This is a genomic window from Dickeya sp. NCPPB 3274, assembly GCF_000406205.1.
GTDB classification, from domain to species: Bacteria; Pseudomonadota; Gammaproteobacteria; order Enterobacterales; family Enterobacteriaceae; genus Dickeya; species Dickeya fangzhongdai.
In genome coordinates, this window is the sequence record NZ_CM001979.1 from 840209 (window position 1) to 895201 (window position 54993).

General features: G+C 52.7%; 62 protein-coding genes, 1 other RNA gene and 1 pseudogene (1 of these 64 running past the window's edge). 44 read left to right on the plus strand and 20 right to left on the minus strand.

Annotated elements, in window-relative coordinates:
* Window positions 1-13: 13 nt before the first annotated feature.
* The 8 genes and pseudogenes from DXX3274_RS04505 to DXX3274_RS04535 all read right to left on the minus strand — a co-directional run bounded on the left by DXX3274_RS04505 (window position 14) and on the right by DXX3274_RS04535 (window position 7712).
* The gene (locus tag DXX3274_RS04505; protein WP_050569934.1) at window positions 14-952 is read right to left on the minus strand and encodes a retron St85 family RNA-directed DNA polymerase; all 939 of its coding nucleotides are present in this window, start codon (window positions 950-952) and stop codon (window positions 14-16) included.
* Between the two features lie 81 nt (window positions 953-1033).
* Window positions 1034-1897 (minus strand): retron St85 family effector protein, encoded by an 864-nt coding sequence (locus DXX3274_RS04510; protein WP_050569808.1) that lies wholly within the window; start codon window positions 1895-1897, stop codon window positions 1034-1036.
* A gap of 312 nt (window positions 1898-2209) precedes the next feature.
* The gene (locus tag DXX3274_RS24165; protein WP_371206899.1) at window positions 2210-2794 is read right to left on the minus strand and encodes a tyrosine-type recombinase/integrase; all 585 of its coding nucleotides are present in this window, start codon (window positions 2792-2794) and stop codon (window positions 2210-2212) included.
* Between the two features lie 45 nt (window positions 2795-2839).
* A pseudogene (locus tag DXX3274_RS24170) lies at window positions 2840-3073 on the minus strand (tyrosine-type recombinase/integrase); the annotation flags it as partial.
* 333 nt (window positions 3074-3406) lie between these two features.
* The gene (locus tag DXX3274_RS04520; RefSeq protein ID WP_042858802.1) at window positions 3407-4498 is read right to left on the minus strand and encodes a site-specific integrase; all 1092 of its coding nucleotides are present in this window, start codon (window positions 4496-4498) and stop codon (window positions 3407-3409) included.
* A 165-nt stretch (window positions 4499-4663) separates the two neighbouring features.
* A complete protein-coding gene (locus tag DXX3274_RS04525) occupies window positions 4664-6172 on the minus strand; it encodes a P-loop NTPase fold protein (protein ID WP_042858804.1) in 1509 nt (502 codons plus the stop codon).
* 24 nt (window positions 6173-6196) lie between these two features.
* On the minus strand, window positions 6197-7135 hold the full coding sequence (locus tag DXX3274_RS24175) for a coiled-coil domain-containing protein 30 (RefSeq protein WP_238556083.1): 939 nt from the start codon (window positions 7133-7135) through the stop codon (window positions 6197-6199).
* A 10-nt stretch (window positions 7136-7145) separates the two neighbouring features.
* Window positions 7146-7712 (minus strand): phage repressor protein CI, encoded by a 567-nt coding sequence (locus tag DXX3274_RS04535; RefSeq protein ID WP_042861881.1) that lies wholly within the window; start codon window positions 7710-7712, stop codon window positions 7146-7148.
* A 129-nt stretch (window positions 7713-7841) separates the two neighbouring features.
* On the opposite strand from DXX3274_RS04535, the gene DXX3274_RS04540 reads away from it, so the two are divergent.
* The 9 genes from DXX3274_RS04540 (at window position 7842) to DXX3274_RS23945 (ending at window position 13319) form a co-directional block, all read left to right on the plus strand.
* Window positions 7842-8063 (plus strand): hypothetical protein, encoded by a 222-nt coding sequence (locus DXX3274_RS04540; RefSeq protein ID WP_012883466.1) that lies wholly within the window; start codon window positions 7842-7844, stop codon window positions 8061-8063.
* A gap of 32 nt (window positions 8064-8095) precedes the next feature.
* Window positions 8096-8605: a phage regulatory CII family protein gene (locus DXX3274_RS04545; protein ID WP_042858805.1), complete on the plus strand. Its 510-nt coding sequence runs from the start codon at window positions 8096-8098 to the stop codon at window positions 8603-8605.
* Window positions 8606-8701: 96 nt separating this feature from the next.
* On the plus strand, window positions 8702-8857 hold the full coding sequence (locus tag DXX3274_RS23940; protein WP_193747056.1) for a hypothetical protein: 156 nt from the start codon (window positions 8702-8704) through the stop codon (window positions 8855-8857).
* A 12-nt stretch (window positions 8858-8869) separates the two neighbouring features.
* Window positions 8870-9199, plus strand: a complete 330-nt coding sequence (locus DXX3274_RS04550; RefSeq protein WP_042858806.1) for a hypothetical protein — start codon at window positions 8870-8872, stop codon at window positions 9197-9199.
* A gap of 71 nt (window positions 9200-9270) precedes the next feature.
* Entirely contained in the window at window positions 9271-9501 is a 231-nt protein-coding gene (locus tag DXX3274_RS04555; protein WP_042858807.1) for a DUF2732 family protein, read from the plus strand.
* The gene (locus DXX3274_RS04560) at window positions 9501-9824 is read left to right on the plus strand and encodes a DUF5405 family protein (protein WP_038921810.1); all 324 of its coding nucleotides are present in this window, start codon (window positions 9501-9503) and stop codon (window positions 9822-9824) included. Before DXX3274_RS04555 ends, DXX3274_RS04560 begins: the two co-directional genes overlap by 1 nt.
* A complete protein-coding gene (locus tag DXX3274_RS04565; RefSeq protein ID WP_042858809.1) occupies window positions 9821-11863 on the plus strand; it encodes a replication endonuclease in 2043 nt (680 codons plus the stop codon). The genes DXX3274_RS04560 and DXX3274_RS04565 overlap by 4 nt, the downstream gene beginning before the upstream one ends.
* Before the next feature lie 122 nt (window positions 11864-11985).
* Complete coding sequence (locus tag DXX3274_RS04570) at window positions 11986-12894, plus strand: hypothetical protein (RefSeq protein WP_042858810.1); 909 nt, start codon at window positions 11986-11988, stop codon at window positions 12892-12894.
* A 269-nt stretch (window positions 12895-13163) separates the two neighbouring features.
* Complete coding sequence (locus tag DXX3274_RS23945) at window positions 13164-13319, plus strand: hypothetical protein (protein WP_024108279.1); 156 nt, start codon at window positions 13164-13166, stop codon at window positions 13317-13319.
* Between the two features lie 6 nt (window positions 13320-13325).
* Here the strand turns inward: DXX3274_RS23945 and DXX3274_RS04575 are convergent, their stop codons facing one another.
* Genes DXX3274_RS04575 through DXX3274_RS04585 form a run of 3 tightly spaced genes read right to left on the minus strand, consistent with a single transcriptional unit; the run spans window position 13326 to window position 16446 of the window.
* Window positions 13326-13646 (minus strand): ogr/Delta-like zinc finger family protein, encoded by a 321-nt coding sequence (locus DXX3274_RS04575; protein WP_042858812.1) that lies wholly within the window; start codon window positions 13644-13646, stop codon window positions 13326-13328.
* Entirely contained in the window at window positions 13646-14674 is a 1029-nt protein-coding gene (locus tag DXX3274_RS04580; RefSeq protein WP_042858813.1) for a phage portal protein, read from the minus strand. The genes DXX3274_RS04575 and DXX3274_RS04580 overlap by 1 nt, the downstream gene beginning before the upstream one ends.
* Entirely contained in the window at window positions 14671-16446 is a 1776-nt protein-coding gene (locus DXX3274_RS04585; RefSeq protein ID WP_042858814.1) for a terminase large subunit domain-containing protein, read from the minus strand. The genes DXX3274_RS04580 and DXX3274_RS04585 overlap by 4 nt, the downstream gene beginning before the upstream one ends.
* Before the next feature lie 156 nt (window positions 16447-16602).
* Here DXX3274_RS04585 and DXX3274_RS04590 point away from each other — a divergent pair, with 156 nt between their 5' ends.
* The 23 genes from DXX3274_RS04590 to DXX3274_RS04690 all read left to right on the plus strand — a co-directional run bounded on the left by DXX3274_RS04590 (window position 16603) and on the right by DXX3274_RS04690 (window position 33144).
* Entirely contained in the window at window positions 16603-17439 is an 837-nt protein-coding gene (locus DXX3274_RS04590) for a GPO family capsid scaffolding protein (RefSeq protein WP_042858815.1), read from the plus strand.
* Between the two features lie 54 nt (window positions 17440-17493).
* Window positions 17494-18522: a phage major capsid protein, P2 family gene (locus DXX3274_RS04595; protein ID WP_042858816.1), complete on the plus strand. Its 1029-nt coding sequence runs from the start codon at window positions 17494-17496 to the stop codon at window positions 18520-18522.
* Between the two features lie 3 nt (window positions 18523-18525).
* A complete protein-coding gene (gene gpM / locus DXX3274_RS04600) occupies window positions 18526-19227 on the plus strand; it encodes a phage terminase small subunit (protein ID WP_042858818.1) in 702 nt (233 codons plus the stop codon).
* A 96-nt stretch (window positions 19228-19323) separates the two neighbouring features.
* Window positions 19324-19776, plus strand: a complete 453-nt coding sequence (locus DXX3274_RS04605) for a head completion/stabilization protein (protein ID WP_050569809.1) — start codon at window positions 19324-19326, stop codon at window positions 19774-19776.
* The gene (locus tag DXX3274_RS04610; protein ID WP_042858820.1) at window positions 19773-20270 is read left to right on the plus strand and encodes a phage tail protein; all 498 of its coding nucleotides are present in this window, start codon (window positions 19773-19775) and stop codon (window positions 20268-20270) included. Before DXX3274_RS04605 ends, DXX3274_RS04610 begins: the two co-directional genes overlap by 4 nt.
* A complete protein-coding gene (locus DXX3274_RS04615; RefSeq protein ID WP_042858821.1) occupies window positions 20267-20971 on the plus strand; it encodes a phage virion morphogenesis protein in 705 nt (234 codons plus the stop codon). Before DXX3274_RS04610 ends, DXX3274_RS04615 begins: the two co-directional genes overlap by 4 nt.
* A gap of 2 nt (window positions 20972-20973) precedes the next feature.
* A complete protein-coding gene (locus DXX3274_RS04620) occupies window positions 20974-22089 on the plus strand; it encodes a DUF2586 domain-containing protein (protein WP_042858823.1) in 1116 nt (371 codons plus the stop codon).
* Window positions 22086-22541: a DUF2597 family protein gene (locus DXX3274_RS04625; protein ID WP_012883485.1), complete on the plus strand. Its 456-nt coding sequence runs from the start codon at window positions 22086-22088 to the stop codon at window positions 22539-22541. Before DXX3274_RS04620 ends, DXX3274_RS04625 begins: the two co-directional genes overlap by 4 nt.
* 8 nt (window positions 22542-22549) lie before the next feature.
* Complete coding sequence (locus tag DXX3274_RS04630) at window positions 22550-22855, plus strand: phage holin family protein (RefSeq protein WP_038921822.1); 306 nt, start codon at window positions 22550-22552, stop codon at window positions 22853-22855.
* Entirely contained in the window at window positions 22842-23183 is a 342-nt protein-coding gene (locus tag DXX3274_RS04635) for a M15 family metallopeptidase (protein ID WP_038921824.1), read from the plus strand. Before DXX3274_RS04630 ends, DXX3274_RS04635 begins: the two co-directional genes overlap by 14 nt.
* Window positions 23183-23539, plus strand: a complete 357-nt coding sequence (locus DXX3274_RS04640; RefSeq protein WP_042858824.1) for a hypothetical protein — start codon at window positions 23183-23185, stop codon at window positions 23537-23539. The genes DXX3274_RS04635 and DXX3274_RS04640 overlap by 1 nt, the downstream gene beginning before the upstream one ends.
* Window positions 23496-23675: a hypothetical protein gene (locus DXX3274_RS24180; RefSeq protein WP_071603908.1), complete on the plus strand. Its 180-nt coding sequence runs from the start codon at window positions 23496-23498 to the stop codon at window positions 23673-23675. The genes DXX3274_RS04640 and DXX3274_RS24180 overlap by 44 nt, the downstream gene beginning before the upstream one ends.
* On the plus strand, window positions 23672-23929 hold the full coding sequence (locus DXX3274_RS04645; RefSeq protein WP_012883490.1) for a putative phage tail assembly chaperone: 258 nt from the start codon (window positions 23672-23674) through the stop codon (window positions 23927-23929). The genes DXX3274_RS24180 and DXX3274_RS04645 overlap by 4 nt, the downstream gene beginning before the upstream one ends.
* 50 nt (window positions 23930-23979) lie before the next feature.
* Window positions 23980-24120 carry a hypothetical protein gene (locus tag DXX3274_RS24510; protein ID WP_371206900.1) on the plus strand — a complete coding sequence of 47 codons (141 nt, stop codon included), beginning with the start codon at window positions 23980-23982 and terminating at the stop codon, window positions 24118-24120.
* On the plus strand, window positions 24117-26081 hold the full coding sequence (locus DXX3274_RS04650; protein ID WP_042858825.1) for a phage tail tape measure protein: 1965 nt from the start codon (window positions 24117-24119) through the stop codon (window positions 26079-26081). Before DXX3274_RS24510 ends, DXX3274_RS04650 begins: the two co-directional genes overlap by 4 nt.
* Window positions 26081-26410 carry a DUF2590 family protein gene (locus DXX3274_RS04655; RefSeq protein ID WP_042858826.1) on the plus strand — a complete coding sequence of 110 codons (330 nt, stop codon included), beginning with the start codon at window positions 26081-26083 and terminating at the stop codon, window positions 26408-26410. Before DXX3274_RS04650 ends, DXX3274_RS04655 begins: the two co-directional genes overlap by 1 nt.
* Window positions 26407-27591 (plus strand): baseplate J/gp47 family protein, encoded by a 1185-nt coding sequence (locus DXX3274_RS04660; protein ID WP_042858828.1) that lies wholly within the window; start codon window positions 26407-26409, stop codon window positions 27589-27591. Before DXX3274_RS04655 ends, DXX3274_RS04660 begins: the two co-directional genes overlap by 4 nt.
* Window positions 27584-28216 (plus strand): phage tail protein, encoded by a 633-nt coding sequence (locus DXX3274_RS04665; RefSeq protein ID WP_042858829.1) that lies wholly within the window; start codon window positions 27584-27586, stop codon window positions 28214-28216. The genes DXX3274_RS04660 and DXX3274_RS04665 overlap by 8 nt, the downstream gene beginning before the upstream one ends.
* An 8-nt stretch (window positions 28217-28224) precedes the next feature.
* Window positions 28225-29646: a phage tail protein gene (locus DXX3274_RS04670; protein ID WP_042858830.1), complete on the plus strand. Its 1422-nt coding sequence runs from the start codon at window positions 28225-28227 to the stop codon at window positions 29644-29646.
* Complete coding sequence (locus DXX3274_RS04675; protein WP_042858831.1) at window positions 29646-30266, plus strand: tail fiber assembly protein; 621 nt, start codon at window positions 29646-29648, stop codon at window positions 30264-30266. Before DXX3274_RS04670 ends, DXX3274_RS04675 begins: the two co-directional genes overlap by 1 nt.
* On the plus strand, window positions 30263-30964 hold the full coding sequence (locus DXX3274_RS04680; RefSeq protein WP_238556084.1) for a hypothetical protein: 702 nt from the start codon (window positions 30263-30265) through the stop codon (window positions 30962-30964). The genes DXX3274_RS04675 and DXX3274_RS04680 overlap by 4 nt, the downstream gene beginning before the upstream one ends.
* On the plus strand, window positions 30961-31488 hold the full coding sequence (locus tag DXX3274_RS04685; protein WP_042858832.1) for a hypothetical protein: 528 nt from the start codon (window positions 30961-30963) through the stop codon (window positions 31486-31488). Before DXX3274_RS04680 ends, DXX3274_RS04685 begins: the two co-directional genes overlap by 4 nt.
* Before the next feature lie 3 nt (window positions 31489-31491).
* On the plus strand, window positions 31492-33144 hold the full coding sequence (locus tag DXX3274_RS04690) for a hypothetical protein (RefSeq protein WP_042858833.1): 1653 nt from the start codon (window positions 31492-31494) through the stop codon (window positions 33142-33144).
* 553 nt (window positions 33145-33697) lie between these two features.
* On the opposite strand, the gene DXX3274_RS04695 is transcribed toward DXX3274_RS04690, so the two are convergent.
* The 3 genes from DXX3274_RS04695 to smpB form a co-directional block, all read right to left on the minus strand.
* Window positions 33698-34201, minus strand: a complete 504-nt coding sequence (locus tag DXX3274_RS04695; RefSeq protein WP_042858835.1) for a membrane protein — start codon at window positions 34199-34201, stop codon at window positions 33698-33700.
* 156 nt (window positions 34202-34357) lie between these two features.
* Window positions 34358-34738, minus strand: a transfer-messenger RNA (tmRNA) gene (gene ssrA / locus DXX3274_RS22650).
* Between the two features lie 46 nt (window positions 34739-34784).
* The gene (smpB, locus tag DXX3274_RS04700; RefSeq protein ID WP_016942314.1) at window positions 34785-35267 is read right to left on the minus strand and encodes an SsrA-binding protein SmpB; all 483 of its coding nucleotides are present in this window, start codon (window positions 35265-35267) and stop codon (window positions 34785-34787) included.
* Window positions 35268-35422: 155 nt separating this feature from the next.
* On the opposite strand from smpB, the gene DXX3274_RS04705 reads away from it, so the two are divergent.
* A complete protein-coding gene (locus tag DXX3274_RS04705) occupies window positions 35423-35857 on the plus strand; it encodes a type II toxin-antitoxin system RatA family toxin (RefSeq protein ID WP_042858837.1) in 435 nt (144 codons plus the stop codon).
* Window positions 35850-36143, plus strand: a complete 294-nt coding sequence (locus tag DXX3274_RS04710; protein ID WP_042858838.1) for an RnfH family protein — start codon at window positions 35850-35852, stop codon at window positions 36141-36143. Before DXX3274_RS04705 ends, DXX3274_RS04710 begins: the two co-directional genes overlap by 8 nt.
* A gap of 56 nt (window positions 36144-36199) precedes the next feature.
* Here DXX3274_RS04710 and bamE read toward each other — a convergent pair whose 3' ends face one another.
* The 3 genes from bamE to nadK all read right to left on the minus strand — a co-directional run bounded on the left by bamE (window position 36200) and on the right by nadK (window position 39279).
* Window positions 36200-36544: an outer membrane protein assembly factor BamE gene (gene bamE, locus DXX3274_RS04715; protein WP_042858839.1), complete on the minus strand. Its 345-nt coding sequence runs from the start codon at window positions 36542-36544 to the stop codon at window positions 36200-36202.
* A 111-nt stretch (window positions 36545-36655) separates the two neighbouring features.
* Window positions 36656-38317 (minus strand): DNA repair protein RecN, encoded by a 1662-nt coding sequence (gene recN / locus DXX3274_RS04720; RefSeq protein ID WP_038661908.1) that lies wholly within the window; start codon window positions 38315-38317, stop codon window positions 36656-36658.
* A gap of 83 nt (window positions 38318-38400) precedes the next feature.
* The gene (nadK, locus tag DXX3274_RS04725; protein ID WP_038917944.1) at window positions 38401-39279 is read right to left on the minus strand and encodes an NAD(+) kinase; all 879 of its coding nucleotides are present in this window, start codon (window positions 39277-39279) and stop codon (window positions 38401-38403) included.
* A 153-nt stretch (window positions 39280-39432) separates the two neighbouring features.
* On the opposite strand from nadK, the gene grpE reads away from it, so the two are divergent.
* The 3 genes from grpE (at window position 39433) to nudK (ending at window position 42373) form a co-directional block, all read left to right on the plus strand.
* Window positions 39433-40020 (plus strand): nucleotide exchange factor GrpE, encoded by a 588-nt coding sequence (gene grpE, locus DXX3274_RS04730; protein WP_038668880.1) that lies wholly within the window; start codon window positions 39433-39435, stop codon window positions 40018-40020.
* A gap of 375 nt (window positions 40021-40395) precedes the next feature.
* Window positions 40396-41631, plus strand: a complete 1236-nt coding sequence (locus DXX3274_RS04735; protein WP_050569810.1) for an Nramp family divalent metal transporter — start codon at window positions 40396-40398, stop codon at window positions 41629-41631.
* 157 nt (window positions 41632-41788) lie between these two features.
* The gene (gene nudK, locus DXX3274_RS04740) at window positions 41789-42373 is read left to right on the plus strand and encodes a GDP-mannose pyrophosphatase NudK (protein ID WP_042858843.1); all 585 of its coding nucleotides are present in this window, start codon (window positions 41789-41791) and stop codon (window positions 42371-42373) included.
* A 66-nt stretch (window positions 42374-42439) separates the two neighbouring features.
* On the opposite strand, the gene tal is transcribed toward nudK, so the two are convergent.
* A complete protein-coding gene (gene tal, locus DXX3274_RS04745) occupies window positions 42440-43390 on the minus strand; it encodes a transaldolase (RefSeq protein ID WP_042858845.1) in 951 nt (316 codons plus the stop codon).
* Between the two features lie 518 nt (window positions 43391-43908).
* On the opposite strand from tal, the gene maeB reads away from it, so the two are divergent.
* The 3 genes from maeB (at window position 43909) to DXX3274_RS04760 (ending at window position 47170) form a co-directional block, all read left to right on the plus strand.
* Window positions 43909-46188: an NADP-dependent oxaloacetate-decarboxylating malate dehydrogenase gene (gene maeB / locus DXX3274_RS04750; RefSeq protein WP_042858847.1), complete on the plus strand. Its 2280-nt coding sequence runs from the start codon at window positions 43909-43911 to the stop codon at window positions 46186-46188.
* Between the two features lie 190 nt (window positions 46189-46378).
* Entirely contained in the window at window positions 46379-46816 is a 438-nt protein-coding gene (locus DXX3274_RS04755) for a hypothetical protein (protein WP_042858848.1), read from the plus strand.
* A gap of 27 nt (window positions 46817-46843) precedes the next feature.
* The gene (locus DXX3274_RS04760; RefSeq protein ID WP_042858849.1) at window positions 46844-47170 is read left to right on the plus strand and encodes a hypothetical protein; all 327 of its coding nucleotides are present in this window, start codon (window positions 46844-46846) and stop codon (window positions 47168-47170) included.
* 83 nt (window positions 47171-47253) lie between these two features.
* Here the strand turns inward: DXX3274_RS04760 and DXX3274_RS04765 are convergent, their stop codons facing one another.
* Both DXX3274_RS04765 and hemF read right to left on the minus strand, forming a co-directional pair.
* Window positions 47254-47712, minus strand: a complete 459-nt coding sequence (locus tag DXX3274_RS04765) for a YaiI/YqxD family protein (protein WP_042858851.1) — start codon at window positions 47710-47712, stop codon at window positions 47254-47256.
* A complete protein-coding gene (gene hemF, locus DXX3274_RS04770) occupies window positions 47709-48647 on the minus strand; it encodes an oxygen-dependent coproporphyrinogen oxidase (RefSeq protein WP_042858852.1) in 939 nt (312 codons plus the stop codon). Before hemF ends, DXX3274_RS04765 begins: the two co-directional genes overlap by 4 nt.
* Before the next feature lie 202 nt (window positions 48648-48849).
* Here hemF and DXX3274_RS04775 point away from each other — a divergent pair, with 202 nt between their 5' ends.
* The 4 genes from DXX3274_RS04775 to DXX3274_RS04790 all read left to right on the plus strand — a co-directional run.
* Window positions 48850-49275, plus strand: coding sequence for a GNAT family acetyltransferase (locus tag DXX3274_RS04775; RefSeq protein WP_042858853.1), 426 nt, complete (start codon window positions 48850-48852; stop codon window positions 49273-49275).
* 349 nt (window positions 49276-49624) lie between these two features.
* Window positions 49625-50497, plus strand: coding sequence for a TonB family protein (locus DXX3274_RS04780; protein WP_042858855.1), 873 nt, complete (start codon window positions 49625-49627; stop codon window positions 50495-50497).
* Between the two features lie 42 nt (window positions 50498-50539).
* Complete coding sequence (locus DXX3274_RS04785) at window positions 50540-53107, plus strand: TonB-dependent siderophore receptor (RefSeq protein WP_042858856.1); 2568 nt, start codon at window positions 50540-50542, stop codon at window positions 53105-53107.
* Window positions 53108-53205: 98 nt separating this feature from the next.
* Window positions 53206-54993, plus strand: partial view of a pitrilysin family protein gene (locus DXX3274_RS04790; protein WP_042858857.1) — the 5' portion only. It continues 1011 nt past the right edge of the window; only the first 1788 of its 2799 coding nucleotides appear in the window; it begins with the start codon at window positions 53206-53208; the stop codon falls past the right edge of the window.

Genomic DNA, 54993 nt, shown 5'->3' on the forward strand with positions numbered 1-54993 from the left:
TGTAATTTTTGTTCTACTTCTTTAATTTATTTATTGTTTCCCTTCCGTATTTTTTTTCCATTGCAGCTACAAATGAAGGTTCAATGTAATGTGCAAAAGCTAACAAGCCCTTCAACTTGTCCACGGCTTCCTGATCTAATTTATCATAAGAAAAACGATGTATTGCTGATGATATTAATCTTTTTCTTTCTCGCCCAAGTGATATGTTATCATTGTTCGAGATTGTTATACCCGTAATATGTCGATTATGAGCTTTCGAAGAAAGAATAGTTTTATCATTATTTAAAGAGATAGAGTCTTTGAAAAGATCGATTAAAACTTTTCTTATTAAATTATCAAACCCAATAAGTGTATTCTTTATATTGGTCGAAAATGTCATATCATCAGCATATCTTGTGAATGTTATCTCTCTTTTCAGACACTCTGTTTCAATAATTTTGTCAAATGAGTACATTATTACATTGGAGATAAACGGTGAGCTGGGTGCTCCAACACTCAATTTTAAACTTGATTTCCTATGCTCACGATAGAACAAACAGTTTGATATAATAGAAGCATTGTCTTTATCAAAATTAATGTGGTTTCTTTTACATTCAGCAAAAAATATTTCAGGTGTTAACGAGTTAAAAAAGTTGGATAAATCCAGTTTTAACAAATAACTATTTTTTGAGTGAATGAGCGCATTTTCTTTAATTCCTCGCCCAGATCTATAAGCATAAGCGCAATCATGTACAGGCAGTATATCAGATAGTTCTTTAATAATAATCCGTTGAATGAATTTCAGTTCCTTTGAAGGATGCGCAATTTTACGCTTTTCATCAGAGTTTCTTTTGTTGATTTCATAAATCTTATATCTATAAGGAGCTGTGGCAATAAAAATATTAATGAGATCATCACTTAAAAAAAGTGTGCTTTGTAAAAGCTTGCGTAATGATTTTAGATTATTGGTCATTTTCTTCACCATACTTGGCTAATACACTAAGGCGCCGTTGTTCTTTATCCTTTAAATTAAAGGCGAGTTCTTGCTTTAAATTTATTTTATTTTTTGTTTTGTCGAATTGTTTTTATCTGAATAAGAGCCAAATTTTATATAGTTATCATTAGCCAGTTTCTTTGGGGGGAAGAAATATGCATTTGAACTTCTTTTCTTTTTTTGTATTAGCTCTAATGTGAGTAGTAGGTAGATTAATTGAGAAAGACGTTTTTGCGGAATCTTAATTTGAAAAGACAAAAGAACTGATTCAATTTCAGAGATTTGAACAGGAAAGCAGATATTTATTATCTCAAGTATAAGCATACATAAATGACCGTCATCATTTTTCCTGAATTTTTCAATCTTATTTTTACTGTTAACTCTTGAAAGAATATCTTCGCAAATTTCGCCCCACACTGATTTGTCAAACTTTCCCTTTTCGGCATCATATGGGTATGTGAGTACTGCTTCATTTACATAAGTGGATATTCTTTTTAGTGGCCCTAAAAAAATAAATGAGTCTTCGCTCTCAACATGATCTTCTGGTGCAATAACACAAATTTTATCATATAAGTTTTCGAAAGAAGAAAATATCCCTAACTCAACTAATGATCCGGGGCTTTCGAGAAATAGAAGAACTTGTGATGATATTTTTGCGATGTCGTGCTCGAAATGAAGCAAATCATCATACTGACCTGACTCAATATAGTCTTTGAAAGATTCAGCCATTCTTAGGCAATTATGAAACTCTTCATGTTCAGTAGCTGTATAAGCGTATAGCTGTCCGCGCATACTTGTAGGAATGGGTTGTTTTACATCTACAAGCCCACCACAAACAAATATTAAATTTAGGCTGTTATTAATGACAGTAAAATTTTCAACTTCAAGATTTTTAAATGTATCTTTTATAATTTGTTCGTACATCTAATTATCCAAATAAAAAAAGAGACCTAAGTCTCTTTTTAACTCTTTACTAAAGGATGCGGCCGATTTGCATCTGACGCAACCCTAAATCTAAACAATAAGTTAGTGTCTGGCGAAACGCCCGACAAGGCTATTAAACTAAAGCCCATACGCTAAAGAGTTCTTTTTTTATAGCATGATGAGTGGCGATTTTCAAACTTTTTTGCCTAACAGAACGACTAAGTGACAGGCATCCCCTTCCTAACTAGCCCCTTTGTCTGTAAAGACCTTAGCCTTAGCTGTTTAGGATGTCATACCAAGAGGTGTAATCCGTCATGGAGCAATGGCCTTAAGTTTTTGCGCTTGAACGTAATCTCCCCACCACTGCATCAGCTCTGTTCTTTCAGCAAGATACTCAGCACGATTGTAAGCGGCTATAATTTCATTGTTCTTGGTATGAGCTAAAGCTGATTCAAGCACCTCTGTTCTAAATTTACCACTTTCTTCAGCAGCCGTTCTTGCTATAGAACGCATTCCGTGGGCGACCAGTTCACCACCGAAACCCATGCGGATAATCGCTGCGTTAGCTGTTTGCTCATGCATGTGGTTAAGGGGAGCTTTGATACTTGGGAAAATCCACTCTCTATGAGCACTGATTGGTCTGATTAACTCAAGGATACGCATAGCCTCTTTGCTTAGCGGAATCTTGTGAGGGCGCTTCATCTTCATAAACTCACCGGGGATGTTCCAGAATCGATTAACTTCATCTATATCAATCCAACGAGCACGTACTGCCTCTCCCGGTCGAACCCATGTAAGGAGTTGCCACTCAATCAATAGACGTGTTTCAAGCCGTATAGACGCGTTTGACAGGGCAACCATGAATCGGGGGAGATCATCTGGTGGTAAAGCAGGCATGTTTTGCTTCTTAGGCTTACTGAATCGCTGACCGAGGTTATCAGCAGGGTTAAATTCAATAAGCTCTTCTGTTGCAGCCCAACGGAAAATTTCATTTAGACGTGAAATGATACGGCGTAGGGTTTCCAATACGCCTCGTTGTTCTATGGGGTCAAGGTGTTGTTTTAAGAGCTTGGGACGGATCTCTTTGATAGGAACGTTGCCTAAACCGGGGAAAATATTTCGTTCAAGGCTCCGCCAGATGTCTTCTGCGTGGTCTGGAGAGATACCAGAGGTCTTAGGTTGATTTCCTTTTCCGCTGGCTTGGTATTTTTGATTTCAGTGTCAGTGAGTTTCTTAGCGATCTTTGCCATTTTTAGGACCCTCGATTTTGGGACCCTTTGCGTTGGGTCCCAAAAAGGGTGCCATAAGGAGTAGCTTCTAGCAAATTTCAGTAGACTTCTGTAGACGTAAAAAAGCCCGCAAGGCTGGTTCCATGCGGGCTTAGTAGACTTCAGTATACTTCAAACAACTAAAAAGTGGTGGAGCTGGCGGGAGTTGAACCCGCGTCCGAAATTCCTACATTCCTTCTGGTAGGTAGCAAAAACAACAAATTACAATAAAAACAAAGTGTTATCTTGTGATGAGTGGTGAGGAAAAGGCTTGATTGCCATTCGCTGCCGCCAACTTGCCGCCATTTTTTGGCGACCAGTTCAGGCCGTTGAGTGGGTTTTTAGTAATGGCGTCTTCCAGATGGTCGGGCGCAAAGTGGGCGTAGATCATGGTCATTTTGATGTCAGCATGACCGAGGATATCACGCAGCACCAGTATATTGCCGCCGTTCATCATGAAATGGCTGGCGAAAGTGTGGCGCAGTACGTGGGTACATTGCCCATCTGGAAGCTGAATTCCCGTCCGGTTAATGGCGCGCTCAAAGGTTTTTCGGCAGGGAGAAAACAGCTTGCCGCTTTTACGTGGGATCTCATCATACAGTTCACGGCTGATGGGAACGGTTCGGTTTTTCTTGCCTTTGGTACGGGTGTAGGTGATGCGGTAAGGCGTGACTTGCTGGCCTGATAGCCCTTCCGCTTCGCTCCAGCGCGCGCCCGTTGCCAGACATATCTTTGTGACTAACAACAGATGCGGGTTAGCAGATTCGGCGCACGCATCCAGCACGCGCTTTATCTCATTGGGAGCCAGAAACGCCAGTTCCTGTTGAGCTATCTTGAATGTTGGCAAGCCGGATAGCGGGTTGGGTGCATCCCAGTGGCCCAGCTTTTTCAGTGTGCCAAATACGGCGGACAGGTTGCGTTGTTCCAGATTGACCGTGCGTGGTTTAACTACAGCCATAGGGATGCCGCTAGCGTCAGTCATCTGCCCGGCTAACCGCAGTTCGCGGTAATGCGCGAAATCGGCGGCGCTCAGTTCTCTGGCTTTGGGGTTGCCCAACCCGGCGCAGATGATATCAAGTTTCGCCATCATCCTTTTGGGATCGGCCAGTGTGCGGCCGTAAAGAGAAAACCACAGATCGATAATCTCCCGCAGGCTGCGGTTATCCGCTTTTTCGCCAAGCCAGGGCTTGTTTTCACTCTCTTCCATCGTGAAGCGCTCAAATGCCAACGCTTCACCTTTGGTGGCAAACTGCTTGCGTACCCGCTTGCCTTCACGCCCGAATGGGTAGCACTCACACAACCATTTCCCTGATGCCAACTTACGAACAGCCATACACCCCCCTGTAAACTGAGGGATGCATATTTACTGTGTATAAAAACAGTCATCAATGTATGGATGTTGTGAGAGCAAACAAATGGCAAAAGGTGGTTAGAGGTAACGGTAAGACTGAGGGGGGGATGTTTTATTATTTCTTTAAGGTAAAAGAATAAATTTTAGTTAATCAAAAGCTACAGCCAGCTCCATAAAATCAATATAATTTTTTATGGTGTGGAAGTTTTTTTTATTTTTATTCCACAAGCCATAAATTTGGAAATTTATTTTCTCTTGATTGTCATGTTTTTGTTGTGAGTCATATATTGTGATAAGTTGTTTTTTATCCTCCAAATTAGGAGAGTTGATTAATTCACAGCGTGCCATTTGAAACTCTACTTGTTCGATTAATTTACAGAAGGTTAAATTTATTACTTCCTTAGTCGTAGGGTTTCTTTGCGAAACATAATCGTTTACGATTAGTTTGTCGACCCCAGTGTTGCTAGGGCTTGAATCCATTGTTATGTTGACAGTATTTTTTGTTAAATAAAATAGTTTATCATTTCCTAATAAAAACTCCGCCCATGGTCCTTTTCTTGATTTTATTCCTGTTAATACATTGCATGCGGATTTATCCATCTCATTTAGAGAAAGCATTGTTAACAATAAAATGTAATCTATGTTTTTTGATTTTTGAGATTTTATTATATCGCAAAATCTATCTATTGTTTTAATAGAGTCTCGTATGTTCATTTTTATCGCATCCATAATCGATGCGCAGTTATTTGTCATATCTTCCATATCGTTTATGGGGAATAGAGTTTTATGTATTTCCTCAAAATCATCTTTAATTCTGTCTCGTATTAATGTACTGACAAGTGTCTTAATGTCTGGAGCATGAAGGGAAAAACGTCTGTGAAAGAATCTGCTTAAATATAGATTGGCGTCGAAACCTTCACCATAAACATTTTTTATAGAATGTTGTAATTGCTCGGTGTCTGTTGCGATAACAAAAATAAAATTATCAACGCTGAATATATGCTTCACTATTTCAAGCAGTGAGATAGCATAGTCTGGTCTGCATCTATCAAGTTCATCGATAAAAATAAAGACAGGGGCTTCATAACCTTTATTAAATGCAAGGTCAGACCAAAAACCAAGTTCTTTTTTCAATGTTGCAATTGACTTTAACTTTTTCTGGTGCTGTTCGAGCATTAGTTTGGATGCTGTTTGAGCTATTTTTGCAATGTCGTCAATGCCAACATATTGTTTTATTACTGCAGAAGTAATCTCTGGAATGACACCTTTAGTGAACCTTCCTATTGCTTCCGCTGCACGTATTAGTTTTGCATCGATCCTGCCGGAATATGTTTCAATTTGGTTGATTAAAGAAGAAAAAAGGGTAAGAAATGCATCATCAGAGAAGTCCTGTTTCCATGCATCAATATATATGCAAGGGTGTTTTTCTTTTATTGATGTGTATAGCCTTTTTAGAAAATAAGTCTTCCCTGCACCCCATTCCGCATTTAGATTTACCACTGTATTTTTTGACTTGCGTTCTGATAAATAAAAATATAAATATTCTGCATATTTTCTTCTATCAAGGGTGTCTGGTGGAAGAGTTTCTTTTTCACCATCTAACTCAATGTCTACTTCCTCTTCCCAGTTAAAGTTTAATTCCTTGCCTAAAACCATTTTTTTATTCCTTGCTATTATTACTTATTCATCTGTTTTTCTGTTGTCACTATCTTTTTTATTTTTAGATGTGAAGGTTTCCTTGATGCTTTCAATAATTGACAATGCATTGGGCGGTGATTCTGTTTTTGACGAGAATGCTGAATCACCAGACATATTCCAATCTTTAAATACTTTTATTGCATCATCTTTTGTTGCTGTCCCCCCGAATATTTGCAAGAATATTTGACCAAACATTAACGCATGTTGCCTATCTTTCCTTCTTATCGACTCATGAGTATATTTTCTGGCATTACTGAAGCAAATATATGATAACCACGATAACAATCCTATTGCTAATAATCCTCGCGAGAATATATAAAATATGACGATAGCGCTGTTTTCTTTGTTTTCTATTATCTTTTCAATTCCAGTTGAAAATGTACAGAATGCGGCTATCACTGCAATTATACATGCCAATGCCCCATAGAATGCCCAATTATTTGACATGTCGATGAAGAATCTGTCATCAGAATTCAGCTTTTCCTTGACGGATAAAACATACTCTGGAATCTTATCATCAATTCTGTTTTGTTGTGATTTCTCTATTAGTTCTTTATTTTCTCTCTCTAGAGTTGATATTCTTTCTTCTTGGCTGCTGATGGTGTCAATGTGGCCCCTCATTTTTGAAAAAAGCACATTCCTTTCTGACTTAGCAATCGATAAGTCATTTTCAACATCACTAATTTTTAATTTAAGTTTTTTATTTTCCTCTTCAAGTGAGGGGTGGATTTTTTCTATAAAAATTTCTTTTTCTTTTCCTTTTTTAAAAAGATAGCTAACTATTTCTTTGTTAATCGAATCATCACATTCTTCTACAACTAACTCTATTGCTTCATGGTAATAATCATCACTGATTACGCCTTTTTCATGATAGTATTTTAGTAATTCAATTAATTTTTTTTGTGAGATTTCTTTTTCCATGATAATAATCTTAAGTTAAATTTTCTATTTGAGTTTTAATTAATGCAGATACGCCAATATCTCCCAGCCCACAATCAAACTCCGCCCCAGTCCCGCTAACGCGCACTTTCCCTACTGGTATACGGGTCAGATCTCTGATGCTGGTTCGGCCTTCAATTTCAACCAGCCACTTACCATCAACCACCTCGTCAAACTGGCGATCGGCAATGTAGGTTATGTCTCCATCCAGAATGGCAACCGGGTCTTTCAGCCCATCGGACAGAAAAGCCTTATCAAACATATAGTAGTTTGAATCGTAGAGTTTTCCATCAATCAGCTTTTGCCTTGGTATAGCGATCACGTCATTTCTGGCGTCGTTGAATCTTGGCCCTTCACCTGTCGTTAGCCATTGAGCAGAAACACCAGTTTCGATTGTGCATTGGATAACCCATTCTGCTGGGAATAAGTCTCTCATGTAGCGTGTAGCGAGTGTGCTTTTTGATACGCCTAAATGGTCGCAAAGCGCCTGTCTGGTAGTAAACCCATATGCTTCTACAAGGCGTTCAATAACCTTACGCCCTCCGGTTTTGAAATCCATCAAGTACGCTCTCGCAAACAAATAAGTTGACAGGTTCCCATTGAGATCTTAATTTCTCTCTCGAAGTTCGATATGGGAATCTTCATCGGTAACCACGGCTCACCACAAGCCAATAGGGAATGTTGCATTATGAGACCTCAAATATCAATCACCCTGGCCGTGCCGTCTGTCTCGATTGAGAAATACAGCGAGCTGACCGGCCTTTCTATCGACACCATCAACGACATGCTGGCTGATGGCCGCTTAACTCGTCACCGCCTGCGCAAAGATAAAAAGCGTGAAAAGGTGATGATCAACATTGCCGCTATGACGGTTGATGCGCTCGCAGATTGTGATATTTCGCTCAATTAGTTCGATATTGAGATTTTTGGAGTTCACGAACCATGTTTGATTACCAGATCGCTAAACAGACGCACTTTGATGAAGCCTGCCGGTCCTTTTCACTTTGTCACAACCTGGCGGAGCTGGCACGCACGGCGGGGATGAATCAGCAAATCCTACGTAACAAGCTGAACCCAGACCAGCCCCACAAGCTGACTTGTGAAGAACTGCTGACGCTGACCGACATCACCGAGGATGCCACGCTGATCGATGGGCTTTTGGCGCAACTGAACTGTCTGCCAGCGGTGCCAGTGAATGAGGCCAGAGCAGAGCGGCTTACCGCCTATGTGCTGCAAGCCACTGCCGCAGTGGGGAAGGTGGCCGCCGAGAGCGTATCAGATGAGCGTATGACGCAGACGCGACGCCATAACCTAATGAGCACCATCAGCGACGGGGTGCGTTACCTGTCGCTGATTGGCATGACGGTGCAGTCTCGCATTCAGGCTAACCCGGCGATGGCGTCAACGCTGGATGCTCTGAGCGGGTTAGGCGCATCGCTGACAATCGGATAATAACAACACCAGGGAAACCACGCGCCGGGCGTGGTGAAACATCCCGGCACCTATTTGCAACCGTCTATCTGTGGGCGGTTACCAATAGGAGGAACAATGCAAAAGCCGATCTCAATTGCCCCTTTCCTGCGGAATAACCAGACCGGGGCATCGCTTCCCGTAGAGGTGCGTCATGGCAAGGGCAAGCAGGGCATCATTATTCGGCCAGATGGCCGCCGCTGGAACCCACCGAAAGGGGCGTTTAACCGGTAATCAGGAGGGAATATGTCTCAATCTGTCGATCATCAGAAATGGATACAGCGTTGCCGGGATATCGTGTTTAAAGGTGAATCCCGCGCTCAGTTATTTTGGGAGCGGGCTGCACTGGATACCCGTGAAATTATCCTGTTTTCTGCAAAGCCAAAGCTGAAATCGCGCCATGTCAATTACTCATGGCATCAGTTTACGGCGGAAGAGCGCGCCGCTATCTGGAGCGCAATTAAGCGCATCCGGTCTATTTGCGATGAAACCGCGCTATTTGGCCCGGATGATTTTCTGAGAACCAGTAATCAAAACGGCACAAGCAATACGCCGAACCCGTCACCGATTCATTAATTAATCCATAGCAACGAATAAATGCCCTTTATCGGGCAGGGATTCGTATTACCTGAAAAAAGGAAACCGTAATGATTGCAACCAAATTAAGGCCCATGAATGCCGCCGCTGATGGCGCACTGATCGAACTGCTGAATAAAGCCCGCTTGGAGGAGCGCAAAGACCAGCATTTTTCCTTCTCACTGCGCCTTGCTGCGCTGGCTGTCCGCGTTCAACAACGTGACCTCTCCGCCGCCGAAGTGGTGGAGCTGATCCGCCAGGAATCGGAACGTTTTGAGCATTCCGCTCAGGAGCTTATCTAATGGATATGCCACAAAACCCCGCTTATAACCGTGTGGATATCAACGGGTGTTATGCGATTGCGAAAGTGGGTTATGACTTTGCGCTGGGGGAAGTGCAATGCGATAACCGGGACGGCGCACAGCCTTATCTGTCCACCCTCGCGGTATACCAAACGCCGATTACGCTGGTGAATGATTTTGTGCATCGGTCGCTCTGCGCTGAAATTCGGCGTGGAACGGTTACTGACATCACCACCATGTTGACCGAAGCAGAGCGCCTTTCCCTGCTGTGCCTGAATGCCTTTGAACAGTTAGAAAATACTGGAACCGGGTTAAGTGAATGAACCCGGAACACAATGGCGCTTATCACGTCGTCAATCAGTGGCGACGTGAGCAGTTCACCCGCAACGAACCGGACGGCTTAACCTATGTTGAGCGCAGTCTATGGCACCTTAACCCGCTGGATCACCAGTGGCGTCAGCAGTACCTGGCCGGAATGCCGGATTATCTGGCGAAGTATTTCGGCCAGCGTTATGAAAAGCTGTTTACATCAGATGAGCACAAGGGCCGCCGCCGGGCCAATACGTTTTTACTCCGTACCCTGGGGAAAAGTGTATTGCCACGCCTGCGCACCGTTACCGAACGATACCAGACGCAACAACGTGCGGCGGGAGATCTGCCGTTCCCGTTCTACGATGATCTGGAAAAGCTGCCGGTTTATGACCGTGATAACATCCGCGCCCTGTCACAGCAGGTGGCCGACTTTATGGCCGCATCGTTGCGTGATTACACAGAAAACCGCATCAGGAACACCGGGGAAATAACTGACAGGTACATCACCCTGCTGTCATTCCGTCACCTTGGTCTGCTGACCTTACAGGCAGGAACTCAGCCGCCCTACTGGGCGCAATTCACCAAAGGCCGCCACCCGTTATCCACTGAAAAAGCTGAATCCGGCTTGCTACGCATGATGTCACCAGAGTGGTGGCGGGCGCGTCTAAAGCGCCGCCGTGATATCCAGCGGGAGCATATGGCGATCGCTGTCGGCCAGGTGCAAAAAGCGGCATCACCCTATGTTTCCCGCTCCACGCTGGATGAATGGAAAGAGCAGAAGCGGCGCAACCGGGAGTTTTTCAAGGCGTTTGAACTGGAGGACGAAGAGGGAAACCGCGTCTCTCTGGACGACAAAGTTAACGCCAGCAATGCTAACCCGGCGATCCGCCGCTGTGAGCTGATGGTGAGAATGCGCGGCTTTGAGGATTTGGCGCAGGAAATGGGCTGCGCAGGGGAGTTTTACACCATCACTGCACCGTCACGGTATCACGCTGTACACAGCGGTGGCGGGTTTGTTGAGCAGTGGAGCGGGGCCAGTCCACGCGACACACAGAAATACCTGTGTGGTGTGTGGGCGCGCATCCGGGCGGAACTGTCACGCGAAGAGATTAGCGTGTTTGGCTTCCGGGTCGTCGAGCCACATCATGACGGCACGCCGCACTGGCATTTATTGCTATTCATGCGCCCGGAGCACATCGAACAAGTGCGTGACATTATGGCGTATCACGCCCGCCGGGAAGATGCCGATGAGCTGAACAGCGAAAAGGCGCAAAAAGCCCGCTTCCACTATGAACCGATTGACCCGGAAAAAGGCAGTGCTACGGGTTATATCGCCAAGTACATCAGCAAGAATATCGATGGTTACGCACTGGATGGTGAGGCCGACGAAGAAACCGGGGAAAACCTGCGTGATATGGCGAAGGCGGTATCAGCCTGGGCATCACGCTGGCGTATCCGGCAGTTTCAGCAAATCGGCGGCGCGCCGGTGACGGTTTACCGCGAGTTGCGTCGCCTGGGTGATAAGCAACTGGATAACGCGGCGATGGATGCGGTACTGGCGGCGGCAGATGTAGGCGACTGGGCGGCATACACACAGGCACAGGGCGGGCCGTTAGTCTCGCGTGATGCGTTGGTGGTGCGCCTGTCCTATGAAGTGACAGAGCGCGCCAACCAGTACGCGGAGGATGTGCAAAAGGTTCAGGGTGTGTACTCGCCATTACTGGGGGAGCGCTCCGCGATCGTCACCCGAACGGTGCAATGGAAGATTGTCCCGAAACAGGCCGCCGCGTCAGCGGGGGCCGGGGTTTCTGGCGGCTCCGCCGCCGCTTGGAGTTCTGTCAATAACTGTACGCCGCGCCTACGGCGACGATTATCGGAACTGTTGCACTTGAGAGGTTTTCCGCCTGATCCTGAGCTGGTTGATGTGCTCATACGGGGCGGCAATCTGGCCATGAGTGAGGGCAGGGCACTGAAAATGGTTAACGGCAGGCTGGAGGAGGTGCGCCAGACGGGAGATTGCGAACTGTGGCCGGGGTGGAACTGGGGTTAGCGTGATGTCTATAATGGTTGAATAGCCCGCAATTGTTGGGCGGCTAAATAATCATGTATTACATATCTTGCCTTGAGATTATAGTTTTTACTTATAGTGCTAGTATAAAAGGAAACGATGAAATGAAAAACAATTCTGCTATTTCTAGAATTGAGAAAATTATTTACAGAATAAAAGATGGTGCATTTAATGATAGTGATGTGGAACTTTTTTTTGTTACTTTGCGTGAGCTTAAAAATGCTACGAGAAATATAGTTGAAATTGGTAGTTTTGTTGCTCATAACCATTGTCGAGATAAAGGGTTGATTAGCGATTATATTTTAAGGAACTATCTTTTCCTAAGTGTTAGGGTCGGGATGGATAATTTCTTGGCTAATTCTTCCAGAGGTGAATTTCCTAAGTATTTTCCGGTTTTAATAAAATTGCAGCTAAAGATGTTTGATAATGCTCATTTCAAGAAAAAATTTGGTTTAAAAGGTGGGGAGATTAACAGAATAAGATATTGTCTTAACGATAAGGGATCATATTTAATTGATGGTGATGTTTGTCGTCTAAATAGAAATGTAGGTAAAAAAGAGCTTTTAATAATAAATGAAGTGTTATCTTTATTGAATTGTTCAGATGGCATAAATTTCGATGATCTGATAATTGAGATAAAGAAATTACTCTCAAGTGAGATTAAAGGTTTTGATGTGAAAATTATTGATGAGGAAAAGCTTTCCATTTTTTGTGTTATTGTGTGTCTGTTGAATAATGTGAGTTTTTTATTACTCAATGACGTGAGGGCAGAGACGATAATTTCAATTGAAAGAGATCAGACGGTTGGTGTTTGTGTTAAATATTCTTTGATGGTGCCTGGAGTAGAAGGGGATACAGTTCAAATGATTAATCCGGTATTTTATTCTCGTTATGATAAGAAGGATGTTTTTAATCATGACATAACGATGGGGGATATTGAAAGTGGTAATTTACAGTTTTCTAAAAGCCATGGCAGAATAGTTAAAATCAATAGTGAAATGACGATTGTTTGAATTTGATGTTAATGGTTTTATAAGGAAAGTGGCCGTACCTACTTTCTAAAAATGATTCCTCGCGTCATGGATTGCCTGATTTAGTGGTTTTGGGCTTGTATCATTCAGGGGTATTAAAGCCACTACATTATGGCAGGGATGATATTGGGAATAAGGCTCAATGTCCGTTGGTAGACGACAAAAACGGAACCGCTAATAGTTTGTTAGCTTCGTATTTATATTTTGAAATGTTTTGTTACGTGAGAGCTATTAGCTGTAGGAGATGACCAATGGATAGGGAGTTTGAACAGTCACTGATTGTCGAACGGATTGCCTTTCTGGCCAAAAATGCCGGGATGGAGGGTAATGATGAGCGTGACAGGCAAATTGCGCTGATCTGGATAGCAGAACTGGCGGGGCAATTGATGACGTTACAAGCCGCGTAATGCGGCTTAGGCGGCAGCGGTTTTCAGCAGGTCTAATGCCATTTGCCGCTGTTCGGGTTTCAGGTTATTCAACACCGTTTGCAGCAACTGATCGCCGGTTTTTGAGCTGGGGCTGAGTGTGTGGGAAAATGTCAGATTCATCACAAAGGTGTAGCCGCATTCCACATCTGAACAGGCGCAGTAAATATCTGCAATCTGTCTGTGTTTGCGGTTTGTCTTGCGGATAACGGCTTTTGCGCCGCACTCCGGGCATTCAATCTTTAATACCCGCATATTCCATGCTCCGGCCTCTAAAACATGGCTAAATTTTAACGTTTTATGTCCCATTACGCACCCTGAATCGTTGTATCATCGGCAAAATCGAAGATTAAATGCAGATTTTGCGATATTTCAGGGTCTTTATTGATGGAAGCCATAAAACGGCGCTGAATTGGGATCACTTCGTCTTTGCGGTACGTGTTCCGCGCCTTTTCCGGGTCGCCCAGCCCGGCGGCGTTTTGCGGGATGATGCCGCACAGCCCGGCCGGGAAACGGTGCGCATTGAGTACATCCTGAGCGCTGATGTTTTTCACGTTGGCGAATTCGTCCTTGGCGCTGATATCCCCCATCTGGATAAATTGCACCCCCTCTTTGTCGCCGTTCGGGATGTTCACTAAAATAGTGGAGAAGTTGCCGATCCCCTTGCTACTGGCTAACTGGCGCTCGATTTCCTCTTCGATCTCGTCGGTCATGTTCGGGTCGCTGGTGTAGAGGATACCGCCGGTGTGTGCGCCGTTGTGGTAGTAGCGGCGCCGAAAAATCACCGCTTCACTGTTCAGCAGGGCTGAGTGAATACCGCCAATGTAGTCCGGCAGGCCGTAAATCTGCTGTTGCGGGTCGTACATCTTGATGAAAATCACGTCTTCCGGCGGGTAAACCAGCGGTTCCCCTTTCTGCAATACCACAAATTCCCCGGTTTTACGGATGCGGGTATACAGTGCGGGGAGAGGCGTCAAGGCGATCACCTCTCCCCAGCCATTGCGTACTTTCAGGATGGCGATATCACCAAAGGTCAGGTAGTCGAACGCGGCGGCCAGCATGTCATCGTGAGACAGGCCACCACCCTGATAATCCGACGCTACCATGTTACGGCGGGCATAGAGGATGCCGCCGTGTTGGCCGTTCAGGTTGACCAGTTGAGCCAGGGCGAGCCGGTCTATCGGCAGGGTGTAGTGATTAAATTCATTGTCATACCACACATCGCGGTAATCGGTGCCGGTGGTTAATACCGGTTCCGGTTTGCCGAAGGTGATAATACTCATCTTTTTACGCGGGGCGTTTTGCGCCTTCTGGCGGCGGTGTGATGTCCTTTTCATGCTGCTTTTTTCAGTCTCCATCGGGATTGGGGTTTGTTCTCATAGTTCAGCGGTTCGTTATCCAGCGCGTGCGCGATAGCGAAGAAGGCTTCCGCATGGCCGGTTTCCGCGCTGCGGTCGGCGATGAACGTCATGGCGTTGCCGCTGGCCGTGGTGGTGCGTCGTATCGCCATAAATGACGCCGGGATAGCCTTTTCATCCTGATCCCACTCAATGCGCTGACTTTCCACCACGTCGGCCGCTTTCATCACCAGGCGGTTTTTGGTTTCCACGCCGTAGCGGATAGCCGTTGCCTGCCTCATGGCAAAGTGCTGGATGTTCTCAAACACCCCGGCACCGATGCCGGTCACATCAATGCCGATATAGGTAAAGTGGTAACGCTGGAATAGCTTTTTGATCTGGTTGGCCTGATAACGAAAGTTCATGCCGTGCCAGTTGACGACCAGCAAAACGCGGAATTTCTCGCCCTCGTAAATGGGCGGGGCGACAATCACAAACGTGGACAGGTCGCCGGAGCGAGCCGGGTCGTAGCCGCCCCAGACCTCGCGGTTGCCGAATGGGCGCGGCGCGGTTGGGTCGTGATCCTGCCAGGTGGCCGGGTCTACGCCGCAGCGCTCCAGGTCGTCAAAGCTGAACACCGCGTCTTTGTTGTCCACAAACACGCACATATACAGCATGTTGAACGTGTCCACGTTGTAGCGGTTGCGCAGTTTTTCCAGGCTGGCCAGATTGAAGCCGCCGCGGATCGCGTCTTCCATCGTGATAACGTACCGCCATTGACCATCCGGGCAGAGCAGCCCGCCGTCGCGCAGTTCGTCAAAGCCGGGGAAGTTAACCCCGGCGCGTTTCTTGTTACCGCGTTTCCATTCCTCGCCTGTCCAGAACGGGTAAGCCTGGTGCGTTTTGGCGCTGGGGGTGGAAAAGTAAGTGGTACGCCATTTGTCATGGGTGGCCATTGCGCTGGCCACTTCGTTAAGGCGGGCAAAGTTCGGCACCCAAAAGTATTCATCGCAGTACAGGTGCCCGCTGTAGGATTGCGCAGTGTTCTTGTTGGTGGATAAAAAGCGCAGTTCGGCCCCGTTGCTCAGGCGGATCGGGTTGCCGGTCAGGGTGATATCAAAATACTGCTGCGCAATGTTGACGATGTACGAGCGGAAAACCTCTGCCTGGGCGCGACTCGCTGACAGGAAGATTTGCGGCTCACCGGTCAGCACCGCATTTTCAAAGGCTTCAAAGGCAAAATACCAGGTGGCTCCAATCTGGCGGCTTTTGAGGATATTACGCACCTGCTGGCCAATATTAAGGCGTAGGTGTTTTTGATAGCCAAACAGGTGTTCATCAGCCCAGGCGTCAAAGTCTTCTTTGGTCAGGCTGGAAATGTCATTTTTGCGGTACTGGCGCTTTTTGGACGGGCGTTCATCGTCATCATTCCCGCGTGGGCCGGGCGTGTTACCGTGACCGGCGGCGGCGAGTTTTTCTTTGTGCTTGTTGCTTTGCGCCCGCAGTTTGACGGCGTGGGCGATCAGCATGTCCATTTCCTGCAATTCCAGCTCGGTCTTTTTATCCCGACCGGCCAGCAACTGATAACGGCGCTCTATCGCCTCTTCGGTGCTTTCGGCGCTGAGTAAATCCGCCCAGCCGAATTTTTGCGCCCAATAGTAAATAATCCGCGCATTTGGCAGATTTAAATCAGCGGCAATTTCTTTCGGTGTGGCTCTTTTTAAATAGAGAAGCCGCGCAACACCGATTAATTCATCAGAATATTTAGCCATGCCGGTATTATGCGGCGCGATTTTTATTTTATGACCGATGTTTATTTCGCTGTGTTCGTCAAAGCGTCGTTATCCGAATAGAGACGAATAAAGCCGGTCGCTGCCCGTTTCTTATTCCGTAATAATGCCGTTGTCCGACAGAAGCGGAGTATGTAAATGTCTCAGTTAATGACTAACTGGATTTGTATCGCCACGGAGGGGGAAACGGTTGATAAGCGGGTAATGGAAAGACAGTGGTTAATTGATGCCGCTGAAACTTATGACCCGCTATTCTATGCTGCCCTAATTTGGCCGGAGCATGAAGAATGGTTCGGCAATATGGGCGAAGTGCTGGCATTAAAAACCGAAACCGGTGATGACGGGCTGTTGCGGTTATTCGCTCAGTTACGCCCTAACCACCAGTTATTACAGGCTAACCGGGATGGTCAGTTGCTGTTTTGCTCGGTGGAGCTAACGCCAGACGGGAATTTTCGTGGTACGGGAAAAACCTATCTTGAAGGGCTGGGCGTGACCAATACCCCAGCCAGCGTGGGAACCACGCGGCTACGTTTCAGTAGCAAAAAGCGCGGCCGTTTATTCGGTGCATTAAAGCCGCTGGTTATTGATGAAGTAAAAGAAATCAAAGGGAATAGCATGGCAAGTAAATCATGGCATAGCCTGTTCGGTATTAAGCCGAAGGCATTCGCCGAGGGTGAAGGCGAAAATAACGATGCAGGCGGTGGCGATAAATTGCAGGCACTGGCGGAAGCGCTGGCCGAACTGGAGTCCCGCGTAACTGCGCTGGAAAGTCAGCAAAGCCAGACCACCGATGCAGTGGAAGCTGTTCAGGACGATATGGACACGGTAAAAGAGGTGGTGGATACCGAAGATTTCGCCACGCTGCGTAATAACCTGCCGAAGATTTTGAGTAATTTCGGCAAGCTGGATCGCTCTATTACCAAATTGCCACAGCGTCAGGTTGGCAATAAACCCAAAGGGTTTAATTTCCTGTAATTCCATTTATTGGGTGATACCTCTTTTTTTATCTCGATATCGAGAGGACGCATTATGTTTTTAAATCAGCGGGCGCGTGAATATCTGAGCGCCTACAGTGTCGGTCTGGCGCAGGAATATGGGGTAGCGGATACCGCCCGTTATTTCGCGCTGACCGACCCGAAAGAAACCCAGCTTCGTGCCGCCCTGCTGGAGCGCGTGGATTTCATGTCCATGATTAACGTTCTGGATGTGGATCAGCTCTCCGGGCAGGTGGTGTCCGTAGGCAGTTCCGCGCTGCATACCGGTCGTAAGGAAGGGGGCCGCTTTATCCGTCAGGTCGGCGTGGATGGCAATGACTATAAGCTGGTCGAGACGGATTCCTGCGCGGCACTGCCCTGGGATCTGCTGTCGGTGTGGGCCAATGCGGGTGGTGAGGATGAGTTTTTCCAACTGGTACAGGCGTTTTCGAATGAAGCGTTTGCGCTGGATATGCTGCGCATCGGCTTTAACGGTACCCACGTTGCCAAAAGTACCGACCCGAAAGAAAACCCGAACGGCGAAGACGTCAACATTGGCTGGCATCAGCGCATGAAGGGTTTCAAAGACGGGCAGCAAATTATCACCGATCGGGTGGTGCTGGACGAAAACGGTGATTACAAATCACTGGATGCGATGGCCTCCGATTTGATTAACGCCAAGATTCCCCAGCAATACCGCAATGACCCGCGTCTGGTGGTGTTGGTCGGGGCGGATTTGGTCGCCGCCGAACAGTATCGCCTGTTCCAGAAGGCCGACCGACCTACCGAGAAGATCGCCGCCCAGATGCTGGACAGTACCATTGCCGGGCGTCCGGCGATTGTGCCGCCGTTTATGCCGGGCAAGCGTATGACCGTCACCACGCTGTCGAACCTACATATCTACACCCAGCGTAATACCCGGCAGCGTAAAGCTGAATTCGTGGAAGACCGCAAACAGTTTGAAAACAAATATTTGCGTAACGAAGGGTACGCCGTGGAATACCCGGAGCTGTACGCGTCTATTGACGAAAGCGCCGTCACCATCGGTACCGTGGCCGAGCCTGCGGAAAAGGAAAAAGCGTAACGCATGGCCCTGTCACCCGCGCAACGTCATAACGCCCGGATGGTCGCCGAGCAGCAGTTATCCCGGTGCCAGGCGGTATCCGGCGATCACAGCTTGCATGTGCAACTCCGTGCGCTGGAAAACGACGTGGCACGGCTGCGCAGTCAGCCCACGTTACGCGACAGGATAGAGATGAAACGCCGGGAGTTGCTGCCGCGCTGGTTGCCAACGGTACAGCGCTATCTGGACAGCGGCGAGGTGTATCAAAACTCGGTGTTCGCGCATTGCGTGGTGTGGCTGTTTGATGTGGAAGAGTTTGATCAGGGGCTGGCGTGGGCGGATATCGCTATCGCGCAGGGACAGTGCACCCCTGACAACATCCGGCGCACGTTTGCGGCGTTTGTTGCCGATACGGTGCTGGCATGGGCGCAGCAGACGGCGGACATGGGGCAGAGTGTGGAGCCGTATTTTTCCCGCACGTTTAAGAACGTGGCAGAACACTGGCGGCTGCATGAGGAGATCACCGCCAAGTGGTTCAAGTTCGCCGGGCTGTTACTGCTGCGTGATGAGCAGGGGCAACCACGGGCGACAGCGGCGGCGGATATCGACACGCTGACGGCGGCGGATGCCCTGTTACATCAGGCCGAGCAGTTTTACCGCCAGGTTGGTGTGGGAACTATGCGCCGCAATATTGCCGCCCGCATTCGGGCGCTGCAAAAGGAATAACCGACTACCGCAAGCCGGGCGGGCGCGGCTGAGGCAATGCACCGGGGGTGCGATGTGCCGTGGAAGCCGGTCAGCCCGCCTTTTTACGGGGGATGCATGTTCAGTGGAACACCGGTTGATTATCAGGATGAACAACTGACCAACAATGGATTTTGGCCAGACCTGAACGTCAGGGATTTTCAGTCACAGCGCACCATTCCCGCTGATCTGGCTGCCGATACCGTTGCACAGGCGTTACTGGCCGCAGTGGGCGAGGTCAACGCCGATCTGGCTGAGGTGGAGGCCCGCAGCCGGGCGAAGGGGTTTACGCGGGCGCAGGATGTGCCGGGTGTCAGCCTGAAAGGCCAGAACGTGCTGTGTGCGCAGTATCAAAAAGCGGTGTTTGCCAGGGCAAAAGCCGATTTGCTGGGCGAGTTTGCCACCATTGGCCGCCGCGAGTCTCATCCGGGACAGGAGGGGGACGACACACGCAAGGGATTGCTGGGGGAAGCGGCGATGGTGATCCGTCGCATGAAAGGGCTGAAACGGGCAACGGTGCGGATGGTATGAGCAAGCTGGATGACCTGACCACCTTTGTTTCGACGCATCTGCCGCCCCGTGTGATGCAGGGGTTTGACAGCTTCATGGATGAAGTGAGCTTTATTCCCGCCCGCCGTGACCTGGGCGAAGACCAGTATCAACTGGCGGTAATGAAGTTTGATGCCGTGTTGAGCTGGGAGCGCTGGCCATACCGGGTGTGTGACCCGCGCAACCTGTGCGCTCTGTTACTGGTCTGGCAGGAGGGGCAGGACGATGTGCCGTATATGGATGCCGGGCTGGATATGGAGTTGCCGACACTGGATGTGGACGTGCGCGATCAGGATAGCGCGATTGTTGTGGTGTCGCTGCAACTGGCGGAATCATTGGCGATTGTGGTCGATGACAACGGGATCATTCCGTTTGATGGTCGGCGCTGGCGTCTGACCAGCCCGGAAATCTGGCAGGCCACATCCGGGCATCTGTTCGGTGCAGGCGACGACGGGGCGGAGGTCGGGGCGTCATGATCGTACATGGTGAGCTGAGCCAGTCACAACTGGCCGAACTACGCACCGCATTACAACGGCTGACGCTGCCGCCCAAAAAACGCCAGCGTTTACTGTGGCGGCTGGCGAAATACGGGGTGATTGCGGCGGCAAAACGGAACGTCCGGGCGCAGCAGGCACCGGACGGCAGCGCCTGGGCAGCACGACGTGGCCACCGCCGTGGCAGGATGCTGCGCAATCTGCCCAACCTGTTGCATATCCGCGAAATGCCAGAGATTCAGGCGGTACGGATTTATCTACAAGGCGGCGGGTATCGCAACGGAAAAACGCCGGTACCGGCGGGCGTGGTCGGCTACAGCCAGCAAAACGGCATGAGTGTATCCGTCAAGCGTTCACAGGTCGGCAATGGACGCCCTGAGCCGGGACGGATGGCCACGCGACGACAGGCACGCAAGCTGCGGGCGCTGGGGTACCGGGTAAAACGCGGGGCGCGATGGAGAAAGCCGCCTTACCGGGAGATTGAGGAAACACTGAGCTTTGCGCAGGCGGGATTACTCATCCGTAAGTTGAGCGGCAAGGCGGCAAAAACCGCCTGGACAGTGGATGTTCCTGCCCGGCCATTTTTGGGTATGAACGATGCGGAGTTTACAAAAGCGCTGGCACGACAGCTACAAGGCATTGGCTTTGGCTGGGATGTGAAAGCGCAGGATATCAAGGGGTAAGCATGAGTTGGCCAACGGTTCAGGTTAACCAGGTAAACCAGCTACAAGGCGAAACCAGCGAGATTGAGCGCGTGGTGCTCTTTATCGGTGAGGGGGCGGTCGATGCGGTGAAAACCGTGCCGGTCAATACCCAAAGCGATCTGGATCAGGTGCTGGGGGCGGCGGATTCGGTACTGAAACGCGACGTCAGCGCTGCGATGGTCAATGCGGGGCAGAATTGGAGCGCCTTTGTCTGTCTGCTGCCGCCAAAAGGCGACTGGGTGAGCGCGGTTAGTGCCGCCCAACAGGTCGCCAGTGTTGAAGGGGTCGTGGTGTCCCTGCCTGCCACCAAAGGCATTATCGCCCAGGCATCCAGCCTGCGATCCACGCTGGTGTCAGCATTCGGGCGCTGGGTGTGGTTTCTGCTGGCGGTTGACGGCCCGAAAGAGGGTGAGGGCTGGGATAAGTATTTACAGAGCCTGAGTAATTTACAGAACGGCGCAGCGGCACCGGCAGTGCAACTGGTACCAAGGCTGTGGGGCAATGAGCCGGGCGTGCTGGCTGGCCGCTTGTGTAACCGTGCGGTGACGATTGCCGACAGCCCGGCGCGGGTTCAAACCGGTGCCTTGCTGGCGATGGGGCGCACGGATTTACCGGTGGACGGTACCGGCGTGACGTTGGATCTGGCGATGTTGCAGGCGCTGGAGAAACAGCGATACAGCGTGCCGATGTGGTATCCCGACTATGACGGCTACTACTGGTCAGATGGGCGCACCCTGGACGTGGAAGGGGGCGACTATCAGGCCATTGAAAACCTGCGCGTCGTGGACAAGGTGGCGCGGCGCATCCGGTTGCAGGCGATTGCCAAAATTGCCGATCGCAGCCTGAACAGTACGCCGGGCAGTATCGCGGCGCATCAGGGGTACTTTGCAAAAACGTTGCGTGATATGTCCCGCAGCACCCAAATCAATGGCATCACCTTTCCGGGGGAAGTGAAGCCGCCGAAGGATGGGGATGTGGTCATTGCGTGGCGCTCTAAAACGGCGGTGGAAATTTATCTGGTTGTCCGTACTTACGAATGCCCGAAAGGGATCACGGTCAGTCTGGTGCTGGATATGTCGCTGGAGGGTAGCGCATGACAAAACGGATTTCGGGCCAGTCGTTTGATTTCAACATGGACGGCGCACTGGTTCACGCGGAAAAAGTCTCGCTGAGTATCACGGATAACACCGCCGCCGCGCAGACGCAGGGCATCCCCGATGGCTGGGTGGCCGGTGACGTCGCCGCCGAAGGTGAAATGGAGCTAAGTACCAAGAGCCTGGCGGTGGTGACGGCGAAAGCCAGCAGTGCCGGGTCATGGCGGGGTATTGAGCCGGTGGACTTGATGTGGTACGCCAAGGCGGGCAGCGAGGAAATGAAGGTGGAAGCCTTCGGTTGCAAGCTGATCCTGAGTGACATTCTGGACGTTGACCCGAAGGGCGGCAGCGTGATGTCACACAAGATTAAGTTTGTGGTCACCAGCCCGGATTTTGTGCGCATCAACGGTATCCCCTATCTGGAATCGGAACTGACGGAAAAGCTGATCGGCTAAGGACAGTCATGCAGGAATATGAAAAGAACGCGCTGGGATTACTGGTGCTTGGTGCGCTGATTGCGCTGGGTAAGTTGCTGGCCAGTGATGAAAAAATCACGCCGCGCCTGTTTTTCGGCCGGATGATTTTAGGGTCGGCCACCTCAATGGCCGCCGGGGCGGCGTTGCTGTGGGTGCCGGGATTGTCGCCGATGGCGGTCACCGGGCTGGGTGCGGCACTGGGGGTGGCCGGGCATCAGGCGGTTGAAATCTGGCTGCGCCGCCGCGGCAGTGGTTTGCTGAAAGGGAGTGACGCAAAAGATGACGTTAAGTGAAAAACAGCAGTTATTTACCCAACTGGTCGCACAGCTGATCCAGTGGGCGGGAGAGCGGGGGTATCGCCTGACGTTCGGCGAGGCCTACCGCACGCCGGAACAGGCAAAACTGAATGCCCGCAGCGGGTCAGGCATCGCCAACAGTTTGCATACGCAACGCCTGGCCGTGGATCTGAATCTGTTTATCAATGGTGAATACCAGACCCGGACAGAAGCCTATTTGCCGCTCGGTGAATACTGGGAATCGCTGGGTGGGTGCTGGGGCGGGCGCTTTACCTCACGCCCGGACGGCAACCATTTTAGCCTGGCACACAACGGGGTGCGCTGATGGATGGGCTATGGCGGGTTGTGGCGGGATTGACGGTGGCCTTTGCCGCTGGCTGGCAAACGGCGAGCTGGCAGCGCGACAGTATCGATCTGGCGGTGACTCGCGCCGCTACCGCCGCCGCTGAGCAATCACGCCAGGCGTTACAGGCACTGGCTAGCCAGTCCGGCGCGGCGCTGGAATCCAAACTGGAGGCATTACGCAATGTGCCGAATAAAACCGTTTACCGGGAAATCGTTAAACCGGTTTTTACTAACGTGTGCCTGTCTGCTGAGTTTGTCAGCCTGTACAACGACGCCGTTAATAACACCGAACGTGTCTTATCAGGAAAGCCTGAAAAAGAAATGTCCGGTCACTAATCTGCCGCGCTTATCAGGTGCCACCGGCAATGATGCGGCGCAGCCGTTAATCGGTTGGCCGCAAATTTATGCGGATTGTGCCGCCCGGCATAATCAGTTAATTGATGAAATAACCCAACGGGAAAACATGCAATGAGCAAAATCACCTTATCTGTTTCTGGCAAGGAATTGTCGTTTGAACCGAATACCGTTGCCTATAACGGCATGATTAATGATATGGCAATGGATAATAAAGTGGCTCCGGCGGTGACGTATCTTCGCCGTATTGTCGTAGCCAAAGATAAAGAAACGCTGGATGAATTATTAAAACTGCCGGGCGCAGCATTGCAAATTACCGAAGCGGTTAATGCGCAATATGCACCGAAGCTGGAAATCGAAGTAAAAAACTAACCCAGCGGCTGCGGGCCATCGAAAATAATTTTCTTGAACAGGCATTAACCCTGCGGCGGCATTATTTACCGGCTGAAAATGATGACGCCGATAATCTGGCCCGCGCCGTCTGGCTGGCAAATACACACTGGGAAAATATGCGTATTTCCGTGGCGAACGGGATTGCGCTGGCATTAAAAGGCGATTCATGAAGCAACTCGATTTTACATTAAGCCTGATTGATAAGCTGACCCGCCCGGTAAAACAGGCGCAGGCGGCGGTCACCGGCTTTGCGAAATCGTCGCGGGACGCCTTTTCTAAAATCGCGGTTGGCGGTGCCGGTCTTATTGGTACCGCTATGTCTATCCAGGGGGCGCTTGGCCCGGCGGTTGAGATGCACGGCGCAATGGTCGAAGCGTCAGCGCGTGGCGTCGATGATTCGGCGTTACAGAAGATTAATGCCAACGCGCTGAAATTCAGCACCCAGTACGGGCGTTCGGCGCTGGAGTATGTGCAATCGACCGCCCGGATTAATGCGGCGGTCGGCACCCTGACCAAAGAGGATTTGCCGGGGGTGGTCAGGGCATCCAATGTGATGGCGGCAGCGCTGAAAGCCACGGCGGACGAATCGTCCGAATTCATGGGGCAGATGTTTGCCAACTTTCGCTCTGATGCTGAATCAATGGGTAATGTGCAGTTTGCGGAGCAACTGGCCGGCAAGGCCGCCTATATGCGTAATGCCTTCGGTGTTGAGCTGGGGGCGATTAAAGACCTGATGGAAGGCGCGCGCGGGGTCGGTACCAACTATGGCATTGGTATGGATGAGCAGTTGGCCGTGATGGGCGAGCTACAACGCACATTAGGTACGGAAGCCTCCAGCGCGTATGAAGGCTTTTTGTCCGGGGCGGTCAAGGGTGCCAAAAAACTGGGGCTGTCGTTTGAAGATTCCAACGGCAAGTTACTGACCATGCCGGCGATGCTGGAGAAATTGCGCGGGAAGTACGGGGCGAGCATTGAGGGCAACCTGAAAGCCCAGTCTGATCTGGATGATGCCTTTGGTGACAGTGCGGCGGTCATTAAGCAGTTATATGGCAATGTCGGCGTCTTGCAGCGGCATATCACCGAACTGGGCAGTAATGACGGTATGAAGCGGGCCACGGAAATGGCGCAGAAGATGTCCAGCCCCTGGGAACGGCTGACCGCTATCTGGTACGCCATTCGCGCCGCGATGGGGGCCACGTTGCTGCCGGTGTTGTACCCGCTGATCAACAAGATGGCGGACGGCGGGCAGGTACTGGTCAGGTGGCTGAATATGTTCCCGAATATCACGCGGGTCATTGGTTATTGCGTACTGGCGGTACTCAGTCTGGCCGGTGCAGGGGCTATCGCCAATATCGTGATGGGTGTTTCTGTGTTTGTGCTCGGTGGCCTGAAAGGGTTATGGAAAGGGCTAACCGCCATCATGAAAATTCATGTCGGTGTTATCTGGCTGTATAACAAGGCCGTGCTGGCGTGGGCGGCGACGATGCGTATTTTGCGCGGTGTACTGCTGGCCGTTCGCATGGCCAGCCTGTTAACCGGCGTGGCGTTTAATATCGCGCTGTGGCCGGTGTTACTGATTATCGGTGCCGTCGCCTTGCTGGTCGCCGGGTGCTATCTGCTGATCCGGCATTGGGATGGCATAAAGAACGCCATCACTCAGACCGACATGTGGAAAACCGTCGCGGAAAAAGTGCAGTGGGTTGCGGAGATATTTGGTCAGGCGTGGCAGGCCATTGTTGATGGCTGGAATGTTGTTGTCAATGCGATTGGTAATTTCTCCCTATCCGAGACGATGGGAAACATGGTTGATGGAGTCGGGAAGTTATTTTCCGGATTGTGGGACGGTATTCTAGCGTCGTTCAATGCCTCTTACCGCTGGATTATTGGAAAGCTAAATGCAATTCCGGGGATCAATATTGCCATGCCTGAATCCACACCCCGACCGGGCGGTGAGGGTTTATTAACGGGTGGGAAAATAAAGGGGATTGATTCGGGCGGATTGCAACGGGATATCAGTAACAGCAATGCGAAGAATTATACCGACAACAGCCGGAAAGTCGAAAACCTGACGATTTATGCCAATAAAGGATTTACCCCGGAACAATTAACGGAATGGGAAGCACTGCGGTAATGGATGACGTGAAATATATTGACCTGTTAATTACAGAGCGCGATTTCAGCCTGAATGCAGGGCGTGAGCCGATATTTTGCAATAACCGGATCAGTATTGGTCAGGATTGCATTCACGCCATTATTGAAAGCGGGCTGACCACCAAACTGGTAGCCGAGCGCAGCCCGACGCTGCGGGCCGATGTGCTGACGCAAATGATTATTCTGGTGGAAGACGATGAACGGATTATCCCCGGCACGGTGGTGATCAGCGAAGAAAGCCCGACCCGGCTGTGGGTGACGGCGGAAACCTATGATTTCGGGCCGATCACGGCCAGGGTGGACGTATGACGGAAAAGCCAAAAATTGATTATGAGCAGGTGCTGAAAGAGGCCGGGATGCCGGTGACGGCCGAGACGGTAACGGAGCAGTTTCAGGCACAAGTGACGGCATCCGGTCTGGTCACTAATACATCGCGGATGTCGCCGTTCTGGCGGCTGATTTCGGTCATGGTGACAACGCCGGTTATCTGGCTGAAAGACGTTTTGATCAGCGTGGTGCTGGCCAATATGTATCTGGCTACGGCGTCCGGCTCATTCCTCAATCTGTTTGCCTGGGGTGTCAATCTGTCGCGCAAGGCAGCCACGGCGGCAGCGGGCGTTATCCGTTTCTATAAGTCGGATGCTGCGCAGGCGGTGGTGATCCCGGCGGGTACGCTTATTCAGACCGAACGCATTAACGGCACGGTTTTCAGTGTGGCGGTATCGGTGGATACCGTGATTGCCGCCGGTCTGGCCAGTGCTGACGTCCCAGTGACCGCCACGGCAGACGGTGGGGCATTCAATCTGGCCCCCGGTTATTACCGGATTTTGCCGGTGGGGGTAGTCGGTATTGAACGGGTGGAGAATCAAGACGATTGGCTGCTGACGCCCGGCGCAGATGAGGAATCAGATGATGACCTGCGTGAGCGCTGCCGCAATCAGTTCAATCTGGTGGGGAATTACCACACCGACGCGGTGTATCGCAGCATGATTGCAGCGGTGGCCGGATTAAGCATCGATCGGATTTTCTTTCAGCATGACGCCCCGCGTGGGCCGGGTACCGCCAATGCTTATCTGTTGCTGGATTCGGGGGTGGTGTCGCAGCCCTTTATCGATGCGGTGAATGATTACATCACGGCACAGGGGCACCACGGCCACGGCGATGATTTGCGCTGTATGGCATTGCCGGAAACACAGCATGAGTTAACCGTGACGGTTTATGTGCGCAATCTGGTGAACGTGACAGATGAGGCGTTAGCCGCGTTGCGTAGCGGGTGCCAGGATTTAGTCCGCTGTGCCTTTCGGGAAAACACCGGGTATGACGTGGCAAAGACGTGGCCCTGGTCGCGTTTCTCCTTTTCCACGCTGGCACAGGAATTACACGATGCGTTTCCGCTGATCGCGTCACTGGATTTTTCCCTGGGCGATATTGTCAGTGGGCTTAATGTGCCGCGTTTGGCCTCGCTGTCGGTGGTGATAGCCGATGCCTGATTTTAAGGAGCAACTGGCGGGTCTGCGGCTGCCGTCATGGATGGATAAGGGCGAACCTGCCGCCTTGCTGAATGCCAGCAAAGCCTATTGGTTGCAGGTGCATGACTGGTTGCGCTGGCCGTTGCAACAATTGGACGTCGATACCTGCGCAGAGCCGCTGCTGAACGTGCTGGCATATCAGCGCGACATTTCGCGGCTGAAAGGGGAAGCGCTAACGCTTTTCCGTCGCCGGGTGAAGTACGCCTTTGTGAATGCGCAGGACTCGGGGAGCGTCGCGGGGTTTATCGCCATTTTTGAGCGGCTGGGCATTGGTGCTGTCACCCTAGCCGAGCGTCAACCGGGGTATGACTGGGATGTGATCCTGGTACGTATCAACGATGAGCAGTTAAGCGGTTATAACGCCCTGATGATGAGCCTGGTCAGGCAGTACGGCCGCACCTGTCGCCGCTATGCGTTTGACCTCTGGAATGGGGAAACCCAGTCAGTCCAGAGTGGGGAGTTTGAGCACAACGCAGAATACTACCACGCAGTCAGCTTGATGCCGGCCGGAACGGTAACGGCGCGTGTTGCGTTGCACACTGTGCGCACATCCGCTTCGACAGAATATTATTCAGCCAACGTGTAAGAGGGATTATGGCGCAGAGTGTGATTACCCATGCGTTTGAAACGTGGAATGTTCAGCGGGTTTTAGACGGCACGGCAGCCCGGCCCGATCAGGTCGTTTTTGCACGGGTTCCGGGTCAGGATGAATCGGTGCCGGTAGACCGAAATGAAGGGCTACCGCCTGCCGATCAGATTCAGCATACCGCCGCCATTACCCAGGCCGGTGTCCTGAATGAAAACGCGGTGGTTTATTCGGTGGTGCTGGATACCACCGTGGGGGATTGGGATTACAACTGGATTGGCCTGCTGGACAGCAAAACGAATACCGTTTTGATGATTGTGCATGTACGCACCCAGCAGAAACTGGCGACCCGAAACGGCCAGCAGGGCAACAGCCTGACCCGTAATCTCATGATGCAATTTGATGGCGCGGCCGCTGCTACGCAAATCAACGTGACAGCCGATACCTGGCAGATTGATTTTTCGGCCCGTCTGGCAGGGATTGATGAGCGTATCCGCATTGAAAATATGGATAGGTATGGTTCATCCGCGTTTTTTGGTAATGCGTATCAGGTTGTCAAAGATGGCAATGCGTATGTTGTAAAAGCCGGAGTGGCGTATGCCGCTGGGCTGCGTGCTTGGCTGTCGAGTGATCTAAAAATTACGGTGGATGCCTTGCCGACTCGTGTCTTTCTGGATGTGTGCTGGCGTGGTGAATTCACACAGGCATGGGCGGTTGATAGCCAGATCGTTGTTGCCAACTCGGCAGATCATGAAATACGTGATGGTGTTCAGCACTATTTGCTTCCTGTCGCGGATATTGATGAAAACGGCAATATTACCGACTGGCGTAAACAAGGAGGCCTGGCAGAACAGAATGCGCAGACCCTCTATCTTCGTAAGGACGATAATCTGGCCGCATTACGTGATAAAGAAGCCAGCCGAAAAAATTTAGGGTTGGGTCAGCTTGCGGTAATGGATACCGACACAGCCAGACAAACGCTTCGTATCACCCAATTAGAAAATGAACTGGTAGGTATCCCCTTGCCTTATCCCGGTGCAACAGCCCCTGACGGGTGGCTGAAATGTAATGGGCAATCCTTCAATAAATCGATGTATCCCCTATTAGCCGGGCGTTACCCGTCGGGTTTTTTACCTGATCTGCGCGGTGAATTTATCCGGGGTTGGGATGATGGACGAGGAGTTGATGCCGGGCGCAGTTTATTGTCTGCACAGACCCAAACCGTTCAAGACCATAAGCATGTTGGCACAATGGTGAACAGCAATCCTCTGCAAACCGGTATGAATACCGGGATCGGCTTGTTGTCACAATATACGTCAACGCCAACAGTCGGGTATTCAAATGAAATCAGCAGCGGCGGAACAGCAGAAGGGAGTAAAGAAACCCGGCCCCGCAACGTTGCATTCAACTACATCGTGAGGGCTGCCTGATGGCGAATTATTCAGTGAATGTTAAAGAAACGACGTTAGATAAAGACGGTCACGCTATGATGGCGGGGTGGATCACCGTCTTTCATGTTGATGCCAAAACGCGGGAATATCGCGGGGCCAGCTATGAATATTTGATGGCCGGGGTAGGCATTCCGGCTGACAGCTATAGTGATGCACCCGAGTTACCGCCAGAAGGAAAGGCGTTATGCCGTGCTGCCGATGGGCTTTCGTGGATGAGTGTACCGGATTATCGCGGCAGGGTGGCCTATGATACGCAAACCCGCCTCAGTACTGAAATCACCGTGCCTGGCCAGTTGCCGGAAACGCTAACGCTGTTAGCGCCCGTTTCGGAATTTGATATCTGGAATGGCAAAAAATGGGTGACGGATACGGATGCACAGCATCAGGCGTATGTGAATAGCGCAATGCAGGAACTGAACGAGCGGTTTACTACGGCCAATACCCGCATTCAGGCGTTAAGCGATGCGGTGGACATGGAACTGGCAACCGAGGAAGAAAAGGCGTTGCTGGGTAAATGGAAAGAGTATCGCGTGCTGTTAAACCGGGTGGATCTGAATACTGCCCCGGATATCGTCTGGCCGGAGGCTCCGGCGGTATGACGTGGCGGCAAGCTGATATTCGTATCGCATCCTCACCGCCACCGGTGACCTGTTCGGTGTTGCCGGTTCATCCGTGGATCTATGGCGTGGGTAACGTGACCGATAACGGCCATTATTTAAGTCCGGCCAATGCGGTGGCTTACCTGGCTGAACGGCTAGGCACTGCGGCGGATAATCTGACCGTGTGCGTGTGGATGGTCTGCGGGAGTGGGCTGGGGGAATTCCTGCAAGCGCTGGATGCACTAACGGTGGTTTTCCCGGCCCCGGCATTGAGCCAGGTTGCCCGACAGGCGCGGGCTATGGCGGAGCTGGCTACAGTGAAAATGCAAATCCCGGCCAAAAGCCGCACGTTGCCCGCCGCCGCGTCGCTGTCGGTGGCACGCTGCCGTCAGGCGTTGAACGCCCAGCGTATGGCGGCGGCGCAGCAGCAGGCCACCGTACCGATGGGGCTGAATGCGCTGAAAGGGATGGCTGAGCGCTTTACATCCCAGCGCGATGCCGCTTTATCGGAAATCAGTCAGGCCATGCAGCAGATGGCCCAGTGCAGCGCGCTGGCGTGGGTCTTTACCGGCCAGGGCGCACCGGGTGTGATAGCGGCGGAGATGCTGAAAAATAATCCCCAAGCCATCCGCGATTTATACTGCGGCCATGATGTTTACAGGGAAAGAGCTGGATGCGTTGGAGAGCATGATCCGTGAGCCAGATAATCACACTCGCCCTTGATGGCGAAGCTATCCCCCTGCGTGGCCTGACCGTCACGCCCTCAATGCAATTCGAAGAAAAAGACCAGTCAGGGCAAACGTCCAGCACGGCTAACGCTGAGCAGGGTATCAAGCCTAAAGAGCTGCGCGTGTCTGGCGTGATCCCGTTTACTGAGGCGAAGGTGTTAACCCGGCTGTTTACCCTGGCGGAAGCCAAAGAGGGCAGCAAGCTGAAACGCTATCGGGTAGCCAACCCTACCGCACAGGCGATCAACTTCCGGCTGGCCACCTTTACCGGGTCGATTGACGCCCCAAAACAGGATAGCAAACAAGCCTGGCTGGTGACGTTTACGTTGCGCGAACATATCAGTGTATCGGAAAAGCGGGACGCCCGCGCAGGCAATCAAACAGAAACGAAGAAGCAGGCACCGGGGCAGGGGAGTGCTGCCGGTGAGGGTGATGAAAAATTAAGCTGGTTTGAGCGCAAAGTGCTGAAACCGGTCAATGACGCACTGGGGTAAGCAATGCGACCGATTACGCGACTGATGTTATCTGGCGATGCGGTACATGTTGTGGACGCCAATGTGGTACTGGAGTTAAACGCCTGTGGCCGTGGGTTTATCACGGTTGAGACTGAGCAGGATTATACCGGCAAACTGGTCAGGCTGGATGTGGGCTATACCGATCTGGTGTTGCGCTGGTTTACCGGTTACGTCGAACGGAGCCAACCCGCCGAAAATGGCTATCAACGCTTGTTTGTGCGCGAACTGGCGGGCGTATTTGACCGGATGTGGCCGTGTTCGTTTCAGCATCCGACGCTCCGGCAACTGGCGGACTGGCTGAGTGAGCACAGTGGGTTAACGGTGCATCTGCCTGATGCCGGGTATGTCAGCCAGCCAATTCCGCATTTTACCCATAGCGGCAGCGGTCATCAGTTGCTGGCCAACATCGGGGCGGCGTTTGGGATTGATGATTATGTCTGGCAACCGTTACCGGATGGTGCGTTATATCTCGGCAGTTGGGCCGATTCCCTGCTGGCTGGTGCGCCGGTCATCATCCCGGCGGAGTTCAGCCAGGCGCAGGCCGCCGGTAATAGTATGACGTTGCCGTTGATACAGTCCGTCAGGCCCGGCGCGGTGGTTAACCAGCAGCGCCTTTCCCGCGTGCAGTTGCTCAACGAAAGCATGACGATAGAGTGGGTGCCGGTGAGCACTGTCACCGGCAAGGCGGCGCAGCGAACCCCGGCCCAGCGTCAGATCGATACCGTTTATCCTGAACTGTCGGCCGGATTGCACCTGCCGAAGTTTGCCCGCGTGGAAGCGCCATCAGAAGCGGTCAGCAGCGGTAATATCGCCGACCCTTTCCGGCCCCGTTATGCGGTTGACCTGCAATTACTGGATGCAGACGGTAAACCGGCGAAAGATACGCCGGTGTATCCGGCAGTACCGCTACCGGTACCTATGGCCGGGAGTGAGGCCGGGCTATTCCAGTTTCCGCCGCCGGGTACGCTGGTCGAGGTCGGGTTTACCGGCGGCCGGCCGGATAAACCGTTTGTACGTCAGACCGTGGCCAGTGGTCAGTCATTGCCTGATATCAAGCCGGGGGAGCAGTTACAGCAACAGCGGGCGGAGGTTTCGCAGCGTGTGACGGTCGCCGGGGATTGGGAGCGGAAGACGGATCAGGCCATCAGGGAATCGTCAATGCACCGGGAGGTGAGCGCCGATGAAGAACGGCGCACGCTGGTTACCAGAGAAACCCTGATTAAAGCGACGGATAGTGCCACGGTGCTGGGTACCCACACACTCCAGGCCGGGGCCATCGTGCAAATCGCCCAGGGGGATTACAGCCTGGCTACGCAGGCCGGTTATACGGCCAGTGTGGGCCAGTCAGCGACGGTAGAGATAGGACAGTCGCTGACCGAGAAAATAGGGCAACTGCGCCGTAGCATTGCCGGTGCGCGTCAGGAACTGATGGCACCGGTGGTGTGGGTCGGTAGCCAGCAGGTCAACGTCATGACGCTGATGCTGGACACCCTGGACGTGATTCAGGAACTGGCGACGCAGACGGCCAGCCACACGCACCCTAACACCGGCACCCCGTTAAATGCGGGCGAGATACAGCAGACCGGCCGCCGCACCGGCACACTTAAAGACAAGTACAGCCCGATAATCGGGTGATCGATCCCCGCCTACCCAGCCCGCCGCGTGCGGGCTTTTTTACGCCCCTCGTATGACGCACTCAGCGGGCCGCTATGCCACGCCCTTTCCCGGTCACCTCGCCCCGCCATGCCAACCCATTGCGCCGCTGCCTGTACCCCGCTGACGCAGCCAGCGCACCGACAAAATGAACGCTCACAGAGACAAAATCGGCACTACACCGCACCCGCCTGCGGTTTTCGGAGTCACAAAGATTTTTCAGTTTTATTTTTCTACAAAACCCAACGCCAGCCCGCGCCGCCGCTGGGCTTTTGCGGAAGAATGCCCACTGAAAACAGCGAAAGGAATTTCAGCGTTTTTCAGTTTTTTGGATCCCGACTTGATCGCTATGAAATTTTAAATATCAGAAATAAAAGGATTTTATATGGATTTTGTTGTTTGGGATGGATCCCTGAATGCATAGAAGGTGTTACCTCGGGTGGGGCGGTTTGCAGCAATGATGCGGGTTTTGGTGTGGTGAGGCTGTTTGCAGGAACTGAAAAGCGGTGAACCCCGCCAGGGCGGGGCGAGGTGCTTAAAGCTTGCCTTCGGTAATCCCAAAATCGACGATGCTCTTACCTTGAAGGTCATAGGTGCAGTTGTATGTCATCGTGATTTTTGCATTGAAACCGTTGGTAAATTTCACTTTGTCACCGATGAACGTCATTTGTTTTTTGGCTTCGTTCAGGCGGAAATGTGAAAACATGGGGGTCATCATGCCGTCAGTCCACTCGAAATCATACTTGGATGACTTTTCTATCAGAGGACGGCAGCGTGATGCTGCTTCAATCCAGTTTTTATCAAACAAGCATTGACCGTCATTTGCTGCGCAATTCTTTGGGGTGTCGGCTTTTGCGGCGGGCTTGTCATCACTTCCGCCAAAGATTTTTATAGCGCCCCAAACCAGTAACACCAGAACTACAAAACCACCGATTGCCTGACCTGCTGTAGTACCGGGATTCTTAACGCCGCAGTGTGGGCAAACTTTTGCAGAGGTTGATACTTCTTTCTTACATTCTTTGCATTTTGTTAAAGCCATAAACCAAGTCCTATTTGATTCAAAGAAGCTAAATAATATGACAAGCAATAGGGGAAACTACAGAGAAGGCCGCGCGTATGATGAAAGCCTGTCGCCATTTTGTCGCCACAGGTAATAAAAAAGGGGTTCCGTTTTCACGTAACCCCTTGATTTAATTGGTGGAGCTGGGGGGAGTTGAACCCCCGTCCGAAATTCCTACACCGTCGGTACTACATGCTTAGTCTGGTCTTTACATTCGCTTGCCAGCTGCGGACAGACACGCCACTAACAAACTAGCCTGATTGGATTTAACGCTTCAACCCCAGGCAGGGCATCCACGCGATCTCTTTTGGGTTTGACCTCTCTTGATCCCCGTCCTAAGAGCGGAGGCTAGGGAGAGAGGACACCTTCAGTTTCTTAGGCTGATTAAGCTGCGATAGCAGCAGGTGCGTAGTTTTCGTCGTTTGCGACTATTTTTTTGCGGCTTTTTACGAGGCCAACCGCCCCTCGGCATGCACCTTGGGTTTCGCGAATCCCGTCGAATCCAGAATCAGCCCCAAGATATTTCACTATTATAACAGAAAGATGACTCGCTAATCTACCGTTAGCGAGCGGCATTTTTCATGATGCGCGCTTTGTCCAGCTTCCATTCGCGCTCTTTGATATCGTCACGTTTGTCGTGTTCTTTCTTACCCTTGGCTACGCCAATCTTGACCTTGCACCAGGCGTTTTTCCAGTACAGCGACAACGCCACTACCGTATAGCCTTCGCGATTGACACGGCCGTACAGCGAATCCAGCTCGCGCTGGTTCAGCAGCAGTTTGCGGGTACGCGTCGGATCGCAAACCACGTGGCTGGATGCGCCGTGCAGTGGAGTGAATGTGGCGCCGAAAAGGTAAGCTTCGCCATCACGCATCAACACATAGCTGTCGCTGATATTGGCTTTGCCTGCGCGCAGTGATTTGACTTCCCACCCCTGAAGTGCCAATCCCGCTTCAATCTCTTCTTCTATGAAGTATTCATGGCGGGCGCGCTTGTTGAGCGCAATGGTGGCAGAACCGGGCTTATGTGCTTTTTTCTTTGTCATAGTGCCGTCATTATACTGGTTGTCGTCGTGAATGAAATCCCTCGCCGGGATTCATGCCGTTCTTTGTGAACGGGTGCGATGCCCCTCGCAGAATTTTTGTCTGACCGCTCATCGATGGTATTATTTTGCGCGTTTTATGAATCACGGAAAATTGTATGCCTAAAATCAGCCGGTCTGCGCTGGTCCCGTTCAGTGCCGAGCAGATGTATAAATTAGTGAATGATGTCTCGTCTTACCCGGCCTTTCTGCCTGGATGCACTGGTAGCCGGGTCCTGTCTTCCTCCGGGAGTGAAATGACGGCGGCGGTTGATGTGTCGAAAGCCGGTATCAGCAAGACGTTTACCACCCGCAATACGCTTATTGATAACCAATGTATTTTAATGCAGCTGGTGGACGGTCCGTTCCGTCAGTTGACCGGCGACTGGCGTTTTACGCCGCTGAGCGATGATGCTTGTAAGGTCGAGCTGAATCTGGATTTTGAATTCAAGAATGTGTTGATTGAAATGGCATTTGGCAAGATTTTCAAAGAATTGGCCAACAATATGGTGCAGGCGTTCACCCTGCGCGCCAAAGAGGTTTATTGTGTCTGAAATTCGTGTCGAAGTGGTTTATGCGCTGCCGGAACGCCAGTACTTGCGACCGTTGACGCTGGAAGAGGGGAGCACGGCGGAGCAGGCTATTCAGGCATCCGGCCTGCTGGCCCTACGCCCGGATATCGACCTTGGCGTCAATAAAATCGGCATTTTTAGCCGCCCGGCGAAACTGACCGATGTTCTCAACGATGGCGATCGGGTGGAAATTTACCGGCCGTTGCTGGCAGACCCTAAAGAGTTGCGTCGTCAGCGCGCGGAACGTTCAAAAAATAAGGCACGGTAACGTGCCTTATTTTTTGGGGCCAGCCAGCGAGTGTTAGCCTCGCCGGGCCTGTTCACTTACTGCGCCTGCAACGTGGGTTTGTTGTCCACATGAGCCAGCTCGCCCTGACTGTTGAAGGTCAGAGTCAGCGTTTGCTGTTTCACGGCTTCGTGACCCGGTTGCTGACGGAAGACGTAGTACCAGGTGTCTGATCCAAACGGATCCTGCAGCATGGGGGTGCCCAGCGTGTAGATGACCTGCTGTTTGGTCATTCCGTTACGGATTTTGGCAACGTCAGCGGGTGCCAGATAGTTCCCCTGATTGATGTCAGGCCGATAGACTATACGTTCCAGCGTGGAACAACCGGCAGTCAACATAACAACAACCACCGCGGCGACGACAGTCAGCGTTTTACAGCGCATAGTGATTACATTCCTTAAGGGCATAGGTTGCAGATGATAATAGACCTTGCCTGACTTGAAAACCTGCAAGACGTCTGTAAGACCGCGGGAATTCGAAAAAGTTGATCCTCACTATGCCGCCAGCAATTCTCTGGCGTTCGCCAGCGTGTTTTTGGTGACGGCGGAACCGCCGAGCAGGCGCGCCAGTTCCTGCAGACGTTCGCGTTTACCCAGTGGCTGCATCAGCGTTTCGGTCGCTGCGCCGTCAGTGTGTTTGCTGACGAAGTAGTGGTGATGACCGCATCCTGCTACCTGCGGCAGATGGGTGACGCACATTACCTGAGTGGATTGTCCAAGCTGGCGCAGCATCTTGCCGACAATCGCCGCGGTCGGGCCGCTGATACCGACATCCACTTCGTCGAAAATCAGAGCCGGGGTATCCATCTTGCGGGCGGTAATGACCTGGATGATGAGCGCGATACGCGATAACTCGCCGCCCGAAGCCACTTTGATCAGCGGCTGATGCGGCTGGCCGGGGTTGGTGGTGACGCAGAACTCGATGTGGTCGGCGCCGTTGGCGGCCAGTGAGTCTGGGGTGAAGGTCACATTAATCGTGAAATGACCGTGCGGCATTGCCAGCTCATGCATATTGGTGGTGATCAATTCCGCCAGTTCGCTGGCGTGCTGACAGCGTCGGGCATGAAGTTGTTCGGCCACATGTAGGGCTTGCTGGTGGAACTCTTGCACCGCGCGATTCAGGGTTTCGTGATCGCTTTCCTGCTGTTCCAGCAATTGTTGTTCCTGCAATAACTGCTGATGGAATGCGGGTAACTCTTCCGGCGTTACGTGATGCTTGCGCGCCAGCGTCAGCTGGCGCGACAGTCGTTGTTCCAGTTCGTACAGACGAATCGGGTCCATATCCATACGATCGCAGTAATGGCGCAGTTCATCGCTGGCTTCGCTGATGTGAATACTGGCTTCTTCCAGCATGGAAAATACCCCGGAGAGTTTGTCATCCATGCTCACCAGTTCCGACAGCTGGTGCCTGGCGCTATGCAGCATGCTAAGCAGATTCTGGTCTTCGCTTTCGCTGAGGATCTGCAACGTCTGCTGGCTGAGGGACATCAGTTGTCCGCTGTTGGCGAGCCGCTTGTATTCGACATCGATCTGTTCGTACTCGCCTGACTGGGGAGCAAACTCGTTCAGCTCTTTGAGCTGATATTGCAGTAATTCCCGGCGTGCTTCCCGCTCAATGGTTGCTTGCTGGTGCTGCGCCAGCTCGCGGCAGCTTTGATGCCACTGCTGCCAGATTTGGCGCATGGCGCTGAGCAGTTGTGATTCATCGGCATAGGCATCCAGCAGGTGGCGCTGATGTTCCGGTTTTAGCAGCAACTGGTGGGCGTGCTGCCCATGAAGCTGAATCAGATGCTGACCCAGTTCGCGCAGTTGCGACAGCGGCACCGCCGTACCGTTGATGAAGGCGCGGGAGCGGCCGTCGGCGCTAATGACCCGGCGCAACAGGCATTCGTTGTTGTCGTCAAGCTGGTTGTGTTCAAGCCAGCGCAGCGCGGCCGGGGTATCCGCCAGCGAGAAGCGGGCACAGATGTCGGCACGGCTGGCGCCGGGTCGAACCATGCTGGCGTCGGAACGGTTGCCGAGACAGAGGCCGAGGGCGTCAATAGCAATGGATTTTCCCGCCCCGGTCTCGCCGGTAATGACGCTCATCCCTGCCTGAAAATCAATTTCCAGTTCGCGCACAATGGCGAAGTTACTGATTGTGAGTTGCGCCAGCATGATAGTGTCCTGTATGTAACAACAACTGTTATTACGTACAGTATAGACTGGTTTTTTGTACAGTAAAGTAGCCAGCGCCACTTTCAGAATAATTTTTTCGACCAGCCAAGCTTGCTACTCAATGTATTGAAATAACTGTAATTTTCCGGATGAATCAGATTCAGGTGATACTGGCTGCGTTGGATCAGCACTTCTTCGCCTTCCTGCACCGGCAGCGAAATCTGGCTGTCGCAACTGATTTCCAGGTCCTGGGTGATGTGGGAAAACTTCAGCCGGATAGAGCTGCTGCTGTTGATCACCAGCGGCCGCGCCGACAAGGTGTGCGGGAACATCGGCACCAGCGCGATCGCATCCAGCGACGGAGTCAGGATCGGGCCGCCGCCGGATAGCGAATAGGCGGTGGAGCCGGTAGGCGTAGAGATGATCAGGCCGTCGGAACGCTGGGAAAACGCAAACTTATCGTCAATATAGACTTCAAATTCAATCATGTGCGCCACTTTACCCGGATGCAGCACCACCTCGTTGATGGCGGTGCTGCTGCTGTTGGGGTGGTTGGCGCGGCACACCTGCGCCTCCAGCATAAAACGCTGTTCGCGGATGTAACGCCCGGCCAGCACTTCGCTTAGCTGTTGCTGGGTATGATCCGGATCGAGATCGGTCAGGAAGCCGAGATTGCCGCGGTTGACGCCAATGACGTTGATATCGTAGCGCGACAGCACCCGCGCCGCGCCCAGCATGTTGCCGTCGCCGCCGACCACCACCGCCAGGTCCGCCTGCTGACCGATTTCCGACAGGCTGCCGGTGGCGGCGTCCGTTAGCTGCAACTCGCGGGCGATCTGTTGTTCGATCACCACGCGGTAACCCTGTGCGCGTAGCCAGTGATACAGCATTTCGTGGGTGGTCAAGGCATTTGGATGACGTGGATGACCGACAATGCCAATGCAGTTAAACGATCTGTTCATTTGGGTGCCTTATCCTCATGAGAGCACCGGAGGCTCACGGTTTTTGGACCGATAGCCGGACCAACAATATGTGAGTGGTTCCCTTGAAACCCCGGTTTTGATCCCCATAATAAGCGAACTAGCGAGATGAATGCGAAAAACGCGGAGAATTTCATGAGTAGTAAAGAACAGAAGTCGCCTGACGAGCAAGTCTTGGATCAAAAGGAAGCAGCGGAAGGTCAGCAAGCGGATGCCGTACCAGAGACGACAGATGTCGCTGACCCCCGTGATGAGCGTATCGCAGAACTGGAAGCGCAACTGAACGATGCTCAGCAGCGTGAGCGTGAAAGCGCGTTGCGCGCCCGCGCCGAAATGGAGAACATTCGCCGTCGTGCCGAGCTGGATGTGGAAAAAGCGCATAAATTCGCTCTGGAAAAATTTGCGGGCGAAATGCTGCCGGTGATCGACAACCTTGAACGTGCGCTGGAGATGGCGGACAAATCCAATGAAGCGCTGTCGGGCATGATTGAAGGGGTCGAACTGACGCTGAAAGCGATGCTTTCCGCCGTGAATAAGTTCGGCATCGACGTGGTGGCGGAAGTGAACGTGCCGTTTAATCCGGAAATTCATCAGGCCATGACCCTGCTGGAATCAGCCGATCACGCGCCGAACCATGTCATGATGGTGATGCAGAAGGGTTATACCCTGAACGGTCGTTTGCTGCGCCCGGCGATGGTCGCGGTGTCCAAAGCCAAAGAATAATCGTTTTCCGGCTTTCTCCGGGGAGCGGCCAGCGGGCTTCTTCCCGGATCGTGAATGTGGTCTTGTCGGCTTTTTCCTTCCTTTATTCCCCTTGCCGTTTTTCCCCGCTGACTTAACGAAAGCATTTCCCTGTTGCTTACACCGTTTTTCCTGTCGTTATCGCATGGAAAGTGTTTAGTCGCGTGATGCTGTACCGATCGTTTTTTTGTTTATATTTTGTTAATCTTTACGTATTAAAACGTGTGTCGTTTGTCGGGTGAATGCATCATTATCATAACCTATCAGAGCAATCATCACTGCCATTCTAAATGCACTTGATAATCATTATCAACTTTGCGAGAGTAATAAAACAATAGTGTCAGAAGGGTTACTCATATGCCGGGGAGTCGTGTAGTGGAGTCAGTCAGCCGTACGTCGAGGAAGCTCAAGCTTTCACTGATGGGGCCGGCTTTTATCGCGGCGATCGGTTATATCGATCCCGGTAATTTCGCCACCAATATTCAGTCGGGCGCAGCCTATGGATATCAGCTGTTGTGGGTGGTGGTGTGGGCCAACCTGATGGCGATGTTGATTCAATTGCTCTCCGCCAAACTGGGGATCGCCACCGGCAAGAATCTGGCGGAGCATATTCGCGATCGTTTCCCGAAACCCGCTGTCTGGGCCTACTGGGTGCAAGCCGAAATCATCGCCATGGCGACCGATCTGGCGGAGTTCATCGGTGCGGCGATCGGTTTTAAGTTATTGCTTGGCGTGTCGCTGCTGGAAGGCGCGATCCTCACCGGGATTGCCACTTTCCTGATCCTGACGCTGCAGCAACGCGGGCAAAAACCGCTGGAGATGGTGATCGGCGGGCTGCTGCTGTTTGTGGCGGCGGCCTATATCGTCGAACTGATTTTCTCTCGCCCGGAACTGTCGTCGCTGGCGAAAGGCATGGCGGTGCCGAGCCTGCCCAATTCCGACGCGGTGCTGCTGGCCGCCGGCGTGCTGGGCGCGACCATTATGCCGCACGTGATTTACCTGCATTCGTCGCTGACGCAGCAACAAAGCAACATAACCCGCGCCGAACGTTATTCCGCCACCAAGGTGGATGTCGCGGTGGCGATGACCATCGCCGGGTTTGTGAATCTGGCGATGATGGCGACGGCGGCGGCGGCGTTTCACTTCAGCGGCAACACCTCGATTGCCGAACTGGATCAGGCGTATCTGACGCTGAAACCGTTACTGGGGCAGGCTGCGGCGACTATTTTCGGCCTGAGTCTGGTGGTGGCGGGGCTGTCGTCTACCGTGGTAGGGACGCTGGCCGGTCAGGTGGTGATGCAAGGGTTTGTGCGCTTTCATATTCCGCTGTGGGTTCGCCGCGTGGTAACCATGCTGCCGTCTTTTATCGTGATTCTGTCCGGCATGAACCCGACCCGGGTGCTGGTGTTAAGCCAGGTGCTGTTGAGTTTCGGTATTGCGCTGGCGTTGATTCCGCTGTTGGTTTTTACCGGTAACCGCGAACTGATGGGGTGCCTGGTGAACAGCCGCCGGGTACAGAACCTTGGCAAGGTGATCGTCTGTATGGTGATTGCGCTCAACCTGTATCTGGTGCTGGATACGCTGCTGGGTTAACGCGCTCGCCTGTTCTTTGCGACGCCTCCGCCGGTTATGGGCGGAGGCGTTTGTTTTTTCCGCTTCCGACTTTTCTGCTTTCGTCTTACGATCGCGTGCATTCCGGCAGGCTCCGTCCTATTATCTGGGACTGATTTTTTGATACAGAGATTCAATGATGTCGTCGCCCATTACTATTCTTGATAAGCAACTGTTATCCGATCACTGGTTTGTGCTGCATAAATATGTGTTCGATTTGAAACGTAAGAATGGCGGCCTGGTGCGCCAGATGCGGGAAGTGTATGACCGCGGCAACGGCGCCGCCATCCTGCTTTACAACCGTGTCCGGGGGACGGTCGTGCTGACGAGGCAGTTCAGGATGCCGACTTACCTGAATGGCAATGAGAGTGGGATGCTGCTGGAAGCATGCGCCGGTTTGCTGGACGATCAGTCGCCGGAGCAGTGCATCCGAAATGAGGCGATCGAAGAAACCGGTTACCAGATAGGCGAAGTGGAAAAGTTGTTTGAAGCCTACATGTCGCCGGGCGGCATCACCGAGCTGGTGCATTTCTTCGCTGCGGAATATGACGACTCACAGCGTAAAACGAACGGCGGCGGTGTGGATGATGAGGATATCGAAGTGCTGGAATTGCCGTTTAACGAAGCGCTGGCGATGATTAAGGACAGTCGTATCCGTGATGGTAAAACCATCATGCTATTGCAGCACGCGCAGATTAACGGCTGGTTCGGCAACGTGCGCTAACGGCATTCGAAAACGGTAGATGACAAGGGGCCGGCAGGCCCCTTGTTGTTTGCGGCGGAACCCTGTTTACAACCGGGCGGCTAGCAAATCTTCCAGCTTCTGCTGGTCGGCGGCAAACAGGCGGATGCCTTCGGACAGTTTCTCCACCGCCATCGGATCCTGATTATGCTGCCAGCGGAATTCGGTTTCCGACAGCGGCGCCGGCTGATGGAAGCCTTCGGTTGACGGGCTGAGAATGCGTTCCACCGGTGCGGTGCTGTTTTTCAGCTGTTCCAGTAACGGCGGGGCAATGGTCAGGCGATCGCACCCGGCCAGCGCCAGAATCTGTTCCACCTTGCGGAAGCTGGCGCCCATCACGATGGTGCGATAGCGATGCTGTTTGTAGTACTCGTAAATACGCCGCACCGACAGTACGCCCGGATCCTGCTCGGCATCGTAGTCGGCGGAGGGTTGTCTGGCCTGATACCAGTCGTAAATGCGGCCGACAAACGGCGAAATCAGATAGACGCCGGCTTCCGCACAGGCACGGGCTTGTGCAAACGAAAACAACAGCGTCAGATTGCAGTTGATCCCCTCCTTTTCCAACTCTTCGGCGGCGCGGATCCCTTCCCAGGTAGCCGCCAGCTTGATCAGAATACGTGAACGATGTACGTCCTTTTCCTCGTACATCGTCACCAGTTTGCGCGCTTTAGCCACACACATACCGCGATCAAACGACAAGCGGGCATCCACTTCGGTGGAGATCCGCCCGGGAATACTTTTCAGCACCTCGGCGCCGATGTTGACCGCCAGACGGTCGCCGGCGTTGATGAGCAGGGTTTCTATCGATCCGCCCTGCTGGCGGGCGTAAGCCAGCGCATCGGCAAACAGCGGCTGATAAACGGGTAGGCCGGCGGCTTTGAGAATCAAGGATGGGTTGGTGGTGGCGTCCTGCGGTGAAAAGTGGCGAATAGATTCGATATCGCCGCTATCTGCCACTACCACGGTGAATTGTTTCAATGCGTCTAGTTGGTTCATGGCTTGGCTCCCTGAAGAGAAAATTGGCGGAATCACCCTGCAGGATTCCGTGACGGAATGACATGCGTTTTTTCTGATTGCAGTCATCGGCAGGTTGATCCCCCATGTCGTAACACAGGCTAAGAGCCTATCCCAATAGGGCTATTTCACTTGCCATTTTGGACCTGGGCAGTGCTCGAAATCCTCACGTACTACCTGTACGCTCCGGCTTCTCCGCGCTGCCCGAGTCCAAACTGGCTGCGCCAATTACGCCTATTGGGATAGGCTCTAAGCATAGTCAATTCGTGTCGGCTTGCTTGTGACAAGGGGAGCGTTGGTAGCGATATCATCGGTATTTGGTCATGTTTGGCCGGGGAAATAGTCGTTATGGTGAGTGATTTTCACTCTCATTAATTAACTATATTAAGCGGTATTCCGGCGTGGATTTTGTAATGCTTCATGGTTTCGAAAATCACAGACACGGTACACTGGGTGACTCGCCACCCTACTAACAAAGCGATAAGACAAGGTAATAAACTATGGATGAACAACTGAAGCAAAGCGCACTGGACTTCCATCAATATCCGGTGCCGGGAAAAATTCAGGTTTCCCCGACCAAACCGCTGGCCACGCAGCGCGATCTGGCGCTGGCCTATTCCCCGGGCGTTGCTGCGCCTTGTCTGGAAATCGCTGAAGATCCGCTGGCGGCTTACAAATATACCGCGCGCGGCAATCTGGTGGCGGTGATCTCCAACGGTACCGCGGTACTGGGCCTGGGCAACATCGGCGCGCTGGCCGGCAAGCCGGTAATGGAAGGCAAAGGGGTGCTGTTCAAGAAGTTTTCCGGCGTCGATGTGTTTGATATCGAAGTGGACGAACAGGATCCGGACAAGCTGATCGACGTGATCGCCGCGCTGGAACCCACCTTCGGCGGCATCAACCTGGAAGATATCAAGGCGCCGGAGTGCTTCTACATCGAGCAGAAGCTGCGTGAGCGCATGAAGATTCCGGTATTCCACGACGACCAGCACGGTACCGCCATTATCTGTACCGCGGCGGTGCTTAACGGCCTGCGCGTGGTGGAAAAACAGATTTCCGACGTCCGGCTGGTGGTATCCGGCGCGGGCGCGGCATCCATCGCTTGCCTGAACCTGCTGGTGGCGCTGGGTCTGAAACATGAAAACATCGTGGTGTGCGATTCCCGCGGCGTAATCTACAAAGGCCGCGAAGCCAACATGGCGGAAACCAAAGCGGCGTATGCCATTGACGATAACGGCAGCCGTTCGCTGGCCGACGTCATCCCGAACGCGGACATTTTCCTCGGCTGTTCCGGTCCGGGCGTGCTGACGCAGGACATGGTGAAAACCATGGCGCCGCGCCCGCTGATCATGGCGCTGGCTAACCCGGAGCCGGAAATTCTGCCGCCGCTGGTGAAAGCCGTGCGCCCAGACGCCATCGTGTGCACCGGTCGTTCCGACTACCCGAACCAGGTCAACAACGTATTGTGTTTCCCGTTCATCTTCCGCGGCGCGCTGGATGTGGGCGCGACTACCATCAACGAAGAGATGAAGCTGGCCTGCGTGCACGCCATTGCCGATCTGGCGCTGGCGGAGCAGAGCGAAGTCGTGGCGTCCGCCTATGGCGATCAGGATCTGTCTTTTGGGCCGGAATACCTGATTCCCAAACCGTTCGATCCCCGCCTGATCATCAAGATCGCGCCGGCGGTAGCGAAAGCGGCGATGGAGTCCGGCGTGGCGACCCGTCCGATTGAAAACTTCGACGATTACATCGAAAAACTGACGCAGTTCGTCTACAAAACCAACCTGTTCATGAAGCCTATCTTCTCTCAGGCCCGTACCCAGCCGAAACGCGTGGTGCTGGCGGAAGGGGAAGACCCGCGTGTGCTGCACGCCACACAGGAACTGGTGTCGCTGGGGCTGGCGTTCCCGGTGTTGATCGGTCGTCCGGGCGTGATCGAAAAACGCATCCAGAAACTGGGCTTGCAGATCGCTATCGGCAAGGACTTCGAGGTGGTGAACAACGAGTCCGATCCGCGTTTCAAAGCCTACTGGACCGAATATTTCGAGATGATGAAACGCCGCGGCGTGTCTCAGGAGCAGGCGCAACGCGATATGCGCGGCAACCCGACGCTGATCGGCTCCATCATGGTTCACCGTGGTGAAGCGGATGCGATGATCTGCGGTACGGTCGGTAACTATGAAGAGCACTTCAACGTGGTGGAGAAGGTGTTCGGCTACCGTGACGGCGTGCATGTGGCGGGGGCGATGAACGCGCTGCTGCTGCCGAGCGGCAACACCTTTATCGCCGACACCTACGTCAACCCGGATCCGACCCCGGAACAGCTGGCGGAAATCACCCTGATGGCGGCCAGCACCGTGCGTCGTTTCGGCATTGAGCCGAAAGTGGCGTTGCTGTCGCATTCCAGCTTCGGCACCTCCGATTCGCCGACGGCGAAGAAAATGCGCGCCACGCTGGCACTGGTGAACAAGATGGCGCCAGAGCTGCAAATTGACGGCGAAATGCACGGCGACGCCGCGTTGGTGGAAGCTATTCGTCGTGAGCAGATGCCGAACAGCCCGTTGAAAGGCGCGGCCAACATCCTGATCATGCCGAACATGGAAGCCGCCCGCATCAGCTATAACCTGCTGCGCGTCTCTTCTTCCGAAGGCGTGACCGTCGGGCCGGTACTGATGGGCGTTGCCAAGCCGGTGCACATCCTGACGCCGATCGCCTCCGTGCGTCGTATCGTCAACATGGTGGCGCTGGCGGTAGTGGAAGCACAGACCGCGCCGCTGTAATCCTGTATGGTTGTTAAGGGAAGGCTAAATTTTATGCGAAAATTTGCCTTCCCGATATTCACCGATATACTTAAATTAATTGGCAGGAAAAACTCTGCCAATTAACCTTTTTACGTTTTATAAAATTATTTATTTAAATTTTTTTCTCTGCCTTTATATGTCATCTTAATTATTCTCGTGGGGGGTTATTATGCCGGCTGTATCAGTTGCATCTTGGTGTAAAAAGTTTACATGGGGAATATTGACTTGCTTTCTACTTAGCGGATGTGCAACTATTTCTCCGTTTAATCAACGAGCTTATGAACAATCTGTAAATATAAAGGTTGAAGCACTAACTTTAATGGATAAAGCTGTTGAGCCATTTGACAGTAATAAAGAGGGTGTTAAGCTACTTAAACTAAATATTGAAAAGGCCTATGAATACTCAAAAGGGTTGCCTGATAATCAGATAGTATCTAAACAATGGGCGATTATCAAAGATCCAAATCGTAATTCTTTGGGGGGGTTCCTTAAGTTCTGGGAGTCCCGGAAAGTATTGTCTGCTACCTTCATCAATGAAGCCAAAGGCATAGTATCTGACGGGCTTGATACAGTTATTGAACTGGAAAGTGGTAAGCGTAAACCGTAAACCGAAGATAATTGGAGGGTAGTGATTATGTCTAAATTCGATGAATTTATTAATGTTTTGGGGAGTGAGTTGATTAATTATGCTAAGGGCAGTTGGCAGGAATATGAGAGTCAGGCAGTAAATGATGGTAATGATTTTTTTGATAGGTTAAAAGCAGACCTGATGACTTGGTCGCAGCAAGTAAGTGATGGGAAACTATCAGAAGATGAACTAAAGTGGCTTATTAAAGGGAAAATGGATTTGGCTCAACTGAAAGCTCTCAAGCAGGCTGGGCTTGCACAAATTAGTTGTGATAAATTTATAAATGGATTGATTAGTATCGTTGTGTCTACTTTATTTAAGGTGTTCTTGTGAAAACAATTAATTCACTCGACCTTTTATAAGTCGAGTAAACTACTGTTTTCGGAATTCATAATATACATCAGTATATTATTATCTTATTGAGTCTTTTTCTTTTGGCATAGCCACTTCTCCAATTCGTTAGCGAACTGCTGGCGGTCGCGTTGGCTTAATGCCGCCGGGCCGCCGGTTTGTACCCCGCTGGCGCGCAGCGTATCCATGAAATCCCGCATCGTCAGCCGCTCGCGGATGGTATCCGGGGTGTAGCGTTCGCCGCGCGGGTTGAGCGCGACCGCGTGTTTTGCCAGCACTTCGGCCGCCAGCGGGATATCCGCGGTGATCACCAAATCGCCCGGCTGGACGCGGCGCACGATTTCGTTATCCGCTACATCGAACCCGGCGGCGACGCGCAGGCTGTGGATGTGCGGCGAAGGCGGCGTTTTGAGCGGCTGGTTGGCGACCAGCGTCAGGCGGGTTGCGGTGCGATCGGCGGCACGATAGAGCACGTCTTTAATGACGTTGGGACAGGCGTCGGCGTCCACCCAGATAGCGGTCATCCGCGTGCTCCCGACGGCGTATTCAGGCCGAGCCAGTCACGGGCGGGCAGAAAGTCGCGGTACAGCGCCGCCTCCGGGCTGTCCGGCTCCGGTTGATACTGGTATTCCCAGCGCACCAGCGGCGGCATCGACATCAGGATCGACTCGGTGCGCCCGCCGCTTTGCAGGCCGAACAGCGTGCCCCGGTCCCACACCAGGTTGAATTCCACGTAGCGCCCGCGGCGGTAAAGCTGGAACTGGCGTTCCCGCTCGCCCCACGGAATGTCTTTGCGGCGATTGACGATCGGTAAATAGGCGTGCCGGAAGCCTTCGCCCACCGCGCGCATGAATGCAAAGCTGGTGTCGAAGTCCGGCGTGTTGAGATCGTCGAAGAACAGGCCGCCGACGCCGCGCGCTTCGTTGCGGTGTTTGAGGAAGAAGTAGTCGTCGCACCATTGTTTGTAGCGCGGGTAGACGTCGTCGCCGAACGGCTGGCACAGGTCGAACGCGGTCTGATGCCAGTGAACGGCGTCTTCTTCGAAACCGTAATACGGGGTGAGATCAAAGCCGCCGCCAAACCACCAGACCGCCGGTTCGCCCGGTTTTTCGGCGATGAAGAAGCGTATGTTGGCGTGGCTGGTCGGCACATACGGGTTCAACGGATGGATCACCAGCGAAACGCCCATCGCCTGAAAGCTGCGCCCGGCCAGTTCGGGGCGGTGGGTGCTGGCCGACGGCGGCAGCGACGCGCCGGAAACATGAGAGAAATTCACTCCAGCCTGCTCGAATACCCGCCCCTGACGCAGAACGCGGCTGCGTCCGCCGCCGCCGGAAGCGTGTTGCCAGGCGTCTTCAATAAAGGTGGCGGTGCCATCGGTCAGTTCAAACTGCCGGCACAGGTTGTCCTGTAACGTGAGCAGAAAGTGCTTGATCGCGTCGATATCAGGTGAGCTCATAGTGTCCCTTATGATGATGTTGAAAGGCGGTTGGGCTTATTCCAACCTTAGTATATCGAAATTCGGCAGGCCGCCCATCGCCGGTAAATGCCGTCGATGTGAATCGACGCCATTGCTGAAAAGTGTATGACGAAGATGTTGCGTCTGCGGTGAATCACGGGATAATCGGGTATCACCTATTGACTCTAGATGGCGAGCAGCGATGGAAATCCGCGTATTCAGGCAAGATGACTTTGAAGAAGTGATTACCCTTTGGGAACGCTGTGATTTGCTGCGCCCCTGGAATGACCCGGAAATGGATATTGAGCGCAAGCTCAACCATGATCCTGACCTGTTTCTGGTAGCAGAAGTGGGCGGCGAGGTGGTTGGCTCGTTGATGGGCGGATATGACGGTCACCGCGGTTCGGCCTACTATCTGGGGGTGCATCCTGATTACCGCGGCCGCGGCATCGCCAATGCGCTGATCAGCCGTCTGGAGAAAAAACTGATCGCGCGTGGTTGCCCGAAGATCCACCTGATGGTGCGGCAGAGCAACACGGCCGTCATCAGTATGTATGAAAAGATGAATTACGACATGGTCGACAGTATCACGCTGGGCAAGCGCCTGATTGAAGATCAGGAGTATTGACCGTTCCCATCTGGCCGCGTTTGCGCGCCGTCGGTCGTTGACGGAGAGAAGCCGCCTTATCTCCGTCTGACGCCGACCGATATCCCGCCAGCCTGACGGCTGCATTTTTCCTTTCTGTTTCTGTTCGCGCATCCGCGCCATTTTCTCGTTAGGGGTTTTTGCCTGTCCAAAAGGTCAGGTTTGTACTGCTCACTGTAAAAATTTATTGATAATAGGTATCATTTGTAAAATAATTCTCATTATCTATAAAGGGATGTTTCTGCTTGTTTTTGGGATGGGGAATCAGGGGCGCCGCTGTTGCCTGTCCATGAATTGATACTTATTTCTATAAATAAAACATGGTATTACGTTGAAAGCTACACATTCTCTTCTGTTGTCCGTTGGGGTACATCTGTCGGTGGTCTGGGCCTTATTGTGGGGGTATGCGCCTCACGAGCCGCTGCTGCTGCAGGCCGGGCGCGCCGGAGAAAGCGTGACGGGCATGCATGTCACGTCGTTTTCCGCCCACGCAGTACGGCTGCTTTCCGCAAACACTGCAACTTCGCCTGCCGACGAACTGACTGCGGCCGCCAGAGCAACGCCGGTTGCCGTGGCGCCGGCGGTGATGCCGGCGTTGCCGGTTAATGAGCGCGCCGTAGTGACGGCCGCGTCTTCCGATTCCGCTGTGACGACACGCCCGCCAAAACCGACGGAGAAAACCCGCGAACCCTCGCGCCCGCCAAAAGATCCTGTGCAGGCGAAAGAAAAAGCGGACGTCAAAAAAACATCCGCCTCTCCACGCAGTGAAACTCGTGATACGCCGACGCCTGTGGCGGATGCGGCGAGTCCGGCTGAGCCGGGAAATCGCGCAACGGCGTCAGCGCCCGCCAGCGCGTCGGCAGGCGGGCAGGCCGCACCGGCGGGCGAGAGCACGCAAGGGCAGGCTCGTCAGGGCGCGGGCAATAGTCAGACCGGCACGCTGAAGGCGTTGCAGCGACGGGTGAATTACCCCGTGCGGGCGCGCTCGATGGGGGTGGAAGGCCAGGTACGACTGCGGTTTGACGTCACGGCCAGCGGCACGGTCACCAATATTCGGGTGTTGTCGGAGAACCCCGACGGGATGTTTAGCAGCGACGTTATCAAAGACATGGCGCGCTGGCGTTATCAGACCAGTTCACCGATTGCCGACCAGACGGTATCCGTCATTTTTCGGCTGAATGGCCATATCGAACTTCAGAATTGATTTTTTTGTTTTCAATATCATCAGGGTACAGGAAATAATTACATGAATAAGCATCTCTATTTGATGATGATACTCGGCGTATCATCAACGGCGACGGCTGCCGAACAGACGACTCAAACAGAAAATACCTCCGCCGGTAAAGCGGCGGCGGCAGAAAAGAAAAATGCCGATGAGGATACCATTCTGGTTCGCTCCACTCCCACCAGTCAGACGATGGGAACCCAGGTTATCACCAGCGAGCAGATTCAGCGTCGGCCGACGCGTAACGGCAGCGTCACTGAATTATTGCGATCCAACCCAAACGTGCGCTTTTCCAATGACCTCGACAGCAGCCTGACGCCCGGTGAACTGGCGCCGGAAAACGTGTCGTTTCATGGCGAGAAGTTTTACCAGAATAACTACATGATCGATGGGTTATCCAACAATAACGTCATCAACCCCGGCGCGAATAATGGCGAACTGAGCAATACACCGGATGGCTATTCACCAACCGACCTGCCCGCCGGCGGTGCGCAATCATTCTGGATTAACTCGGAGTTGATCGAGCAATTACAGGTATTCGACAGCAATATCTCCGCGAAATATGGCGACTTTACCGGCGGCGTGGTCGATGCCAAATTAAAAGACCCGAAACTGGACCGCGCTTCCGGCAGGGTTTCTTATCGCACCACCCGCGACAGCTGGGCCCGTTATCATATTGACGACGATATTGAAGGCGACTTTTATTCAGCCAGCCAGCTCTATTATCAGCCGAAGTTCCGCAAGAATTTTTATTCCGCCACCTTTAATCAGCCATTAAGCGACAAGGCCGGATTTATTTTTGCCTATAACCGCCAGCAGTCGTCGATCCCGTTTTATAACAGCGTCATGGATGAATGGGTCACGCAGAAGCGCGAGGCGGAAACCTATTTGCTTAAAGGTACCTGGCTGGCGGATAACGGCGATATTTTCCGCCTGACCGGCATGTACGCGCCGCATGAGTCCGGCTATTACAAAAAAGACATCAAAAACGGCGGCTATACCAATACCGGCGGCGGCTATCGCGGCAATATCGAGTGGGAACACAATGCGGACTGGGGGAAAGTGAGCAGTCTGGCAGGTTATCAGTTTGAAGAAAACCGCATCGAGCATGAGGGCGATACCTACCAATCCTGGTATCGCTATAATCTGCCGTCCCGATTTGTGTCCAGGGTTGTGGACTGGGGAACGGGGGGCGCGGGTAACGCCCAGCTATCGGGGATCGGTGGTTATGGCAAATATGCCACAGAAAAACAGACCTTCACGTTCAAACAGGATTACGAACTCAACCCGCTGGCGTTGTGGGGCACCAGCCATCAGTTGGATATGGGCTGGCAGGTAGATTCTTACCACGCGCAATATCGCCGTTTTAGCAATGTGTATACCAGCCGTAATACGCCTACCATCAGCACCAGCGTGGTGTGCCAGGCCGGCGACGACTTCTGTATTAATGGCGAGCAGTATTACCGCAATCGCAATCTGTTCCCGGCGCGTCAGGTGGAAGGCAATTACGTCAACTATGCGGTGTATTTACAAGACAGCGTCAGTTACCAGAACCTGGAAGTGACGCCGGGCGTGCGCCTGCAGTATGACGATTATCTGAAAAACCTGAACATCGCCCCGCGTCTGGCGGCGTCTTACGATGTGTTTGGCGATCGCTCCACCCGCATTTTCGGCGGCGCCAACCGTTACTACGCCCAGAACATGCTGGCGTACAAACTGCGTTCCGGGATCAACGAGTCGGTAGTGCAGAGTCGTACCAGCGCCGGTAGCGGCTGGACCAGCAGTAATACCAGTTATGGCAGTTATGACTACGATATTTCCGACCTGAAAACACCGTACAGCGACGAGCTGTCGCTGGGGCTGTCGCAGCGGGTGTACGACACCGTGTGGACGCTGAAATGGGTTAATCGTCAGGGACGCAACCAGTTCGGCCGCAGCAACGGAACCGATGACAGCGGTCAGCGTTATTACTACCTGACCAATGACGCACGCACCGAAGGCAACACGCTGTCGCTGACGGTGGAGCCTATCAGCCCGTATAAACTGAAATACGCCGATGTTCGCTGGGGGCTGAGCGCCAGCATGGCGGATAACAAAACCAGCTCACAGCTTTACTACGACCAGAGCAACCTGGACGACAGGAAGGTGATTTTCAAAGGCCGTCTGACCGATCGTCGTGACATGGACGCGCTCGACTACAACACCCCGTGGTCGGTGGCATTGAATATCAACACCTATTTCCCGGCCATTCGCCTTAACTGGGATCATAACCTGGCCTATACCTCCGGTTACAAAGGCTACCGTACCTCCAGCGTTACCTGCTCCGGCAGCGCCAGCAGCGTCAGCGCCTGCGGCGATTACACCGGTAGCGCCACGCTGTATACCGAGCGCCAGTATCAGGATTACGTCTCCTACGACTGGCGATTCAACTACTCCTTGCCCACCTATAAAAACCAGTCGCTGGACCTGACGCTGGATGTGATCAACGTACTCGACAACGTGATCGCTACTTCGCAGGAATCCTCCGGCAATACGGTGACCTACAAGCTGGGTCGTCAGTTCTGGCTGGGCGTGGCTTACAACTGGTAATGGCCTGACGCCGGGAGCGGGTGCGTCCCGCCCCGGCGATGACACAGTGATTGCCTGAGATATCCCGTCGGTTTTACATACCCATGATTGAGTGATTAATGAGAAAAATGACTTCCCGCTGGATAGGTACGATAGCGTTCTGTCTGTTCAGCGCGCTGGCCTCAGCGCAAACCGTCACCAGCCCGCTGCCGGTGATTACCGAAGGGCAACTGGACAATGGCCTGCGTTACACCATTGTGCCGCTGGCCGGGCAGCAGCAACGGTTGGACATCCGGCTGAGCGTTGAATCCGGTTCGCTGGACGAGCAGGATGACGAGTCCGGCGTGGCGCATATGGTGGAGCACATGGTGTTTCGCGCCACGCGGGATTATCCGGCCGGTCTGGCGCAGACATTGGGCCAGCAGGGCTGGGTTCGCGGCCAGCATTACAATGCGATGACCAATTACGAGCGCACGGTTTATATGCTGAGCCCGCCTGCCGGCAAGCCGTCTCTGGGGCTGGCGTTGGACGTGCTGGCGCAGATAGCCGGGCAGGCGCGCTTCGAGCCGGAGGACTGGCAGCGTGAGCGCCAGGTGATCCTCGAGGAGTGGCGCGGCAAGCTTGGTGTGGCGGAACGCATGAATCAACAGCGGGTGGCCGCTATCCGGCATGACTCCCGCTATCCCGATCGCCCGGTCATCGGTTCCGAAAGCGCGATCCAGACCACGCCGGTGACGGTGCTGCGCAATTTTTACGCCCGCTGGTACCACCCGCGGAATATGCGCCTGATCGTGATCGGCGACCTGCAGCCCGAACAGGTGAAACAGGCGATTACGCAGGCGATGGGCAAACTGCCGGACGGCAAAATACCGCCGCGGGATCAGTATGAACCCGCGTTGCGCCCGCAACTGCATGTGGTGCGTCTGCAGGACAGCCAGAGCAGCGTCAGCCAGGTGTCGTTCGTGTTCCGTTTTGATGACGCGGCGGCCAGAGCGACAGGCGAGCAGGGGCTGCGCCACCGTTTGATCAACCAGATCGCGCTGGACACCCTAAGCCGGCAGGTGCAGCGTCAACCGATCGCTCCGGCAACGGCGGTTAGCAGTCTGGTGGTGCGCAAGTCCGACATCGGGCGCACCACGGTAGCGCTAGGGCTGTTCGCCTCGGTGTTGCCGGACGGACACCAGCAGGGGCTGACCGTGCTGTTGCAGGAGATTGCGCGCCTGCGCCATTACCCGTTCTACGAATCCGATATCGCAGCCGTTAAAGATGAGGTCCGCCAGTCGGCGGAGAAAATGGCGGCGACGCCGGAACAGCGCGAGTTTTCCGACTGGGTACAGCAACTGGTGGTGTCCTGGCAGCAGGAACGCCCTTATACCGGCAAACAGCAACTGGGGCAGCAGGCGCTGGCGGCGCTGAAAACCATTACCGCAGCGGATATCAACGCCTGCCTGCAGCGCTGGTTGTCATCGCCCGATCAACTGGTGCAGTTCAGTGTTCCCGGCAATTTGCCGTTTACGCCGCCGTCGGCGGCCGATATTGAGCAACAGCGTCAGCAGGTGGCTCATAGCGAGCTGGCGCCGCTGCAAAAGCCCGTTGCGCGGGTAGCGCCTGCATTGCCTGCGGCTGAAGGCCGTGGCGAGGTCGCCAGCGTGCGAGCGTTTCCGGAGCAGAAGGTAGAAGAGTGGCAACTGAGCAACGGCGATCGGCTGGTATGGCTGCGCAGCGCTCTGGCCGGCAAATCGGTATCGCTGGCCGTGCAGTCGCCGGCCGGTTTCATGACGCCGGGACGTGAGCCGTGGCTGTCCCAGCTCGCCGGTCAGTTGATCAGCCAAAGCGGGCCGGCCGGCTGGAAAGGCCGGGATCTGAACGACTGGAAAAAAGAGCAGCGGCTGTCGCTCAGTCTGGAT

What these genes read in the sequence shown, in the direction of transcription:
- DXX3274_RS04505 (WP_050569934.1), bottom strand. Translation starts at nt 952, where the DNA reads ATGACCAATAATCTAAAATCATTACGCAAGCTTTTACAAAGCACACTT.
- DXX3274_RS04510 (WP_050569808.1), bottom strand. Translation starts at nt 1,897, where the DNA reads ATGTACGAACAAATTATAAAAGATACATTTAAAAATCTTGAAGTTGAA.
- DXX3274_RS24165 (WP_371206899.1), bottom strand. Translation starts at nt 2,794, where the DNA reads ATGCCTGCTTTACCACCAGATGATCTCCCCCGATTCATGGTTGCCCTG.
- DXX3274_RS04520 (WP_042858802.1), bottom strand. Translation starts at nt 4,498, where the DNA reads ATGGCTGTTCGTAAGTTGGCATCAGGGAAATGGTTGTGTGAGTGCTAC.
- DXX3274_RS04525 (WP_042858804.1), bottom strand. Translation starts at nt 6,172, where the DNA reads ATGGTTTTAGGCAAGGAATTAAACTTTAACTGGGAAGAGGAAGTAGAC.
- DXX3274_RS24175 (WP_238556083.1), bottom strand. Translation starts at nt 7,135, where the DNA reads ATGGAAAAAGAAATCTCACAAAAAAAATTAATTGAATTACTAAAATAC.
- DXX3274_RS04535 (WP_042861881.1), bottom strand. Translation starts at nt 7,712, where the DNA reads ATGGATTTCAAAACCGGAGGGCGTAAGGTTATTGAACGCCTTGTAGAA.
- DXX3274_RS04540 (WP_012883466.1), top strand. Translation starts at nt 7,842, where the DNA reads ATGAGACCTCAAATATCAATCACCCTGGCCGTGCCGTCTGTCTCGATT.
- DXX3274_RS04545 (WP_042858805.1), top strand. Translation starts at nt 8,096, where the DNA reads ATGTTTGATTACCAGATCGCTAAACAGACGCACTTTGATGAAGCCTGC.
- DXX3274_RS23940 (WP_193747056.1), top strand. Translation starts at nt 8,702, where the DNA reads ATGCAAAAGCCGATCTCAATTGCCCCTTTCCTGCGGAATAACCAGACC.
- DXX3274_RS04550 (WP_042858806.1), top strand. Translation starts at nt 8,870, where the DNA reads ATGTCTCAATCTGTCGATCATCAGAAATGGATACAGCGTTGCCGGGAT.
- DXX3274_RS04555 (WP_042858807.1), top strand. Translation starts at nt 9,271, where the DNA reads ATGATTGCAACCAAATTAAGGCCCATGAATGCCGCCGCTGATGGCGCA.
- DXX3274_RS04560 (WP_038921810.1), top strand. Translation starts at nt 9,501, where the DNA reads ATGGATATGCCACAAAACCCCGCTTATAACCGTGTGGATATCAACGGG.
- DXX3274_RS04565 (WP_042858809.1), top strand. Translation starts at nt 9,821, where the DNA reads ATGAACCCGGAACACAATGGCGCTTATCACGTCGTCAATCAGTGGCGA.
- DXX3274_RS04570 (WP_042858810.1), top strand. Translation starts at nt 11,986, where the DNA reads ATGAAAAACAATTCTGCTATTTCTAGAATTGAGAAAATTATTTACAGA.
- DXX3274_RS23945 (WP_024108279.1), top strand. Translation starts at nt 13,164, where the DNA reads ATGGATAGGGAGTTTGAACAGTCACTGATTGTCGAACGGATTGCCTTT.
- DXX3274_RS04575 (WP_042858812.1), bottom strand. Translation starts at nt 13,646, where the DNA reads ATGGGACATAAAACGTTAAAATTTAGCCATGTTTTAGAGGCCGGAGCA.
- DXX3274_RS04580 (WP_042858813.1), bottom strand. Translation starts at nt 14,674, where the DNA reads ATGAAAAGGACATCACACCGCCGCCAGAAGGCGCAAAACGCCCCGCGT.
- DXX3274_RS04585 (WP_042858814.1), bottom strand. Translation starts at nt 16,446, where the DNA reads ATGGCTAAATATTCTGATGAATTAATCGGTGTTGCGCGGCTTCTCTAT.
- DXX3274_RS04590 (WP_042858815.1), top strand. Translation starts at nt 16,603, where the DNA reads ATGTCTCAGTTAATGACTAACTGGATTTGTATCGCCACGGAGGGGGAA.
- DXX3274_RS04595 (WP_042858816.1), top strand. Translation starts at nt 17,494, where the DNA reads ATGTTTTTAAATCAGCGGGCGCGTGAATATCTGAGCGCCTACAGTGTC.
- gpM (WP_042858818.1), top strand. Translation starts at nt 18,526, where the DNA reads ATGGCCCTGTCACCCGCGCAACGTCATAACGCCCGGATGGTCGCCGAG.
- DXX3274_RS04605 (WP_050569809.1), top strand. Translation starts at nt 19,324, where the DNA reads ATGTTCAGTGGAACACCGGTTGATTATCAGGATGAACAACTGACCAAC.
- DXX3274_RS04610 (WP_042858820.1), top strand. Translation starts at nt 19,773, where the DNA reads ATGAGCAAGCTGGATGACCTGACCACCTTTGTTTCGACGCATCTGCCG.
- DXX3274_RS04615 (WP_042858821.1), top strand. Translation starts at nt 20,267, where the DNA reads ATGATCGTACATGGTGAGCTGAGCCAGTCACAACTGGCCGAACTACGC.
- DXX3274_RS04620 (WP_042858823.1), top strand. Translation starts at nt 20,974, where the DNA reads ATGAGTTGGCCAACGGTTCAGGTTAACCAGGTAAACCAGCTACAAGGC.
- DXX3274_RS04625 (WP_012883485.1), top strand. Translation starts at nt 22,086, where the DNA reads ATGACAAAACGGATTTCGGGCCAGTCGTTTGATTTCAACATGGACGGC.
- DXX3274_RS04630 (WP_038921822.1), top strand. Translation starts at nt 22,550, where the DNA reads ATGCAGGAATATGAAAAGAACGCGCTGGGATTACTGGTGCTTGGTGCG.
- DXX3274_RS04635 (WP_038921824.1), top strand. Translation starts at nt 22,842, where the DNA reads ATGACGTTAAGTGAAAAACAGCAGTTATTTACCCAACTGGTCGCACAG.
- DXX3274_RS04640 (WP_042858824.1), top strand. Translation starts at nt 23,183, where the DNA reads ATGGATGGGCTATGGCGGGTTGTGGCGGGATTGACGGTGGCCTTTGCC.
- DXX3274_RS04645 (WP_012883490.1), top strand. Translation starts at nt 23,672, where the DNA reads ATGAGCAAAATCACCTTATCTGTTTCTGGCAAGGAATTGTCGTTTGAA.
- DXX3274_RS04650 (WP_042858825.1), top strand. Translation starts at nt 24,117, where the DNA reads ATGAAGCAACTCGATTTTACATTAAGCCTGATTGATAAGCTGACCCGC.
- DXX3274_RS04655 (WP_042858826.1), top strand. Translation starts at nt 26,081, where the DNA reads ATGGATGACGTGAAATATATTGACCTGTTAATTACAGAGCGCGATTTC.
- DXX3274_RS04660 (WP_042858828.1), top strand. Translation starts at nt 26,407, where the DNA reads ATGACGGAAAAGCCAAAAATTGATTATGAGCAGGTGCTGAAAGAGGCC.
- DXX3274_RS04665 (WP_042858829.1), top strand. Translation starts at nt 27,584, where the DNA reads ATGCCTGATTTTAAGGAGCAACTGGCGGGTCTGCGGCTGCCGTCATGG.
- DXX3274_RS04670 (WP_042858830.1), top strand. Translation starts at nt 28,225, where the DNA reads ATGGCGCAGAGTGTGATTACCCATGCGTTTGAAACGTGGAATGTTCAG.
- DXX3274_RS04675 (WP_042858831.1), top strand. Translation starts at nt 29,646, where the DNA reads ATGGCGAATTATTCAGTGAATGTTAAAGAAACGACGTTAGATAAAGAC.
- DXX3274_RS04680 (WP_238556084.1), top strand. Translation starts at nt 30,263, where the DNA reads ATGACGTGGCGGCAAGCTGATATTCGTATCGCATCCTCACCGCCACCG.
- DXX3274_RS04690 (WP_042858833.1), top strand. Translation starts at nt 31,492, where the DNA reads ATGCGACCGATTACGCGACTGATGTTATCTGGCGATGCGGTACATGTT.
- DXX3274_RS04695 (WP_042858835.1), bottom strand. Translation starts at nt 34,201, where the DNA reads ATGGCTTTAACAAAATGCAAAGAATGTAAGAAAGAAGTATCAACCTCT.
- smpB (WP_016942314.1), bottom strand. Translation starts at nt 35,267, where the DNA reads ATGACAAAGAAAAAAGCACATAAGCCCGGTTCTGCCACCATTGCGCTC.
- DXX3274_RS04705 (WP_042858837.1), top strand. Translation starts at nt 35,423, where the DNA reads ATGCCTAAAATCAGCCGGTCTGCGCTGGTCCCGTTCAGTGCCGAGCAG.
- bamE (WP_042858839.1), bottom strand. Translation starts at nt 36,544, where the DNA reads ATGCGCTGTAAAACGCTGACTGTCGTCGCCGCGGTGGTTGTTGTTATG.
- recN (WP_038661908.1), bottom strand. Translation starts at nt 38,317, where the DNA reads ATGCTGGCGCAACTCACAATCAGTAACTTCGCCATTGTGCGCGAACTG.
- nadK (WP_038917944.1), bottom strand. Translation starts at nt 39,279, where the DNA reads ATGAACAGATCGTTTAACTGCATTGGCATTGTCGGTCATCCACGTCAT.
- grpE (WP_038668880.1), top strand. Translation starts at nt 39,433, where the DNA reads ATGAGTAGTAAAGAACAGAAGTCGCCTGACGAGCAAGTCTTGGATCAA.
- DXX3274_RS04735 (WP_050569810.1), top strand. Translation starts at nt 40,396, where the DNA reads ATGCCGGGGAGTCGTGTAGTGGAGTCAGTCAGCCGTACGTCGAGGAAG.
- nudK (WP_042858843.1), top strand. Translation starts at nt 41,789, where the DNA reads ATGTCGTCGCCCATTACTATTCTTGATAAGCAACTGTTATCCGATCAC.
- tal (WP_042858845.1), bottom strand. Translation starts at nt 43,390, where the DNA reads ATGAACCAACTAGACGCATTGAAACAATTCACCGTGGTAGTGGCAGAT.
- maeB (WP_042858847.1), top strand. Translation starts at nt 43,909, where the DNA reads ATGGATGAACAACTGAAGCAAAGCGCACTGGACTTCCATCAATATCCG.
- DXX3274_RS04755 (WP_042858848.1), top strand. Translation starts at nt 46,379, where the DNA reads ATGCCGGCTGTATCAGTTGCATCTTGGTGTAAAAAGTTTACATGGGGA.
- DXX3274_RS04760 (WP_042858849.1), top strand. Translation starts at nt 46,844, where the DNA reads ATGTCTAAATTCGATGAATTTATTAATGTTTTGGGGAGTGAGTTGATT.
- DXX3274_RS04765 (WP_042858851.1), bottom strand. Translation starts at nt 47,712, where the DNA reads ATGACCGCTATCTGGGTGGACGCCGACGCCTGTCCCAACGTCATTAAA.
- hemF (WP_042858852.1), bottom strand. Translation starts at nt 48,647, where the DNA reads ATGAGCTCACCTGATATCGACGCGATCAAGCACTTTCTGCTCACGTTA.
- DXX3274_RS04775 (WP_042858853.1), top strand. Translation starts at nt 48,850, where the DNA reads ATGGAAATCCGCGTATTCAGGCAAGATGACTTTGAAGAAGTGATTACC.
- DXX3274_RS04785 (WP_042858856.1), top strand. Translation starts at nt 50,540, where the DNA reads ATGAATAAGCATCTCTATTTGATGATGATACTCGGCGTATCATCAACG.